This is a genomic window from Streptomyces sp. NBC_00236, from assembly GCF_036195045.1.
Taxonomy (GTDB): Bacteria; Actinomycetota; Actinomycetes; order Streptomycetales; family Streptomycetaceae; genus Streptomyces.
The window spans coordinates 170,542-226,759 of the sequence record NZ_CP108100.1 but is presented as its reverse complement, the minus strand read 5'-3'; the positions used below and the strand labels follow the sequence as shown (position 1 = coordinate 226,759).

General features: G+C 71.4%; 54 protein-coding genes and 2 pseudogenes (2 of these 56 running past the window's edge). 26 read left to right on the top strand and 30 right to left on the bottom strand.

What is annotated here, in order from left to right; genetic code table 11:
- Positions 1–1,391, bottom strand: partial view of a methylmalonyl-CoA mutase gene (scpA, locus tag OG446_RS01075; RefSeq protein WP_328892199.1) — the 5' portion only. It extends 811 nt beyond the left edge of the window; the window shows 1,391 of its 2,202 coding nt (coding positions 1–1,391); the start codon lies at positions 1,389–1,391; its stop codon lies off the left edge, out of view.
- On the bottom strand, positions 1,391–3,247 hold the full coding sequence (gene mutA, locus OG446_RS01070) for a methylmalonyl-CoA mutase small subunit (RefSeq protein ID WP_328892198.1): 1,857 nt from the start codon (positions 3,245–3,247) through the stop codon (positions 1,391–1,393). Before mutA ends, scpA begins: the two co-directional genes overlap by 1 nt.
- Before the next feature lie 262 nt (positions 3,248–3,509).
- Between mutA and OG446_RS01065 the strand changes: the two genes are divergently transcribed.
- From OG446_RS01065 to OG446_RS01055, 3 genes are all read left to right on the top strand, one after another.
- Positions 3,510–3,938: a DUF6325 family protein gene (locus OG446_RS01065; RefSeq protein ID WP_328892197.1), complete on the top strand. Its 429-nt coding sequence runs from the start codon at positions 3,510–3,512 to the stop codon at positions 3,936–3,938.
- 53 nt (positions 3,939–3,991) lie between these two features.
- Positions 3,992–4,315, top strand: a complete 324-nt coding sequence (locus OG446_RS01060; RefSeq protein ID WP_328892196.1) for an SHOCT domain-containing protein — start codon at positions 3,992–3,994, stop codon at positions 4,313–4,315.
- A gap of 384 nt (positions 4,316–4,699) precedes the next feature.
- Complete coding sequence (locus OG446_RS01055) at positions 4,700–5,500, top strand: tyrosine-protein phosphatase (protein WP_328892195.1); 801 nt, start codon at positions 4,700–4,702, stop codon at positions 5,498–5,500.
- Between the two features lie 126 nt (positions 5,501–5,626).
- On the opposite strand, the gene OG446_RS01050 is transcribed toward OG446_RS01055, so the two are convergent.
- Together OG446_RS01050 and OG446_RS01045 are read right to left on the bottom strand one after the other, a co-directional pair.
- Positions 5,627–6,163: a hypothetical protein gene (locus OG446_RS01050; RefSeq protein ID WP_328892194.1), complete on the bottom strand. Its 537-nt coding sequence runs from the start codon at positions 6,161–6,163 to the stop codon at positions 5,627–5,629.
- On the bottom strand, positions 6,160–6,735 hold the full coding sequence (locus tag OG446_RS01045) for a hypothetical protein (protein ID WP_328892193.1): 576 nt from the start codon (positions 6,733–6,735) through the stop codon (positions 6,160–6,162). The genes OG446_RS01050 and OG446_RS01045 overlap by 4 nt, the downstream gene beginning before the upstream one ends.
- 222 nt (positions 6,736–6,957) lie before the next feature.
- Here OG446_RS01045 and OG446_RS01040 point away from each other — a divergent pair, with 222 nt between their 5' ends.
- The 3 genes from OG446_RS01040 to OG446_RS01030 all read left to right on the top strand — a co-directional run bounded on the left by OG446_RS01040 (position 6,958) and on the right by OG446_RS01030 (position 8,536).
- Positions 6,958–7,362 carry a J-domain-containing protein gene (locus OG446_RS01040; protein ID WP_328892192.1) on the top strand — a complete coding sequence of 135 codons (405 nt, stop codon included), beginning with the start codon at positions 6,958–6,960 and terminating at the stop codon, positions 7,360–7,362.
- 48 nt (positions 7,363–7,410) lie between these two features.
- A complete protein-coding gene (locus tag OG446_RS01035; RefSeq protein WP_328892191.1) occupies positions 7,411–7,902 on the top strand; it encodes a GNAT family N-acetyltransferase in 492 nt (163 codons plus the stop codon).
- Between the two features lie 91 nt (positions 7,903–7,993).
- On the top strand, positions 7,994–8,536 hold the full coding sequence (locus tag OG446_RS01030) for a DUF6328 family protein (protein WP_328892190.1): 543 nt from the start codon (positions 7,994–7,996) through the stop codon (positions 8,534–8,536).
- A 12-nt stretch (positions 8,537–8,548) separates the two neighbouring features.
- Here the strand turns inward: OG446_RS01030 and OG446_RS01025 are convergent, their stop codons facing one another.
- Both OG446_RS01025 and OG446_RS01020 read right to left on the bottom strand, forming a co-directional pair.
- Positions 8,549–9,376, bottom strand: a complete 828-nt coding sequence (locus OG446_RS01025; protein ID WP_328892189.1) for a VOC family protein — start codon at positions 9,374–9,376, stop codon at positions 8,549–8,551.
- A gap of 188 nt (positions 9,377–9,564) precedes the next feature.
- On the bottom strand, positions 9,565–9,897 hold the full coding sequence (locus OG446_RS01020) for a DUF6479 family protein (protein ID WP_328892188.1): 333 nt from the start codon (positions 9,895–9,897) through the stop codon (positions 9,565–9,567).
- A 199-nt stretch (positions 9,898–10,096) separates the two neighbouring features.
- Here OG446_RS01020 and OG446_RS01015 point away from each other — a divergent pair, with 199 nt between their 5' ends.
- From OG446_RS01015 to OG446_RS00985, 7 genes are all read left to right on the top strand, one after another.
- Positions 10,097–10,489, top strand: a complete 393-nt coding sequence (locus OG446_RS01015; protein WP_328892187.1) for a hypothetical protein — start codon at positions 10,097–10,099, stop codon at positions 10,487–10,489.
- Between the two features lie 92 nt (positions 10,490–10,581).
- Positions 10,582–11,148 carry a 2Fe-2S iron-sulfur cluster-binding protein gene (locus tag OG446_RS01010; RefSeq protein ID WP_328892186.1) on the top strand — a complete coding sequence of 189 codons (567 nt, stop codon included), beginning with the start codon at positions 10,582–10,584 and terminating at the stop codon, positions 11,146–11,148.
- A complete protein-coding gene (locus tag OG446_RS01005) occupies positions 11,145–12,131 on the top strand; it encodes an FAD binding domain-containing protein (RefSeq protein WP_328892185.1) in 987 nt (328 codons plus the stop codon). Before OG446_RS01010 ends, OG446_RS01005 begins: the two co-directional genes overlap by 4 nt.
- Before the next feature lie 125 nt (positions 12,132–12,256).
- Entirely contained in the window at positions 12,257–14,356 is a 2,100-nt protein-coding gene (locus OG446_RS01000) for a xanthine dehydrogenase family protein molybdopterin-binding subunit (protein ID WP_328892184.1), read from the top strand.
- Between the two features lie 220 nt (positions 14,357–14,576).
- Positions 14,577–15,083 (top strand): ATP-binding protein, encoded by a 507-nt coding sequence (locus OG446_RS00995; protein WP_328892183.1) that lies wholly within the window; start codon positions 14,577–14,579, stop codon positions 15,081–15,083.
- Between the two features lie 180 nt (positions 15,084–15,263).
- Positions 15,264–16,676, top strand: a complete 1,413-nt coding sequence (locus tag OG446_RS00990; RefSeq protein WP_328892182.1) for an NADP-dependent succinic semialdehyde dehydrogenase — start codon at positions 15,264–15,266, stop codon at positions 16,674–16,676.
- A gap of 34 nt (positions 16,677–16,710) precedes the next feature.
- The gene (locus tag OG446_RS00985; RefSeq protein ID WP_328892181.1) at positions 16,711–19,098 is read left to right on the top strand and encodes a phosphoketolase family protein; all 2,388 of its coding nucleotides are present in this window, start codon (positions 16,711–16,713) and stop codon (positions 19,096–19,098) included.
- Between the two features lie 54 nt (positions 19,099–19,152).
- Here the strand turns inward: OG446_RS00985 and OG446_RS00980 are convergent, their stop codons facing one another.
- Positions 19,153–19,476, bottom strand: coding sequence for a plasmid stabilization protein (locus tag OG446_RS00980; protein ID WP_328892180.1), 324 nt, complete (start codon positions 19,474–19,476; stop codon positions 19,153–19,155).
- 76 nt (positions 19,477–19,552) lie between these two features.
- Positions 19,553–20,668, bottom strand: coding sequence for a baeRF3 domain-containing protein (locus tag OG446_RS00975; RefSeq protein ID WP_328892179.1), 1,116 nt, complete (start codon positions 20,666–20,668; stop codon positions 19,553–19,555).
- Between the two features lie 120 nt (positions 20,669–20,788).
- On the opposite strand from OG446_RS00975, the gene OG446_RS00970 reads away from it, so the two are divergent.
- The 3 genes from OG446_RS00970 (at position 20,789) to glsA (ending at position 23,285) form a co-directional block, all read left to right on the top strand.
- Complete coding sequence (locus tag OG446_RS00970) at positions 20,789–21,283, top strand: DUF1269 domain-containing protein (RefSeq protein WP_328892178.1); 495 nt, start codon at positions 20,789–20,791, stop codon at positions 21,281–21,283.
- An 85-nt stretch (positions 21,284–21,368) separates the two neighbouring features.
- Positions 21,369–21,935, top strand: a complete 567-nt coding sequence (locus OG446_RS00965; RefSeq protein WP_328892177.1) for a hypothetical protein — start codon at positions 21,369–21,371, stop codon at positions 21,933–21,935.
- A gap of 12 nt (positions 21,936–21,947) precedes the next feature.
- On the top strand, positions 21,948–23,285 hold the full coding sequence (glsA, locus tag OG446_RS00960; protein ID WP_328892176.1) for a glutaminase A: 1,338 nt from the start codon (positions 21,948–21,950) through the stop codon (positions 23,283–23,285).
- Between the two features lie 26 nt (positions 23,286–23,311).
- Here glsA and OG446_RS00955 read toward each other — a convergent pair whose 3' ends face one another.
- Positions 23,312–24,136: an endonuclease I family protein gene (locus OG446_RS00955; protein WP_328892175.1), complete on the bottom strand. Its 825-nt coding sequence runs from the start codon at positions 24,134–24,136 to the stop codon at positions 23,312–23,314.
- Positions 24,137–24,365: 229 nt separating this feature from the next.
- On the opposite strand from OG446_RS00955, the gene OG446_RS00950 reads away from it, so the two are divergent.
- The 7 genes from OG446_RS00950 to OG446_RS00920 all read left to right on the top strand — a co-directional run bounded on the left by OG446_RS00950 (position 24,366) and on the right by OG446_RS00920 (position 33,408).
- A complete protein-coding gene (locus OG446_RS00950; RefSeq protein ID WP_328892174.1) occupies positions 24,366–24,563 on the top strand; it encodes a hypothetical protein in 198 nt (65 codons plus the stop codon).
- A gap of 147 nt (positions 24,564–24,710) precedes the next feature.
- On the top strand, positions 24,711–25,868 hold the full coding sequence (locus tag OG446_RS00945) for a methyltransferase (protein ID WP_328892173.1): 1,158 nt from the start codon (positions 24,711–24,713) through the stop codon (positions 25,866–25,868).
- A 102-nt stretch (positions 25,869–25,970) separates the two neighbouring features.
- Positions 25,971–27,149, top strand: coding sequence for an acyl-CoA dehydrogenase family protein (locus tag OG446_RS00940; protein WP_328892172.1), 1,179 nt, complete (start codon positions 25,971–25,973; stop codon positions 27,147–27,149).
- A gap of 54 nt (positions 27,150–27,203) precedes the next feature.
- Positions 27,204–28,469: a DUF6357 family protein gene (locus OG446_RS00935; protein WP_328892171.1), complete on the top strand. Its 1,266-nt coding sequence runs from the start codon at positions 27,204–27,206 to the stop codon at positions 28,467–28,469.
- A gap of 157 nt (positions 28,470–28,626) precedes the next feature.
- A complete protein-coding gene (locus tag OG446_RS00930; RefSeq protein ID WP_328892170.1) occupies positions 28,627–29,517 on the top strand; it encodes an oxygenase MpaB family protein in 891 nt (296 codons plus the stop codon).
- Between the two features lie 26 nt (positions 29,518–29,543).
- Positions 29,544–31,802, top strand: coding sequence for a serine/threonine-protein kinase (locus tag OG446_RS00925; protein WP_328892169.1), 2,259 nt, complete (start codon positions 29,544–29,546; stop codon positions 31,800–31,802).
- A gap of 61 nt (positions 31,803–31,863) precedes the next feature.
- Entirely contained in the window at positions 31,864–33,408 is a 1,545-nt protein-coding gene (locus OG446_RS00920; protein ID WP_328892168.1) for a phytoene desaturase family protein, read from the top strand.
- Positions 33,409–33,418: 10 nt separating this feature from the next.
- On the opposite strand, the gene OG446_RS00915 is transcribed toward OG446_RS00920, so the two are convergent.
- The 11 genes from OG446_RS00915 to OG446_RS00865 form a co-directional block, all read right to left on the bottom strand.
- On the bottom strand, positions 33,419–34,393 hold the full coding sequence (locus tag OG446_RS00915; protein ID WP_328892167.1) for an acetylxylan esterase: 975 nt from the start codon (positions 34,391–34,393) through the stop codon (positions 33,419–33,421).
- A gap of 4 nt (positions 34,394–34,397) precedes the next feature.
- Positions 34,398–36,812: a polysaccharide lyase 8 family protein gene (locus OG446_RS00910; RefSeq protein WP_328892166.1), complete on the bottom strand. Its 2,415-nt coding sequence runs from the start codon at positions 36,810–36,812 to the stop codon at positions 34,398–34,400.
- 11 nt (positions 36,813–36,823) lie between these two features.
- On the bottom strand, positions 36,824–37,975 hold the full coding sequence (locus tag OG446_RS00905; protein WP_328892165.1) for an SGNH/GDSL hydrolase family protein: 1,152 nt from the start codon (positions 37,973–37,975) through the stop codon (positions 36,824–36,826).
- On the bottom strand, positions 37,972–39,051 hold the full coding sequence (locus OG446_RS00900; RefSeq protein WP_328892164.1) for a right-handed parallel beta-helix repeat-containing protein: 1,080 nt from the start codon (positions 39,049–39,051) through the stop codon (positions 37,972–37,974). Before OG446_RS00900 ends, OG446_RS00905 begins: the two co-directional genes overlap by 4 nt.
- Complete coding sequence (locus OG446_RS00895) at positions 39,048–39,650, bottom strand: hypothetical protein (RefSeq protein ID WP_328892163.1); 603 nt, start codon at positions 39,648–39,650, stop codon at positions 39,048–39,050. The genes OG446_RS00900 and OG446_RS00895 overlap by 4 nt, the downstream gene beginning before the upstream one ends.
- A gap of 2 nt (positions 39,651–39,652) precedes the next feature.
- The gene (locus OG446_RS00890; protein WP_328892162.1) at positions 39,653–41,632 is read right to left on the bottom strand and encodes a hypothetical protein; all 1,980 of its coding nucleotides are present in this window, start codon (positions 41,630–41,632) and stop codon (positions 39,653–39,655) included.
- A gap of 3 nt (positions 41,633–41,635) precedes the next feature.
- Positions 41,636–43,423, bottom strand: coding sequence for a heparinase II/III domain-containing protein (locus tag OG446_RS00885; protein ID WP_328892161.1), 1,788 nt, complete (start codon positions 43,421–43,423; stop codon positions 41,636–41,638).
- On the bottom strand, positions 43,411–44,175 hold the full coding sequence (locus OG446_RS00880) for an SDR family NAD(P)-dependent oxidoreductase (protein ID WP_328892160.1): 765 nt from the start codon (positions 44,173–44,175) through the stop codon (positions 43,411–43,413). The genes OG446_RS00885 and OG446_RS00880 overlap by 13 nt, the downstream gene beginning before the upstream one ends.
- 45 nt (positions 44,176–44,220) lie before the next feature.
- Positions 44,221–45,144, bottom strand: coding sequence for a carbohydrate ABC transporter permease (locus tag OG446_RS00875; RefSeq protein ID WP_328892159.1), 924 nt, complete (start codon positions 45,142–45,144; stop codon positions 44,221–44,223).
- Positions 45,131–45,973, bottom strand: a complete 843-nt coding sequence (locus tag OG446_RS00870; RefSeq protein ID WP_328892158.1) for a carbohydrate ABC transporter permease — start codon at positions 45,971–45,973, stop codon at positions 45,131–45,133. Before OG446_RS00870 ends, OG446_RS00875 begins: the two co-directional genes overlap by 14 nt.
- Before the next feature lie 138 nt (positions 45,974–46,111).
- Positions 46,112–47,380 (bottom strand): ABC transporter substrate-binding protein, encoded by a 1,269-nt coding sequence (locus OG446_RS00865; protein WP_328892157.1) that lies wholly within the window; start codon positions 47,378–47,380, stop codon positions 46,112–46,114.
- A gap of 225 nt (positions 47,381–47,605) precedes the next feature.
- Between OG446_RS00865 and OG446_RS00860 the strand changes: the two genes are divergently transcribed.
- Complete coding sequence (locus OG446_RS00860; RefSeq protein WP_328892156.1) at positions 47,606–48,688, top strand: LacI family DNA-binding transcriptional regulator; 1,083 nt, start codon at positions 47,606–47,608, stop codon at positions 48,686–48,688.
- 214 nt (positions 48,689–48,902) lie between these two features.
- Here the strand turns inward: OG446_RS00860 and rpsR are convergent, their stop codons facing one another.
- Genes rpsR through rpmG form a run of 4 tightly spaced genes read right to left on the bottom strand, consistent with a single transcriptional unit; the run spans position 48,903 to position 50,804 of the window.
- Complete coding sequence (gene rpsR, locus OG446_RS00855; RefSeq protein WP_328892155.1) at positions 48,903–49,145, bottom strand: 30S ribosomal protein S18; 243 nt, start codon at positions 49,143–49,145, stop codon at positions 48,903–48,905.
- Positions 49,146–49,181: 36 nt separating this feature from the next.
- Positions 49,182–50,336, bottom strand: coding sequence for a CobW family GTP-binding protein (locus OG446_RS00850; protein ID WP_328892154.1), 1,155 nt, complete (start codon positions 50,334–50,336; stop codon positions 49,182–49,184).
- Positions 50,336–50,590, bottom strand: a complete 255-nt coding sequence (locus OG446_RS00845) for a type B 50S ribosomal protein L31 (protein ID WP_328892153.1) — start codon at positions 50,588–50,590, stop codon at positions 50,336–50,338. Before OG446_RS00845 ends, OG446_RS00850 begins: the two co-directional genes overlap by 1 nt.
- 49 nt (positions 50,591–50,639) lie before the next feature.
- Positions 50,640–50,804 (bottom strand): 50S ribosomal protein L33, encoded by a 165-nt coding sequence (gene rpmG, locus OG446_RS00840; RefSeq protein ID WP_328892152.1) that lies wholly within the window; start codon positions 50,802–50,804, stop codon positions 50,640–50,642.
- A gap of 68 nt (positions 50,805–50,872) precedes the next feature.
- On the opposite strand from rpmG, the gene rpmB reads away from it, so the two are divergent.
- Both rpmB and rpsN read left to right on the top strand, forming a co-directional pair.
- Positions 50,873–51,109, top strand: coding sequence for a 50S ribosomal protein L28 (gene rpmB, locus OG446_RS00835; protein WP_328892151.1), 237 nt, complete (start codon positions 50,873–50,875; stop codon positions 51,107–51,109).
- Complete coding sequence (rpsN, locus tag OG446_RS00830; RefSeq protein ID WP_328892150.1) at positions 51,109–51,414, top strand: 30S ribosomal protein S14; 306 nt, start codon at positions 51,109–51,111, stop codon at positions 51,412–51,414. The genes rpmB and rpsN overlap by 1 nt, the downstream gene beginning before the upstream one ends.
- Before the next feature lie 337 nt (positions 51,415–51,751).
- On the opposite strand, the pseudogene OG446_RS00825 reads toward rpsN, so the two are convergent.
- The 6 genes and pseudogenes from OG446_RS00825 to OG446_RS00805 all read right to left on the bottom strand — a co-directional run.
- Positions 51,752–52,348, bottom strand: a pseudogene (locus tag OG446_RS00825) (GTP-binding protein); the annotation flags it as partial.
- Positions 52,335–52,480 (bottom strand): annotated as a pseudogene (locus tag OG446_RS37120) (IS110 family transposase); the annotation flags it as partial. The pseudogenes OG446_RS00825 and OG446_RS37120, both read right to left, overlap by 14 nt.
- Before the next feature lie 204 nt (positions 52,481–52,684).
- Positions 52,685–53,365, bottom strand: coding sequence for a dipeptide/oligopeptide/nickel ABC transporter ATP-binding protein (locus OG446_RS00820; protein WP_328892149.1), 681 nt, complete (start codon positions 53,363–53,365; stop codon positions 52,685–52,687).
- Positions 53,362–54,321, bottom strand: a complete 960-nt coding sequence (locus OG446_RS00815; RefSeq protein ID WP_328892148.1) for an ABC transporter ATP-binding protein — start codon at positions 54,319–54,321, stop codon at positions 53,362–53,364. The genes OG446_RS00820 and OG446_RS00815 overlap by 4 nt, the downstream gene beginning before the upstream one ends.
- Entirely contained in the window at positions 54,311–56,062 is a 1,752-nt protein-coding gene (locus tag OG446_RS00810) for an ABC transporter permease subunit (RefSeq protein WP_328892147.1), read from the bottom strand. The genes OG446_RS00815 and OG446_RS00810 overlap by 11 nt, the downstream gene beginning before the upstream one ends.
- On the bottom strand, positions 56,059–56,218 hold the 3' end of the coding sequence (locus tag OG446_RS00805; RefSeq protein ID WP_328892146.1) for an ABC transporter substrate-binding protein. It continues 1,328 nt past the right edge of the window; 160 of the gene's 1,488 nt are visible here — the last part of the coding sequence; its start codon lies off the right edge, out of view — the gene reads right to left on this strand; it ends in the stop codon at positions 56,059–56,061. The genes OG446_RS00810 and OG446_RS00805 overlap by 4 nt, the downstream gene beginning before the upstream one ends.

Sequence of the window (56,218 nt, the reverse complement as noted above, 5' to 3'; positions counted from 1 at the left end):
CGTCCGGAGTCGATGCGGGCCTGGGTGCGGGCCGCCGCCTCCTCGATACGGAGCTTGGGGATGCCGGCGTCGATGGCCTTGGCCATGCCGCCCGCCGCCTCGACCTCCTCGATGTGCTGCCAGGCCCGACGCGCCAGGTCGTAGGTGAGCTTCTCCACGTACGCGCTGCCGCCCCACGGGTCGATGACCCGTCCCGTGCCGGACTCCTGCTGGAGCAGCAGCTGGGTGTTGCGGGCGATGCGGGCCGAGAAGTCGGTGGGCAGGGCGAGCGCCTCGTCGAGGGCGTTGGTGTGCAGTGACTGCGTGTGTCCCTGGGTCGCGGCCATCGCCTCCACACAGGTGCGGGTGACGTTGTTGAACACGTCCTGCGCGGTCAGCGACCACCCAGACGTCTGTGAATGGGTGCGCAGCGACAGGGACTTGGCGTTCTTCGGCTCGAACTCCCTGACCAGCTTGGCCCACAGCAGCCTGGCCGCCCGGAGCTTGGCCACCTCCATGAAGAAGTTCATGCCGATCGCCCAGAAGAACGACAGCCGAGGTGCGAACGCGTCGACGTCGAGGCCGGCGTCGCGTCCGGCGCGCAGGTACTCCACCCCGTCGGCCAGGGTGTACGCGAGCTCCAGGTCGGCCGTGGCCCCGGCCTCCTGGATGTGGTAGCCGGAAATGGAGATCGAGTTGTAGCGCGGCATCTTCTGCGAGGTGTACGAGAAGATGTCGGAGATGATCCGCATCGAGGGCTTCGGCGGATAGATGTACGTGTTGCGGACCATGAACTCCTTCAGAATGTCGTTCTGAATGGTCCCGGCCAGCTTCTCGGGCGGTACGCCCTGTTCCTCGGCGGCCACGATGTACAACGCGAGGACGGGCAGCACGGCGCCGTTCATCGTCATCGACACGGACATCTTGTCCAGCGGGATGCCGTCGAACAACTGGCGCATGTCGTAGATCGAGTCGATCGCGACACCGGCCATGCCGACGTCACCGGTCACCCGCGGGTGGTCGCTGTCGTAGCCGCGGTGGGTCGGCAGGTCGAAGGCGACCGACAGACCCTTCTGCCCGGCCGCGAGGTTACGGCGGTAGAAGGCGTTGGACTCCTCGGCGGTGGAGAAGCCCGCGTACTGCCGGATCGTCCAGGGCTGGTTGACGTACATCGTCGGGTACGGACCCCGCAGATACGGCGCCACCCCCGGGTACGTCCCGAGGAAGTCGATGCCCTCCAGGTCCTGGCCGGTGTAGAGCGGCTTGACCGCGATGCCTTCGGGGGTCTCCCACAGCAGGTCGTTGTCGGAGGTCCCGGAGGACTCCTTGACCGCGGCACGCCACTGGTCCTCGGTCACCTCGGCGCCGCCGCCCGGCCCGAGCTCGATGTCGGAGAAGTCGGGGATCCGCATTACGCCACACCCATACGGTCGAGAACGGAGGAGAGGACGGCCACCACGTCGCACCCGGCGAAGACGTACTCGTCGACACCCGGGTACGCAGCGGGCCGCCCCGCCAGGTACACCCGCTGCGCACCGGCCGAGACGAGCGCTTCGGCGATGTCGCCGGCCTGTTCGGCGTAGAGCGCGTCACTGGAGCACAGACAGACCACGTCCGTGCCCGAGGCGGCGAGAGCGGCGGCGGCCGACGAGGCGTCGACCCGGACCGGCTCGTGGACGGGTTCGATGCCACCCGCCTGGAACAGGTTGGCGGCGAACGCGGCGCGCGCGGTGTGTGCCGAGGCGGGGCCGAGCGCGGCGATGAAGACCCGCGGCCGGGCACCGGTCGCCGCCAGATGGGCGTCCGAACGGGCGCGCAGCGCCTCGAAGGCCTCGTCGCGGCGGACCACCGGGAGACCACCCCTGGTGGCGCCCGACGGCACCGGCTCGCGCTCCACCGCGCGTTCCGCGAGCTGCGGGAACTCGCTCACACCGGTGATCGGCTCCTTGCGCCGCGCCAGATCCTTGCTGCGGGCGGCCCAGGTGGCGGCGATCCGGTCCGCGACCATGCCCGAGCCGAGCGCCGCGGCCTGACCGCCGGCCCGCTCGATCTCCTGGAAGAAGGCCCAGGCGGCGTCGGCGAGTTCGTCCGTCAGGCGTTCCACGTACCAGGAACCGCCCGCCGGGTCGATGACCCGGGCCAGATGGGACTCCTCCAGGAGGATCGTCGACGTGTTGCGGGCGATGCGCCGCGCGAAGGCGTCGGGGAGGCCCAGCGCGTGATCGAAGGGCAGCACGGTCACGGCACCGGCGCCACCGACGCCGGCGCCCAGGCAGGCCAGCGTGGTCCGCAGCATGTTCACCCACGGATCGCGCCGCGTCATCATCACCGGCGACGTCACCGCGTGCTGGCGTTGTGCCCCGGCCTCCGGCGCCCCGCAGACCTCGGCGACCCGCGCCCACAGCCGGCGCGCGGCCCGCAGCTTGGCGATCGTCAGGAACTGGTCGGCGGTGGCCGCGTACCGGAATTCCAGCTGGGCGCAGGCCTCGTCCACGCCGAGTCCCGCGTCGGTCAGTGCGCGCAGATAGGCGACGCCCGTGGCCAGCGAACTGCCCAGCTCCTGCGCGGCAGAGCCGCCGGCCTCGTGGTACGGCAGCCCGTCGACGGTCAGCGCCCGCAGCCCGGGGTACCCGGCCGCGCAGTGCTTCGCCCAGCGCACGGCGGACGTCAGGTCCGCCTCGGCGCCGCTGCGGGCGGCCTGCCCGAGCGGGTCGGCCCCGAGGTTGCCGCGCACCGCGTCCGCATGGATGCCGCGCTCCTGATGAAGCCGGAACAACTCCGTGGCTGCGGCGTCGAGTTCGTCCCCGGCGTCGAGTACGAGCGGTGCCAGATCGAGGTGGACGCCCTCCAGTGCCCGCGCCAGGCCGGAGACGGGCACGCCGTCAGCGCCCCCGACGGTCAGCCACAACGAGGTGGTGCCGTTCTCCAGGTCCCCGAGCAGGGCCTCGTTGAGCCGTACGGGATCCGTCGACGCGTGCCGCTGTCGTACGCCCCAGCCGCCCGCCGTACTTCCCTGCGGTGTGCTGCCGCGGGTGAAGGGGGCGAAGCCCGGGAGACCGGCATCGGGCGCGTCGTCGCGCGAGGTGTAGAGGGGGCGAGTGATGAGCCCGTCCTCCACCGTGGTGGACAGTGCTTCCTCGGCGGCCGAACCCGAAACGTCCTTGCCCGACTTGCGCAGCACACCTTCGACAAGGCTCTGCCACTGCTCGTGGGCGGGATCAGGGAATTCGGCGGCCAACGAAAGCCCGTCAGCAGGCTGGACCGTCATGCCCAGATGCTAGGACAGGTCCCGGACGGGCAGCAGAGGCTCGGCCTGTGACCTTGCCCTCTCTCCGAACGCACTTGATCCCTTACGTACGGTCGCGCAGGGCGGCGGCTGCCTTCGTCGGCCCGGCTGCCCCCTCGCAGCCCGCAGGATCGGCGGCCGTAGCCGGTGTGTATTCTCCGGGCGGGGATGATTTGCCACAGTGCGGCAATAAATGTCCGAAGTTATGCTGCTGGCAATTCATCCTTCCGGAGAGGACACGCCCGTGGCTGTGGGACCTGTGGAGTACCTCGTCGTCGCCTTCCCCGGCAGCCGGTTCACCGGTGCCATCGCGCCGGCGCTCGCGGAAGCGGTGGCGTCGAAGGCGGTGCGCATCATCGACCTGACCTTCGTGTACCGGGCGGAGGACGGTTCGATCGAGATCGTCGAACTGGATGACCTCGATCCGGACGACCTGGTCTCGTTCGAGCCGGTCGAGGGTGAGGTCGGCGGCATGCTGAACAGCGACGACATCCGGACCCTGGGCGAGAGCGTGCCGCCGGGCAGTTCCGCGGCGCTGATCGTGTGGGAGGACCTCTGGGCGCTGCCCCTCACCGAGGCGGTCCGCGCGTCGGGCGGGCAACTCGTCGCCCATGAGCGGATTCCCGCAGACGTAGCGGAGGCCGCAGTGGCGGCCGCCGCGTCCGCAAGCTGACAACGCACCGCACCGGAAAGGCGTACGGCATGCCGATCTTTCGAGGACCTGGAATGAACCGCCGCGGGCCCGGTCTGCTCGGCGCGGTGGCGCGAACGGCCGTCGTCGCGGGAACCGCCTCGGCGGTCAGTGGCCGCGTCCAGCGGCGCCAGCAGGCGAGGTTCGCCGAGGACGACTCCGAGCAGATGGCCGAGGAGCAGATGCGTCAGCAGACGCAGATGCAGGCGGCCCGGCAACAGGCTCCTCAGCAGCAGGCCGCCCAGGCGCCCGCCGACGATCTCATCGGTCAATTGGAGCGACTGGCGGAGCTGAAGAAGCAAGGCATCCTGACCGATGCCGAGTTCGAGGCCCAGAAGGCAAGACTTCTGGCGGAGTGAGGCCCGCCGGGCCGCCGCCGGGCCCGGTGGGTGAGAACGCGATTCCTGCGGTCGCGTTCTCTCCGCCGCGCCCTTTCCGTGGCCTCCCCGTGTCCTCTCCATAGCCCCTGCGGGGCCTTGCCGCGGACTTCCCGGCGCTGGACGAGCCGTGGCGCGCCGCATGAACGACTGGTCGCGCGGTGACGGAATCCGGACGGCACGTCAGCACGGCGCCCCAGGTCGGATGCCCTGTGCACCTCTCCTGACGCACCCGTCGGCCTGCCCCGCGCGCTCGATCGATGATCATCGGCGTTTTACTTTGTCGATTTCCCGACATCATGCGACTTTTGATCCGGCCAGGCCGAAATCAATTCGGATACGCGTCGGGAAAAGAGGAATCTCATCGTGCAAACCGCCAGGGCCGTCCCGGCAGCCTCTGTTCTCAACCTGCGGGATCTGGGCGGCATCGCCCTCGGGCCCGGCCGGCAGGTGCGACCCGGCGTGGTGCTGCGCTCGGGGCAGCTCAGCGGGCACGATCCGGTACACGACGCGACGGTGGCCGTACTCGGCATCCGTACGGTCGTCGACCTGCGGACCGCGGACGAGCGGGCCTCGGCCCCCGACCGTCTGCCGCCCGGCGCCCGGCTGTTCGTCGCCGACGTGCTGGGTGACGATCCGGGCGTGGCACCGGCCAGGCTCCGCGCCCTGCTCGCCGATCCGGTCGAGACCGAGCGGCTGCTCGGGGGCGGTAAGGCCGAGGAGATGTTCGCCGAGACGTACCGGCAGGTGGTGCTGTCGCCGCGGGCGGCCGCCGCCTACCGGGCCTTGCTCGAGACGGCGGCCGACGACGCCGCGCGCCCGGTGCTCTTCCACTGCACGACAGGCAAGGACCGGGCCGGCTGGGGGGCGGTCCTGCTGCTGCTTCTCCTCGGTGCCTCGCGCGATGCCGTCCGGGAGGAGTTCCTCTCCGTGAACCCGGTGATGCGGGTCGCCTTCCGGCCGTCCGTGCAGAGCTATCTCGACGCGGGCGGCGACCCGGAGATCGCCTCCGCGATCATCGAGGTCCGGCCCCGCTACCTCGACACGGCGCTGGACGCCATGGACGAGCGCTGGGGAGGGATCGACGGGTACGCGCGCGACGGACTCCGCATCCCCGAAGCCGCGCTGCGGCGGCTGCGCGACGACCTCGTGGTGGCAGCGGGCTGACCGACGGCCGCACGGCACCGCGTGACTCCGCCCCCGGCGATTGCGCCGGGGGCGGAGTCACATCCGGGCCGGGACGCAGCGCCGCCCCGCGTGGCAGGGCTGCGCCCGCAGGCGCGACCGCGCGCCTCACACGTTCAGCAGCCGCTCGGTGAGGTCCCGGTAGTGCTGCAGCGTGACGCGCAGCTCCTCGGTCCGCATCTCGGGATCACCGTCCCGTCCGACGGTCCCGAGTGTGCGCCGGCGCTCTTCGAGTGCGTCCTTGAGGCCCTCGACGACGGTGTCGAACGTGCTCTCGGCTTCCTCGACCGCGCGGCGGGGGCTCTCGACGAACTCGCTCACCGCGTGCTGGATCCGCAGGGCGAGCTTGTCGTGGTCGCCCTCCGGGAAAAGGGGGCGCGGTGCGTGGGACGCACGTGCGTCGGCGGCATCCGCCGTGCGGTCCCCGTTCAGCGGCGCCGCGGCGGGGGTCCTCGTCAGCGGCCTGCCGCCCGGGGCGCTGCCCGGCTGCGGCCTTCCTGCGGTGCCCGTCGCTCCGGCGCTCGTTGCGCGAGTCTCCCGGGCGCCGCGGTCCGCGCCACCGTCGGGAGCGGTGGCCCGGGGCTTCTTGGCTGCCTCGGGAACGTCGCTGGGGACGGGCGGGATGTTTCCGGCGTCGTGCGTCATGCCTTGCCACTTCCTTCCGCGTGGTGCGGGTGCCGACGAACAGGTCGGTCCGTTCCGTTCGATACGAGGACGTCGAACAGGCCGCGGGCCTCCAGCAGCGCCTCCCGCAGGTCCTCCGTGCCGCTGTCGCCCTGCCGGGCGGCATGCACCCGGCGATAGCCGTTGACGTGTTCGGCGTGGTGAACGGAGAGCGCGGCGCTCTGCTCCCCGAAGTCGCTGCCGTCGGGGAAGCCGAGATCCCGGGCCAGTTCGGCCAGCAGGATGTCCGCCTCTGCCACGGCTTGCTGCGGCGCGTCGACGAAGCCGCCCTCGATCCGCGTCCAGCGGTCCGCGTACTGGGCGCGCGCCTCGGGCGTCAAGGGGCGCTCGTGCAGGGAGCGGTGCCGCTTCAACCGCTCGTGCAGCTCGCGTTCGGCGGCCTTCGTGTCGCCGTCGTGGCCGGCGACGGCCCGGTCGTACTCGGGCCCGAAGCGTCGCCGCATTCCCTGGCCGCCTGCCTGCCGTGTGTAAAGGAACGCACCTGCGCAGACCGCCACCAGGGCCACCGCGACGATGATCACTACGGTCGTCATGGTCACCACTCCCGCCGGGTCCCGGTTCGCGTGTGGCTGTGCATCACTCTCACCATCCCTTTCGGTCGTGTCCCGTCGTCGTCCGGACGGGCGTGCTGCTCGTGTACCCCGCCCTCCGCGGTGCAAGGGTCCGGCGCCTGCCCGCCCGGCCGGGTCCGGCCGGACGGCGTGGGTATCGTGAAGGGGCCGCACACCACAGGCATCTCCGAGAGGGGCATCACGGTGACCGAGCGCAAACCTGCGGGTGTCAGCTTCGAGTCATGGGTCGACAAGCAGATTCGGGAATCCGAGCAGCGCGGTGACTTCTCGCAGCTGCCGGGGTTCGGCAAGCCCCTCGAAGGACTCGACCGCCCGTACGACGAGGCGTGGTGGATCAAGGCGAAGATGGAGCGCGAGGGGATGTCCGTGCTTCCGCCGGCGCTGGCCCTGCGCAAGGAGGCGGAGGAAACGCTCGCCGCCGTGCCCGGGACGCGGACCGAGGCTCAGGTGCGGCGGATGCTGGACGAGGTGAACGAGAAGATCGCCGAGGCCGTGAGGCGGCCGCCGCCCGGCCCGCTCCTGAACCTCGGACCGTTCGACGTCGAGGCCGTCGTCGAGGAGTGGCGCACGGCGCGCCGCTCCTCCTGAAGCCCGTGGTGGCGTGGCGCCCCATCCCGGGTGCGTAATACTCGGGGAATGAAATCAGGCATTACGTCGCGAGCACGCCGGACCCTGGGCGAAGACGTCGGGATCAGGCGGGCCGGTGCACGGGACGCGAAACGCCTGACCCGTCTGGTCCGTACCTCCCGCGCCTACGAGGGCCCGTACGCACCCATGGTCGCCGGCTACCGGGTGGGTCACGACTACGTCGAGACGCACAGGGTCTTCGCGGCCGTGGGGGAGACCACCGGCCGGCTGCTCGGCTTCTACGCCCTGATCCTCGACCCGCCCGAGCTGGACCTCATGTTCGTCGCCGACGACGCGCAGGGCGCCGGGATCGGGCGCCTGCTCATCGGGCACCTGAGGGACGAAGCGCGGGCGGCCCGGCTCGCCGAGGTGCGCATCGTCTCGCATCCGCCGGCCGAGGGCTTCTACACGAGCGTGGGCGCCCACCGGACCGGAACCGTGCGGGCCGCACCGCCCGCGGTGATGTGGGACCGTCCCGCCCTCGTGCTGCCGGTCGGCTGAGAGCGGCCGGGTAGCCGGCGTCCCCGCTGGGCGGCGGGCAGCCCGGTGACCGGAGGTCTACCGTGTGGGAAAAGGGGCACGAGACGTACAGATGCTGCGCCCAGGCGGACGGAGGTCCACGGTGAGCCCACCCGAGGAACAGGGACAGGACCGCGGATGGGGGCGCCGGGAGACGGAGGAGGAACGGGCCGACCGCCGGTGGACCGATCTGCTCCAGGAACTGCGCGTCGCCCAGACCGGCGTACAGATTCTCTTCGGCTTCCTGCTCGCCGTCGTCTTCCAGCCGCGCTTCACGGATCTCTCCGACACCGACCGCACGATCTACGTGGTCACGGTGATGTTCGGCTCCGCCACCGCGGGTGCGCTCATCGGGCCCGTGTCCTACCACCGGCTGCTGACGGGGCGGCGGATGAAACCGCAGACGGTCACCTGGGCGTCCCGGCTGACCGTGATCGGGCTGATCCTGCTGTTCTGCACGATGTGCTCGGCACTCCTGCTGATCCTGCGTGTGGCGCTGCACAACGCTCTCGCCCTCTGGCTGGTGGGCGGGATGGCGCTGTGGTTCCTCATCTGCTGGTTCGTCTTCCCCGCCTGGGCGCTGACCCGGTCCCCCGGCCGTCGGGACGAGCGGTGACGGCACCCGGAGTCACGGTGCGCCGGTGTCCTCGGAGTGGTGGACGTCCGTGAGGGTGAAGAGCCCGCCGTCGGGATCGATGAGTGTCGTTTCGCGGCCTTCCGGCCGGGACAGCTCCTCGACGAGTGAACCGCCGTGCTTCCGGGCCGTCGCGACGGCGGCGGCGACATCGTCCACCGGGAAATTGACCTGCCAGTGCGGGCGGACCAGGAGGTCGGGGGCAGCCCCGAGCGCGCCCGAGCTGATCCGGGCCAGCTGGCGTCCGCCGCACTGGACGACCACCTCGTCCTTCGCGTACGCCACCTCGCAGGAGCCGGGCCGTCCACTCGCCCAGTCCAGGACCTCGCCGTAGAAGATCGCAGCGTCGAACGCATTGCGTGTGCGCAGCCGCAGCCAGGCGTGCGCGTGCCCGTCCGGGGCCGGCGGCGACGTCGCGGGCGCGGTCCGCTCCCAGATGCCGAAGCCCGCACCGTCCCGGTCGGCCGCCAGGGCGCCGCGCCCCTTGCCCAGCGTCAGCGGGCCGACCGCCACGGTTCCGCTGCGCTCCCGGATCCGGCCGGCGGTGACATCGGCGTCCTGGACGGCGAAGTAGGGCGTCCACGCCACCGCGACGTGGAAGGTGGTCGCCACGGCACCGATCCCGGCGACGGGCACGTCACCGCGGCGGGCGACCGAGAACTCCTGGCCGAGTTTGCCCGGCCGGAACGTCCAGCCCATCACCGGGCCGTAGAACTCCTGGGCGGACTCCAGGTTCAGGGTCATCAGATTGACCCAGCAGGGCGCCGCCGGCCCGGTCAGCGGTGCGGGCGCGGACGCCGTACCAGAGGTACTTCCGGTCATGGTCCTACTGCCTTCATGGGGGGTGCGGCAGATGTGTGCCGGTGGCCCTGGGGGCCCTCACCAGCCTCTCCGCGGGCGGCCGCTCCCGCAACACGCGGCGGCGCGGCCGGCCGGTCGCAAGGGCGTGCGACCGGGTGAAGATCCGTTTTCCGGGAGGACGGCCGCCGCTCCGGGACGCGGGCGGCCGCTCAGTCGCGACGCTCGTCGTCGTCCCGGTGGAGCGTCTCGTTCCCGTGATCACCGAGCTCGTAGGGCGACAGCCCGCGGCCGTCCGGAGGGAAGGCGTCGTCACCGTGCACGTCGGGCTCCTCGACGTGCGTGCGATGGTCCGGTGCCACCGGCTGCTCCTCGGGCCTGGGCGGCGGCAGTTCCTGATCGCGCCGCCGCTTGCCCAGCCAGAAGGCGCCGATCAGCACGGCCACCAGGACCACGCCGACGACGCCCAGCACCGCTCCGGTCGCGCCCCGTCCGTCCGCGAGGGTGATGGCCAGGGAATTCAGGGCTCCATCCGATACATCCATGCTTGCCGGATACCCCGGGGCGAGGCTGTCACTCGACTCTGGCATCGAATTCATGTTTTAAGTGGATATGGCCGCCGAAAATGTTTGGAACGGCGTGGGCTGCTCGTTCCCGGGTACCCGCGGGGCTTCCGGGCCGCCCGTGTCGCAGGCGTCCGCCCGCGGGGCGAGCCTGGAGATGACCCCATGGGAAGGAACCGCGGTGAACAGCACACAGCAGAAGCAGCAGTCCGAGGAGAGCCGGGACGGCCGCGAGGTGTCGGTCGTCGTCAGCGGGTGCGGGAAGGACGACGCGCGCACGGTCTTCGACGTGCTGCGGGCCGCCTTCGTCACCGACCGGGCCTCGGTGGACGTACCCCAGGACGTCGACGGCAAGCAGCCCACGGCATGGGTCGTGACCGTCGACGTCGCCGAGGCCCGGGTGGTGTCCGGGTCGGTGCGGCTCGGCGGGCCCGTCACCGCCGACGTCCAGGGCGGCTACTGGGCGGTCGACCGGCTCCGGCAGAGCCTGGCGGACGCCTTCGCCGTGCAGGTCGTCGGCACGGTCTCCGGTGACCAGGAGGAGGAGGTCCGGCTGCGGCTGAGGAACAAGTAGGCCGAACGCCACGCCGCCCCGGGTTCACGACGCGAAGCCGCCACCGGACTGGTAGAAAGCAGGCAAAACTACCTCTCGAAAGGTGCCGTCACGTGGACCCGACCAGCCGGGGGAGGAGCGGCGAGGGGGAAGGGCGGGCAACCGGCCACCGTTCCGCCCTCACCCTGAACATCAACGGAACCGATCACACGCTGACGCTCGACCACCGCACCACGGTCCTGGACACGCTGCGCCGGCACCTGGGCCTGAACGGGGCGAAGAAGGGCTGCGACCACGGTCAGTGCGGAGCCTGCACCGTGCTCGTGGACGGCCGGCGCGCCAACAGCTGTCTGCTGCTGGCCGTGGCGCAGGACGGGGCCCGGATCACCACGGTCGAGGGCCTGGCCGGGGACGACCGGCTGCACCCGCTCCAGGAGGCCTTTCTGGAGCGCGACGCACTCCAGTGCGGTTACTGCACACCCGGGCAGATCTGCTCGGGCATCGGCGTTCTGAGCGAGGCGCAGGACGGCTTCCCGTCCCACGTGACCGCGCCCACCACGCCCGTCACCGTCCCGGTGGCACTCGACGCCGCCGAGATCCGCGAACGCATGAGCGGCAACCTGTGCCGGTGCGGTGCGTACCCCCGTATCGTCGAGGCGATCGGGGATGTCGCGTCATGAAGCCCTTCGCCTATCTGCGCGCGGCGTCGGTCGCCGAAGCGGTCCGCGAGAGCGCCGCCCGCCCCGGGGCCCGGTTCCTCGGCGGCGGCACCAACCTGGTCGACCTGATGAAACTCGGCGTGGAGAGTCCCGGCCTCCTCATCGATGTCAGCAGGCTGCCGCTGGACCGGGTGACGGACACGGCCGACGGCGGACTGCGCATCGGAGCCACCGTCCGCAACAGCGATCTGGCCGCCCATCCCGCTGTCCGAACGCGCTATCCCGCACTCTCCCAGGCGCTGCTGGCCGGGGCCTCGGGCCAACTGCGCAACACCGCCACCACCGGCGGCAATCTGCTCCAGCGCACCCGCTGCCCCTACTTCCAGGACACGTCGAAGCCCTGCAACAAGCGGGAACCCGGCAGCGGCTGCCCGGCCCGTGAGGGAGCCCACCGCGACCTCGCGGTCATCGGTCATTCCGCCGCTTGCGTGGCCACCCACCCTTCGGACATGGCGGTGGCGCTCGCCGCCCTCGACGCCGTGGTCCTCCTGCACGGACCGGATGGCCAACGGACGGTGGCCGTCACCGAATTCCACCGGCTGCCCGGGGACGACCCGAGCGCGGACACCGTGATCCGGCCGGACGAAATGATCACCGAGGTGGTCCTTCCTCCGCTTCCCGAGGGCACGGTCTCCCTCTACCGCAAAGTCCGCGACCGTGCCTCGTTCGCGTTCGCCCTCGCCTCCGTGGCGGCCGTCCTGCGTGTGCGCGACGGGCGGATCGAGCACGCCGCGCTGGCGTTCGGCGGACTCGCCCACCGGCCGTGGCGCGCCCGCACCGCCGAGGAGGCCCTGCGCGGCGCACCCGCGGGCGATGCCGTGTACCTGAGCGCGGTGGACGCCGAACTGGCCGCGGCCCGGCCGCTGCGCGACAACGCGTTCAAGGTGACTCTGGCCCGCCACCTGGCCGTCGACGCCCTGGCCGCACTCACCGCCCGCGCTTGAGGGTGCCGGCCCTTGAAGCCGCCGCCCGTTGGAGATGCCTGCGCCTGAACATGCCGGCGCCGGAAGACGCCCGTCCCCCGGGACGCCCGCCAGCGGGTGGCCCCTGAACAGTCGAGGATTCCGCCATGAGCCACGCCCCCCAGCCGCTCGGCGCCCCCGTCGTCCGCCGTGAGGGCCGGGACAAGGTGACCGGCGCCGCCCGCTACGCCGCCGAGCGCAACCTGCCCGGCTGCCTGTACGCCTGGCCCGTTCCCGCCACCGTGCCGTGCGGCCGGGTCGCCGCGATCCGGACCGCCGACGCCCTCGCCCTCCCCGGTGTCCGCGCCGTACTCACTCACGAGAACGCGCCACGGACCCAGGAGCCGGACGACCCGGTCCTCGCCGTCCTCCAGAACGACCGTGTGCCGCACCGCGGCTGGCAGATCGCTCTGGTGGTGGCCGACACCCTCGAAGACGCACGGGCCGGCGCCGAGGCGCTGGACGTCACCTATGAGACGGCCGCGCACGACGCCGTCCTCACCGCGGACCATGCCGGCCTGTACACGCCGGAGACCGCCAACGGCGGGTACCCGGCTGTGCGTGAACGCGGCGACGTCGACCGCGCGTTCGCCGCTGCGCCCGTCCGGGTGGACGCCACGTACACGGTCGGGCCGTTGCACAACCACCCCATGGAGCCGCACGCCACGACCGCCCTCTGGTCGCAGGACGGGCACCTCACCCTGTACGACTCCAGCCAGGGCGCCACCAAGGTGCGCGACAGCCTCGCCACGGTGTTCGGACTCCGCCCGGACCAGGTCACCGTCGTGTCGCGGCACGTCGGCGGCGGATTCGGCAGCAAGGGCACTCCGCGCCCGCAGGCCGTGCTCGCCGCCATGGCCGCGCTCCACACGGGGCATCCGGTGGAACTGGCCATGCCCCGGCGTCACATGGCCGCCGTGGTCGGCCACCGGGCACCCACCGTGCAGCGCGTCCGGCTCGGTGCTTCGAGCGACGGGACCCTCACCTCGGTGGCCCACGAGATCATCACGCACACCTCCACCGTCAAGGAGTTCGTGGAACAGGCCGCCGTACCGGCCCGCGTGATGTACGGATCCGCACACAGCCGGACCGTCCACCGGGTCACCGCGCTCGACGTGCCGAGCCCGTCCTGGATGCGCGCCCCGGGCGAGGCGCCCGGCATGTACGCCCTCGAATCCGCCATGGACGAACTGGCATCGGCGCTCGGGCTCGACCCCGTCGAACTGCGGCTGCGCAACGATCCGGCCGCCGAGCCGGACTCGGGGAAGCCCTTCAGCAGCCGCAATCTCGCGGCCTGTCTCCGGGACGGCGCCGCACGCTTCGGCTGGAGGGACCGCGACCCGCGTCCGGCAGCCCGCCGGGAAGGCGCCCTGCTGCTCGGTACGGGCGTCGCCGCCGCCACCTACCCCGTCTACGTCGCCGCCTCCCATGCCTCGGCGCACGCCGCCCCCGACGGCTCCTACCGCATCGCGGTCGATGCCACCGACATCGGCACCGGCGCCCGGACCGTCCTGGCCCAGATCGCCGCACAGGTGCTGGAGACGCCGGTGGAGAACGTGACCGTCGACATCGGCGACAGTGATCTGCCGGACGCCCCGCTGGCCGGTGGCTCCTCCGGCACCGCCTCCTGGGGCTGGTCCGTGCACAAGGCAACCACCGCCCTCGTGGCACGGCTCGGCGAGAGCTCCGAACCGCTGCCCGCCGCCGGAGTGACCGTCACCGCGGACACCACCGAGGAGGCGGCCGAGGAGTCGCCCTACGCACGCCACGCGTTCGGGGCCCACTTCGCGGAGGTCACCGTCGACCCCCGGACCGGTGAGGTCCGCGTCCGCCGGATGCTCGGGGTCTTCGCCGCCGGCCACATCCTCAACTCCCGTACCGCACGCTCCCAGTTCATCGGCGGTATGACCATGGGGCTCGGCATGGCCCTGACCGAGAGCAGCTCCCTCGACCCGGTCTTCGGCGACTTCACCGAGAGCGACCTCGCCTCGTACCACGTGCCGGCCTGCGCAGATGTGACCGGCCTGGAGGCGCACTGGCTCGACGAGGACGACCCGCACCTCAACCCCATGGGCAGCAAGGGCATCGGAGAGATCGGCATCGTAGGCGCGGCCGCGGCCCTCGGCAACGCCTTCCATCACGCCACCGGCGTCCGGCTGCGCACCCTCCCGCTCACTCCGGACCGGGTGCTTGCCGCCCTGCACTGAAGCGTGTTGCAGAAGTCTTGGCTTGGGCAGGCGGAGCCCCTGTCCGCCGGGCACGTATGTGCCGGTCACCGGGGGTGCAGGGCCGGATGTGTTGCGCATCCGGCCCTGCGGCCTCACGCTGAGGAGTGACCCAGAAGTGACATCTGCTCACTCTTCGTATTCGGGGGTCGTTCGTTCAACGGGGCGAAGCATGTGGGCCTCGATGTGAGGAGCCTCGACGATGACCGTTCCACTCGACCGGCACTATCTGGTCGAACTCCAGGTATCGGCAGAGCGTGTGTCCCAGCTGCGACGGATAGTCGCCGCACACCTCCGCCACTGGAGTCTCGAACTCCACATCCGGCCCGTGTGCCGTGCTGTGGAAGAGCTGCTGACCAACGTCCAGCGGCACGTCGGCGACGACAACACCTGTGTCCTCGAACTCCGCTGGTCCGGACGGCACCTCACGGTCTCCGTCGCCGACAACGGTTCCGACATGCCGCGGCTGCTCCAGGAGGGCGGCGGCCTCAGCCGGGTCATGGCCCTCAGCGACAGCTGGGGCACCTGCCGGACGGCCGAGGGCAAGGTCGTCTGGTTCACCCGCTACGCGCAGGAGCCCCAGCTCATCGAGCTGGTGCCGCTGCCGCCGCTGCCCGGGGTCCGCGAGTCCCGCCGGGCGCCTGCCGACGTGGTCGAGGAATTCCCCACGGCCGCCCCGGTCCGGACCGGCGCCCCCGCCCTCGTCTGAGGCGCGCCGCACGCAGCGGCCCCGGCGCCCCGGCCCAACCCTGCCCCCATTCCGGCGCGGATCGCATGCCTCAGGCATGCATGGTCCGCGCCGGTCGGGTATGCGGAGGGCGGGGGCCCGCGTTGCGCCGGCGCCGGTGGCGCGGCACGGTCGAAGTACCGAGGCAAGGAGGCCACAGTCATGCCCATCGCGACGGTCAACCCCGCGAACGGCGAGACCCTCAGAATGTTCGACGCCCAGGGAGCGGACGAGATCGAGCGGCGGCTCGCCGCGGCGGACGCCGCCTTCCGCGCCTACCGCACCACCGGATTCGGCGAAAGGTCCCGGTTGCTCAACCGCGCCGCGGACCTCCTCGACGAGGACCAGCAGGACATCGCCCGCACCATGACCCTGGAGATGGGCAAGCCCCTCAAGGCGTCCCGGGCCGAAGCGGCGAAGTGTGCCAAGGCCATGCGCTGGTACGCGGCCCACGCCGAGGAACTCCTCGCGGACGAGCACCCCTCGCCCGCCGACGTCGAGGACTCCGGTGCGTCCCGCGCGTACGTCCACTACCGGCCACTGGGCACCGTGCTCGCCGTGATGCCGTGGAACTTCCCGCTCTGGCAGGTCGTGCGGTTCGCGGCCCCCGCACTCATGGCCGGCAACACCGGTCTGCTGAAGCACGCCTCGAACGTGCCGCAGACCGCGCTGTACCTGGGCGACCTGTTCCACCGGGCGGGGTTCCCCGCCGGGTGCTTCCAGACGCTTCTGGTGGGCTCCGGAGCGGTCGAGGCGATCCTGCGCGACCGCCGGGTGGCCGCGGCGACCCTGACCGGCAGCGAACCGGCCGGCCGCGCCGTGGCAGCCGTCGCGGGGGACGAGGTCAAGCACACCGTCCTGGAGCTCGGCGGCAGCGACCCGTATCTCGTCCTGCCCTCCGCCGACGTCGCCAAGGCGGCCCGCACGGCGGTCGCCGCCCGCGTCCAGAACAACGGACAGTCCTGCATCGCCGCCAAGCGGTTCATCGTGCACACGGAGGTGTACGAGGAGTTCGCCGAGCGCTTCACCGTGGGCATGCGCGACCTGACCGTGGGCGATCCGCTGGAGGAGTCCACCGACATCGGTCCGCTCGCCAGTGAACAGGGGCGCACCGATCTGGAGGAACTCGTCGACGACGCCGTACGCCACGGCGCGATCGCCCTGTGCGGCGGCGGCCGGCCCGAGGGGCTGAGCGGCGGACTGGAGCGTGGCTGGTTCTATGCCCCGACGGTCCTCACCGGGATCACCCCCGCCATGCGCATCCACCACGAGGAGACCTTCGGACCCGTCGCCACGCTCTACCGGGCCGAGAGCCTCGACGAGGCCCTGGAACTGGCCAACGACACGCCTTTCGGGCTCAGTTCCAACGTCTGGACCCGCGACGCCGAGGAGAGCCGGCGCTGCATCCGCGACCTGGAGGCGGGTGGCGTGTTCTTCAACGGCATGACGGCCTCGCACCCCGCGCTGCCGTTCGGCGGGGTGAAGCGCTCCGGATACGGACGTGAACTCGCCGGTCACGGCATCCGAGCGTTCTGCAACGCCACCACCGTCTGGTACGGCCCCGAGCCGCGGTAGCCGGACCACCGCACCCGTCCGCTGAGAGGTGACCATGAGCGACGCACCGCCGTCCTCATCGACGACCGGCCCGACCGACGAAGAGATCGCCGCGCTCGACGCGCACTGGCGGGCGGCCAACTATCTGGCCGTCGGCCAGATCTACCTGATGGACAACCCGCTGCTGACCCGGCCCCTCGTCCCCGAGGACATCAAGCCGAGGCTTCTCGGCCACTGGGGAACCTCACCGGGCCTCAACCTCGTGTACACCCACCTCAACCGCGTCATCGCCTCGCGCGGCACCCACGCGCTGTGCGTCTGGGGTCCCGGGCACGGCGGTCCCGCCGTCCTCGCCAACTCCTGGCTGGAGGGCAGCTACTCGCAGACGTACCCCGACGTCAGCAGGGACGAGGCCGGGATGGGGCTGCTGTTCAAGCAGTTCTCCTTCCCGGGCGGCGTGCCCAGCCACGTCGCGCCGGAGACGCCCGGCTCCATCCACGAGGGCGGCGAACTGGGCTACTCCCTCGCCCACGCCTACGGTGCCGCACTCGACCACCCGGACCTGCTGGTCACCTGCGTCATCGGCGACGGCGAGGCGGAGACCGGGCCGCTCGCCGGTTCCTGGCACGCCAACAAGTTCCTCGATCCCGTCCATGACGGGGCCGTCCTTCCGGTCCTCCACCTCAACGGCTACAAGATCGCCAACCCGACCGTGCTCGCCCGCCTCCCCGAGGCGGAACTCGACGCCCTGCTGCGCGGCTACGGACACGAACCCCTCTACGTGGCGGGCGACGACCCCTTCACCGTGCACCGGGCGATGGCCGCCGCGATGGACCGCGCCGTGGACCGCATCCGGGAGCTCCAGCAGGCCGCCCGGGCGGGCGGTGAGACCGGCCGGCCGCGCTGGCCCATGATCGTGCTGCGGACGCCCAAGGGCTGGACCGGGCCCGCCGAGGTCGACGGACTGCCCGTCGAAGGCACCTGGCGCGCCCACCAGGTCCCGCTGCCCGGGGTCCGCGACAACCCGGAGCACCTGCGGCAGCTGGAGCGGTGGCTGCGCTCGTACCGGCCGGAGGAACTCTTCGACGCCGAGGGACGCCCGGTGGACCAGGTCCTCGCCTGCGTGCCGGAGGGCGAGGCGCGGCTCGGCGCCACCCCGTACGCCAACGGCGGTCTGCTGCTGCGCGATCTGCCGATGCCGGCCCTCGACGAGCACGCCGTGCCGGTGGACAAGCCGGGGACCGCCCTCCATGAACCGACCCGGGTCCTCGGCGGCCTGCTGGAGGCCGTCATGGCGGCCACCGCCGGCCGGCGGGACTTCCGGGTCGTCGGCCCCGACGAGACGGCGTCCAACCGCCTCGACGCCCTCTACGAGGCCACCGGCAAGGCCTGGCAGGCGGGCACGCTCCCGACCGACGAGCATCTCGCCCGGGACGGCCGGGTCATGGAGGTGCTCTCCGAGCACCTGTGCCAGGGCTGGCTGGAGGGCTATCTGCTCACGGGCCGGCACGGGCTCTTCTCCTGTTACGAGGCGTTCGCCCACATCGTCGACTCGATGGTCAACCAGCACATCAAGTGGCTGCGGACCTCGCGCCGGCTGCCGTGGCGCCGGCCCGTCGCCTCCCTCAACTACCTGCTCACCTCGCACGTCTGGCGCCAGGACCACAACGGCTTCTCGCACCAGGACCCGGGCTTCGTCGACCACATCCTGAACAAGAGCCCCGAGGTCGTACGCGTCTACCTGCCCCCGGACGCGAACACCCTCCTCTCCGTGGCCGACCACGCGCTGCGCAGCCGCGACTACGTGAACGTGATCGTGGCCGGCAAGCAGCCGAGCTTCGACTGGCTCACCCTCGACCAGGCCCGCGCGCACTGCGCGCGCGGCGCGGGCGTCTGGGAGTGGGCGGGGACCGAGGACGGCAGCCGCGAACCCGATGTCGTGCTCGCCTGCGCCGGGGACGTGCCCACCCTGGAGGTCCTGGCGGCCGCCGGACTGCTGCGACGGCATCTGCCGGACCTGTCCGTGCGGGTGGTGAACGTCGTCGACATGGCCCGGCTCATGCCCCACTCCGAGCATCCGCACGGGATGCCGGACTCCGAGTACGACGCCCTGTTCACCCGCGACAAGCCGGTGATCTTCGCCTATCACGGCTATCCCTGGCTGATCCACCGGCTGGCCTACCGCCGCGCCGGACACGCCCAGCTGCACGTCAGGGGCTACAAGGAGGAGGGCACGACCACCACGCCCTTCGACATGGTGGTCCGCAACGACCTCGACCGGTACCGCCTGGTCATGGACGTCATCGACCGTGTCCCGGGTCTGGGCGTCCGTGCGGTGGCGGTGCGCCAGGAGATGGCGGACACCCGGTCCCGCCACCACGACTGGATCCGCGCCCACGGCACGGACCTGCCGGAGGTGGCGGACTGGACCTGGGAGGGGTGAGGGCACGGCGAAGGCCCGGACGGACGCGCCGTCCGGGCCTTCGCCGTGCGGGGGTCAACGGCCGACCGCGCGGGCCAGCTCCGCCTTCGTCATGGTCGAACGCCCCTTGACGTTCTTGTGCTTCGCCTCTTCGTAGAGCTGGTCGCGGGTGGGGCCCGCCGCGCCGCTGTGCGAGCGGAGCCCGCCACGCCGCGAGGACGAGATGTCCTCGACCGATGTACGGCTCGCGGTCCGCGACTCACCGGCGCGGGCGCGTGCCTTGTTCACGGTCCGGGCGGCGATCTCCTCGGCCCGGTCCTCGCCTACGCCGCGCTCCTGGGCGCTCTCCTTGATGTGCTCGTACTGCCGTTCCCGTTTCCGATTCGATCCGCGTGGCATGATGCGTTCTCCTCTCGGGGCTTCGGCCCGGGGACACCTCCAGTGTGACAAAACGGTCCGAGCCGGAGCCATCCGCTCAGTAGCGCAGCGCCGCCGCGATCCGGCCGTGCTCCTTGAGCGAGTCGTCCGCGACGAAGACGACGTCGGCGCCGCTGTCCAGCGCCGCTTCGACCAGCTCGTCGACGATGTCCTCGCGGACGTTGCTGTCCGCCGGGTCCGCCGCCTCGCCGCTCACCGGCACCAGGTGCTCCTGATCGACCCGCACCGTCTGCTGGTAGTGCTCCTCCACCGCCACCAGACCGGCGCGCCCCTCCCGCACGGCGGCCCACACCTCGTCGAGTCCGCCGGCGAAGGCACGCCGCCCGCGGGCCTCGTCCAGCTTGCCGTCGATCTCCGCGGCGAACCGCTTGCGCCTGGCCTCCAGCGCGGGGCGCAGCTCGGTCAGCAGATCACTGGGCGAGGTGTCGGCGGGGGCTCCCTTGGTGACCCGGCCCACCGCTTCCTTGGCGACCTCGCCGACCTCGTCGAGCAGCGCGAGCGCGGGGGCGAGGCCCACCAGGTAGAGCGGGCGCGGATCGGTGGCCAGCACCCCGCGCAGCTTCTCGTCCACCGTGCGCATGAACTGCCGGGTCTCCTCGTCGGTGAACGTGCTCGGCGTGTCCCCGATCCGCTCCTCGCGCTGCGGGTTGGGCGCCTCGCGCGGAGCCGTCAGCGGGAAGCCGCCGATGTGCTCCTCGTGCGCGGCGTCGGACGTGCCGCTGAACAGGGCGGCGTGGTCCGCGGACACGGTGAGCGTCCAGAACGGCTGCGCCTGCGCCTTCGCGGCGACCAGGTTGCGGGTCAGGTAGGTGTCGCTGAGCACCACCCGTTCGGGTGCGGTGCGCGGCAGCTGCCAGATCTGGAACTCGTCGGCCGTCGCGAGGATCACCAGGGCGTCCAGGGCTCGGCGCGGATCGACCTCGGCGACCGCGCGGTCGAGCTGCTGCTTGACCGCAGCGCGTACCTCGCGGCCGGCATCGGGGTCGGCGTCGAGCCGGCTGCCGGCCTCGGACACCAAGTTGCGCAGCCGTACGGCGTCCTGGGCGTTGTCCGGTGCACGTCGGTGTGTCGGCATGGTCAGGGACAGGGCCGGATAGGGCTTGGCCGCGCGGAGCTCTTGCAGCAGACCGGCGGTCAGGGCGTCCGTATCCATCAGTTCGCTCCCGGGGACTTGTGCGCACTGCCGTGCGAGCGGGTGATTCGACGAGTCAATTCATACCTTTTGATCCTAATATGAGCGAGTTGGTCATTCCGGGTTCGGGAGGTATGCGCGATGTCCACGCTCACCGTGTGGAAGTTCCAGTCGGCCGAAGGCGCGGAGGACGTGGAGACAGCGCTGAAATCCCTTCAGAAGGAGGGGCTGATCAAGATCCTCGACGCCGCCGTCGTCAGCTGGCCCGCCGACCGTGCCAAGCCGCGCACGAAACAGCTGCTCAACCTGGTCGGCGCGGGCGCTCTCAGCGGCACCTTCTGGGGCATGCTGTTCGGTCTGATCTTCCTGATGCCGCTGCTCGGCGCAGCCATCGGCGCGGCCGCCGGAGCACTCGGCGGAAAGCTGGCCGACGTCGGGATCGACGACGACTTCATCGCCGAGGTCAAGGAGAAGATCACGCCCGGCACTTCGGCCCTGTTCCTGCTCACCATGAACGAGGTGCCCGACCGGATCAGCGAGGCGCTCCCCGGCGGCGGAGCCGAACTGCTCCACAGCAATCTGGACAGCCTCGGCGAGCAGCGGCTCCGCGAGGTCTTCGGCGAGGACGCGGCATGACCACCCGGGCGCTGGCACCGCGACCCGCCGTCCGCACCTCGCGGGCCCCCCTTTCCCTTCGCACTTCCGAGCAGACGGAGCGTCCGTGAACCAGACCAGTCCCGCGCGGCGCGCCCCCGGCCGCCGCGTCGCCCGCAGCCTGACCCCCGCCCTGCTCGCCGCTCTGATCGTCGGCGGCACCGCTGCCTGCGACAGCGACGACAGTTCGTCGCAGGGCACGGCCCGAAGCATCCGGACCATGTCCCCGGAACCTGCCGAGACGGCCACGGCCACCGAGAGCCCGCGCACCCAGGACGACTTCGCGGCCTCGGTCTCAGCCGACGTGGAACGCAACCGGCAGAAGGCGGTGGCGATGCTGAAGGGAGTCGACGGCAAGGGCAACGCCGTCGAGGACGTTTCCGTCAACGGGCTCCCGGTCGCGGCATCGGAGCAGTTCCGCAGCGCCCTCGTGCGGGTGACCAACCGCACCGACGAGGCCGCCTTCTATGCCGTGCGGGTGGAGTTCGTGGACGCGTCCGGCAAGGTCCTCGACTCCGTGGTGCTCGGCTTCGCCGACGCCCCGCCGGACCGGACGGTCAGTCAGCACGCCAACAGCCGCAAGGCCGCCGGCGTCAAGTCGTTCCCCCGGATCGCCCAGGCCGAGCGCGGCTGACGGCCGGACCGGGTGAGCCCTGCCACCGGCGCGGTCACGGACGCGCTGCGAGAACTGCACTCGACGTACGCCGGCGTCGACGAAGGCGAACGTGCGGACTACATCCCGGAATTGGCGCTCGCCGACCCGGGCGCCTTCGGGCTGGCCCTGATCAGCATGGACGGCCATCGGTACAGCACGGGTGATGCCGGCGTCCCGTTCACCATCCAGTCCGTTTCGAAGCCGTTCGTCTACGCCCTCGCCCTGTCCCTGCTGGGCCTCGACGAGGTGTCCCGCTGGGTGAACGCCGAGCCCAGCGGAGAGGCGTTCAACGCCATCAGTCTGGAACGCTCCACCGGGCGCCCGGCCAACGCGATGGTCAACGCCGGCGCCATCGTCACCACGGCGCTCATCCCGGACACCCCCGTCGCGCCGCGGTTCGGACGCATCCTCGACTGCCTGAGCCGCTTCGCCGGCCGGAGGCTCGACGTCGACGAGGAGGTGTACGCCTCCGAGGCCGCCACCGGAGACCGCAATCGCGCTCTCGCCTACCTCATCCGGAGTACCGGGCCCCTGCCCGTGGATCCGGTGGCGGCGGTGGAGACGTACTTCCGGCAGTGTTCGGTACGGGTCACGGCCCTGGACCTCGCCGCGATGGCGGCGACCCTGGCGCACGGCGGGGTCAATCCGCTCACCGGGGACAGGGTGGTCGCGGAGCCCGTCGCCGCCCAGGCGCTGGCCGTGATGGCCACGTGCGGGATGTACGACTCGTCCGGGGACTGGCTGCTGCGGGTGGGACTGCCCGCCAAGAGTGGAGTGTCCGGCGGCCTGATCGCTGCCGGACCCGCCCGGTTCGGGCTGGCCACGTACAGTCCACTCCTCGATCCGACCGGGACCTCGGTGCGCGGCCACCGGGCGATCGCCGCTCTCTCGCAGCGGTTCGGCCTGCATCTCATGCACAATCCGGCGCTGGCGGCCTCCACCGTCACCATGGTCACCACCGCCGCCGACCTGCCGTCCGCGCCGAAGGAGGAACCGGAGCGCGCCCGCCACGAGCGGGTGGCGGTCGTCGCCGCCCAGGGCGCTCTGGACTTCACCGCGGCGGAGCGGGTGCTCCATGCCCTGGACGAGTCGGATCAGCAGGGAGCCGTGGCCGTGGTCCTGGACCTCGTCCATGTGACGGACATCGGGTCGGTGGCCCGGGCGATGCTGCGCAGCGGCCTGGCCCGGCTCGCCGCCGACGGCAGACGCACCGCGGTCGCCGACCCGGACGGCCGCCTGCGGGAGCCGGGCGAGCAGGCCGGGGCCACACTCTCCCTCGCTTCCCGCGAGGAGGCCGTCGCCCGGTGTGCGGCGACGGCCTCGGGCTGAGCCCGGAGGGCCGGGTCAGGGTCGGGTCACCAGATGGCCTCCACCCACTCGGGGTGGTCGATGAACGGGTTCCGGTTGTGCTGGAACTGATCGAATATGACGTCGTTGCGCCGCTGCTCGAAGGTGTCCGGCGGGTCCTGCTCGCTCCACGTCTTCAGTACCGAGAGCCGGCCGATGTTCGGTGCGGAGCCGTTCGAGACGCTGTCGTTGGGTTCGAGGTCGGCGAACGAGTCGTCGCCCTCGTAGCGCACCGCCATGTAGAGGATCATGCGGGCCACGTCACCCTTGACCGCGTCGCGCGGCTCGAAGGAGTCGTCGTCGGTGTAGTTGCCGGGCGCGTCGCCCAGCTCGGTGCCGCCGTCGTCGAAGTCCTTGTTGCCGCGCGTGGAGTTGACCGACACGTCCTCCGGGCGCAGATGGTGGATGTCGGTACCGGGGCCCGTGGCCGTGCCGAAGTCGCCGTGCGACTTGGCCCAGACGTGCTCCCGGTTCCACTGGCCGACGTTGCCGCCGTTGTCGCTCTTGGGTTCCGAGCGGCCGGTGTAGAGGAGGATCACGTTCGAGGAGTCGGCCGGGTCCTCGTCGGTGGCCTTGAGAGCGTCCCAGACCTGGCTGTACGTGAGCTTGGTCTGGTCGCTGATGATCGTGTGCAGGGCGCCCTTCAGCGCGGTGCCGGTCTTGCCGAGCGCGTCCTGGTAGTACGTGTCGTCCAGGGCGCCGAGCGGGCCTGCGGACCGTGCCGGGGTCTGCGGCGTCGTGGCCGGTGCGGCGGCAGCGGTTCCGCCGAGCACCGCGAATGCGGCGAGCGTGGCCAGCAGGGGGCGCCGGTGGAAGAGGTGACGACGGGACATGTGGGGTGTCCTCTCCGGAAATACGGGCACCGCGGCGCCGTCACAGGGTGGGGGGCGGCTCCGCGGTGGTCGTGTTGCTTGGTGGTCAGCGGGAGCCTTCCACACGCACCGTTACCGAGGTGTGAACGCTGCGTACCTATCATGTGCAGGTCAAGTGAGAGTCGGGGCGGGTATCGGATGCGCCCCCGTCGGCGGGGGGCGAGAATTGCCGCAAGGACGAGGAGGCGGCATGAGCGACGAGCCCGAATCCATATCCGTACGGGGCGTGACCCCCGACAGCCTTTTGCACACCGGTGCCACTGACCATCCCTCGGCGGAGGATGTGGTCCTCGCCTCCGGGCGGGACCTGACGCCCCGGAATCTCGAGTGGGCGGAACGCAGGCTTGCCAGAGAGGGCAGGGCGGCCCTCGACAAGCAGCTGCCGTAGACCCTCCCGGCCCGGTGTCCGCCGTGGCCACCGGCATCCGCCGGTGGCGCGAGGGGCGCCGGGCCACCGGGCGCCGCGCCCGTGCGGGTGCCCGTCGGCGGCAGGGTGTGCGGGCGTACGGCGCTGCTCGGTTAGCCTGAACACAATATGAACCGTTTGACGACGTCAGGGGCCGGTTACGACCTCGCCCGATTCCCCGAGAACCCCCGCGACCCGTTCCGAGCATGGGACGCGGCCGACGAATACCTGCTGCGGCACCTGGAGGGGATCGACGGGGCCGAGCCGGTCGGCCTGTCCGGCCGCGTCGTGATCGTCGGCGACCGCTGGGGCGCGCTGGCCACGGCGCTGGCCGCGCACGGCCCCGTACAGATCACCGACTCCTACCTCGCGCAGCGGGCGACGACGGCGAACCTGCAACGCAACGGTACCGATCCCGATGCCGTGCGCCTGCTGTCCGCCCGTGAGACGCCGCCGGACCGGATCGACGTCCTGCTCGTCCGTGCGCCCAAGAGCCTCGCGCTCCTCGAGGACCAGCTGCACCGGCTCGCCCCCGCCGTCCACGCCGGCACCGTCGTCATCGGGACCGGCATGGTGAAGGAGATCCACACCTCCACCCTCAAGCTGTTCGAGCGGATCATCGGCCCCACCCGCACCTCGCTCGCGGTCAAGAAGGCCCGGCTCATCCACTGCACGCCGGACCCCTCCCTGACCCGCGCCCCGAGCCCCTGGCCGTACCACTACGAGCTGCCCGACGACGTCGGGGCCGTCGCCGGCCGCACGGTGGTCAACCACGCCGGGATCTTCTGCGCGGAGCGGCTCGACATCGGCACCCGCTTCTTCCTCAAGCACCTTCCGGTGCGCAGCGGCCCCGACCGGGTAGTCGACCTCGGGTGCGGGAACGGAGTGCTCGGTCTGGCCGCCGCACTCGCCAATCCCGAGGCCTCTCTCACCTTCGTCGACGAGTCCTACCAGGCCCTCGCCTCGGCCGAGGCGACCTTCCGGGCCAACACCGGACCGGACGCCGAGGCCCGTTTCGTGGTCGGCGACGGGCTGGCGGACGCGGAACCCGGCGGCGCCGACCTCGTCCTGTGCAACCCGCCGTTCCACTCGCACCAGGCCACCACGGACGCGACCGCCCGGACCATGTTCCACGGCGCGCGCACGGCACTGCGCCAGGGCGGCGAACTGTGGGTGGTGGGCAACCGGCATCTCGCCTACCACACCCAGCTCCGCCGGATCTTCGGCAACTGCACCACAGTCGCCGGCGACCCCAAGTTCGTCGTGCTGCGCGCCGTCAAACGCTGACATCCGGGCAGCCGGCCCGCGCCCCTTCCGGATTCTTGCAACACGTTCTACTGTGTGCGCCGCCGCACACGGGCGACGCGAAGCGAGACTCCTGGAGGGGCCGTGCACCTCGAATACACGCCTGAACAGCAGCAGTTGCGTACCGAGCTGCATGCGTACTTCGCTGCCCTGGTCCCCGACAACGCCTACGCGCGCTATGCCGACCCGGCTGCCCAGAAGCGCTTCTACCGCGACACCATCCGCCGCCTGGGCGCCGACGGCTGGCTCGGCGTCGGCTGGCCCACGGAGTACGGCGGCCGCGGTCTGTCGCCCATGGAACAGTTCATCTTCTTCGACGAGGCGGCCCAGGCGGGCGTGCCGCTCCCGCTGATGGCCCTCAACACCGTCGGCCCGACGATCATGCAGTTCGGCACCGACGAGCAGAAGGCCTACTTCCTGCCGAAGGTCCTCGCCGGGGAGATCGACTTCGCGATCGGTTACAGCGAACCCGACGCCGGCACCGACCTCGCCGCCCTCAAGACCCGGGCGGTGCGCGACGGCGACACGTACGTCGTCGACGGACAGAAGATCTGGACGACCAACGGCGACACCGCGGACTGGGTCTGGCTCGCCGCCCGCACCGACCCGGACGCCCCGCCCCACAAGGGCATCACCATGCTCCTCGTACCGACGTCCGACCCCGGCTACTCCTGCACCCTGATCAACACCCTCGCCTCGCACGACACCACCGCCAGCTACTACGAGAACGTCCGCGTCCCCGTCTCCCGCCGGGTCGGCGAGGAGAACAAGGGCTGGCGGCTCATCACCAACCAGCTCAACCACGAACGCGTCACGCTCGCCGCCCACGGCACGATGGCCATCCGCGCCCTGCACAACGTCCGTCGCTGGGCCGCCGAAACCCGTCTCGCCGACGGCCGCCGCGTCATCGACCTCGGCTGGGTCCGTGCCCGCCTGGCCCGCACCCACGTCCGGCTCGACGCGATGAAGCTCCTCAACTGGCAGATGGTGTCCGCCGTCCAGCACTCCACCCTCACCCCGCAGGACGCCTCCGCGGTCAAGGTCTACGGCTCCGAGGCACGCCGCGACGCGTACGCCTGGCTCATGGAGGTCGTCGGCTCGGCAGGACCGCTCAAGGAGGGCTCCGCGGGTGCCGTCCTGCACGGCGAACTCGAACGCGGATACCGGTCCGCCGTCATCTTCACCTTCGGCGGCGGCAACAACGAGATCCAGCGCGAGATCATCTCGTGGATCGGCCTCGGGATGCCGCGGGTGCGCCGCTGATCATGGTCACGCGATCGTGATCGGGCTTCTTGCCCGATGGGGAAGACTGAGGCCATGAGGGACATCGTTTTCACGCGCAGGAGCGGCTGGATCCCGAACGTGATCCGCGAGGACGGCGAACTGAAGCTGATGCTCGGTGCCGGGGCCGACGCCAACCATGACCCCCGGACGTTCACCTTCCCGATCGGCGAAGCCCATCTTGCGGTGATCCGGGAGGATCTGGCCCGACACCTGCTGCTGTGGAGTGCGGTTCTTCCACTCTGCGACGCGGCCGGAACCCGGGGCCCGCTCGACGAGGAGGCAGCCGTCGCGCTTCTGGACCCGGTCCTCCTCTCCGTGCCGGCAGACGTCGACGCGACCTTCCGACGGATCCGGTGGGCCAGGGGCCCGCTCATCTCCCACGGAGCTGACATCGGTCTGCTCGATCGCGGCCAGGTCTGCGCGGCGATGCGATCGGCGACAGTGACGTCCGACGCGAAACGGACTCAGAAGTACTACGCGGACCGCCGTCGCGCCGAGCGCGGGCAGGTACTCGGCATCCTCGACACCGGCCTTCTGATGTACACGGGCCAGTACCTGCACGGCTCGACGATTCCGAGGCGGCTGCCCGATGCCGTCAACCCCGCGCTGCTGCCCGAGGTGATGCGGGTGATCGCCACCGCGGAGCAGGCGTGCGCCGGGATGCGGATCGGCCGGGACCCGCGGCGGGGAAAGCGCGGCACGGACAGACGTGACTGGGAGCGGATGGAGGCGGCGGTCGACGCGGCCGTGCGCCGCGCGCACCCTGAGCTCGTCGATGACGCGGTGCGTACCGTGAGCTTTCTGATGTGTTCGGAGGCCACGGACCGCACCAGGAGCGCGCCCATGGACGATGACGAGGAGGCGGCCGGCGACTGTGCCGACTCCGGCGGCAGCGCGCGGAAGACCAGCCTTTCGTTCACCGACGACAAGGATGCCGAGAAGAGATGGCTCCGGAGCAATCCCCGCACCGCCACCGCGGAGTTCTGGGAGTTCGTCGGCGATCGTTATGCCGGCGACAACGAAGTGTTCACCGTCGAGGACGAGGCGATGGGCGAAGGGCTCCAGTTCCACTTCTACGCGGACTCCATCGCCCGGATCACGACAGCGCGCAAGGGCGAGGGCGGGGCGGATCCGGAGTACCGGGTCGAGTACAGCCTGGTCGACGGGATGGCCGGGTACCGGAAGCTGCTGAGCGCCTTCGTCCGGGGCGGCTGCGCCGCGCTCGACGAGCACGGCCCCTGGATGTCGGATGCCGCCGATCTCGAACGCGCGCGCCGACGACGCGACGCCGCCGGGTAGCCCCCGGCGGGACACGTACCGATGCACGGCTTCGCAACCGTGCCGGTCACGGTCGTTCGGGATGCACCCCGCGGCACGAACACGGGCACACAGCCGTTGCCGTGGGGTGTGACCGCCAGTGCACCCACCGCGTGGTGCGAACAGGAGGTACGAGCACATGACGGACGCCGACCCCGGGCTCTTCGGGCCCGCATCGGTCACCTGGCAGCTGCACGGTGACCCGATGATGTGGGTCGCCGGAGTACGCGCCCTGTACCTCCAGGCACTCCACCCGCGCGCGGTGCGCGGCGTCATGCAGAACAGCGACTTCCGCGAGGACGCCTGGGGCCGGCTGATGCGCACGGCCGGGTTCGTCGGGACGATCACCTATGGGACCACCGACGCCGCCGAGAAGGCCGGGGCCCGGGTCCGGAAGATCCACCGGCTCCTCAAGGCCACCGACCCGCTGACCGGCGAGACGTACGGCGTCGACGAACCGGAGCTGCTGCTGTGGGTGCACTGTGCGGAGGTCGACTCCTATCTCCAGGTCGAACGGCGCTCCGGCTACCCGCTCACCGACGCACAGGCCGACCGGTACGTCGACGAACACCGCACCGGCGCCCGCCTCGTCGGCCTCGATCCGTCCGAAGTGCCCGCGACCACCGCACAGCTGGCCGCTTATTTCGAGCGGATACGGCCCCGGCTCTCCTCCTCGCCCGAGGCGTCGGAGGTCGACGCGTTCCTGCGCCGGCCACCGGTCCACCTGGTGCTCGTACCGGCGCGCGCCGTGCTGTGGCGGCATGTGGCGGCCCTGGCGTACCAGTCGCTGCCCCCGTTCGCCCACGAGCTGTACGGCAGACCGGTGCCGCCCGTGGCCACCGTCGACCGCCGGCTGCGGACCACCGGAACCGCCCTGCGGGCCATCCCGTCGAGGCTGCGCTGGAAGCTTCCGCCCGGTCACATTGTGAACGCGATGGCACGACTCGGACCCGGCAGCCGCCCCACCCCGTACACACTGAAAAGGCAGGCAGCCATACTGGACGGGCCGGGGAGGGCGCAGCGACAGTAGGCGGAGCGACGGGGGCGACAGCAGGGATGGCGGAAACCAGGCTGATCCAGAGCCGGTACCGACTGCTCGATCTGATCGGGCGGGGCGGTATGGGCGAGGTGTGGCGTGCCCGCGACGAGTCGCTCGGCCGTCAGGTCGCCGTCAAATGCCTCAAACCCATGGGCCCGCAGCACGACCAGGACTTCACCCGCATCCTGCGCGAACGCTTCCGCCGGGAGGCCCGCGTCGCCGCCGCCCTCCAGCACCGGGGTGTCACCGTCGTCCACGACTTCGGCGAACACGAGGGCGTGCTCTATCTGGTGATGGAGCTCCTGGAGGGCCGTAACCTCAGCGAGCTCCTGGAGGACAACAAGCAGCTTCCGCTGCCGGTCGACGACGTCGTCGACATCGCCGAACAGGTCGCCGACGCCCTCGGGTACACCCATCAGCAGGGCATCGTCCACCGCGACCTCAAGCCCGCCAACATCATGCGGCTGGCCGACGGGACGGTGAAGATCTGCGACTTCGGCATCGCCAGGCTCGGCCACGACATGGCGGTCACCTCCCGTCTCACCGGCGTCGGCATCGCCATGGGGACCCCGCACTACATGTCGCCGGAGCAGATCAGCGGCGGCCAGGTCGACCACCGCAGCGACCTCTACTCGCTCGGCTGCGTCCTGTACGAGATCGCCACCGGGGCACCGCCGTTCGACCTCGACGACGCCTGGGGCGTGCTCGTCGGCCACCGTGACACCCCGCCCGAGCCCCTGCGCACCCACCGGGCGGAACTGCCGGGGTTCTTCGACCGCGTCGTCCTGGAACTGCTCGCGAAGACGCCGGACCAGCGGCCGGTGGACGCCGGAGACCTGCGCCGCCGTATCGCCGTCGGCCGTACCGGCGAGCAGCCGCACCTGGAGCCGACCGGCCGGGTGCTGCTCGCGCCGCCGGCCCCCGTCGAGCTTCCCGGTGGGCCCTCCGCCCCCGCACCGCGCCTGCCCGACTGGACCCGCGGCATGACCACCGGGCACAAGGCGACCGGCACCGCGGCCATGCTGCCGGACTCGTTCGACCACTCCGCGGGCCTCACCGGCGCATGGACCACCGGCGCCGCGCGGCCCGCCGCAGGGAGGCCGGCCGGTGCCGAGCGGCCCACCCCGGGACCCGAGCTCCTCTCGATACTCGCCAGCCGCCACAGCGCCGGCCTCAACCTCGGCAGGCTCGGCCACTGGGAGGAGGCGGGCGAGGTCCACCGCGCGGTCGCCGCCGAACGCGAGAGCGTCCTCGGGCCGGACCATCCCGACACGCTCTCCAGCCGGTACGAAGTGGGCTTCACCCTGAGCCGGACCGGACGGGCGACGGACGCCCTGCGGGAGTTCACCCATGTCGCCCGGGGCCGCGAACGCAGCCTGGGCCCCGATCATCCGGAAACCCTCGCGGCCCGCCAGGAGATGGCGTACGTACTGGGCCAGCTCGGCCGGCACTTCGAGGCCCACCAGCTGTACGCCGCCGTCCTCGCCTCCCGGGAACGCTCGATGGGGCCCGACCACCCCGACACCCTGCGCTGCCGCCACAACCTGGCGTTCAACCTCAGCAGGCTCGGGCGGCTGGAGGAGTCGTACGGCATGGCCCGCGACGTCGCGGAGGCGCGCGCCCGGCTGCTCGGCGCCGCTCACCCCGACACCCTCGTCACCCGCTACGAGGTCGGCTACACCCTGGGCCGGCTCGGCCGCTGGGCGGAGGCCCTGCAGACCTACCGGGAAGTCGTCCAGGCCCGTGCGCAGGCGCTGGGCGCCGACCACCCGGACACGCTCGCGGCCCGCTACGAGGTCGGGATCAGCCTCGGGCGCCTGGGCCGCAGTGCCGAGGCCCTGGAGCTCTACCGCGCGCTCGTCGAGGACCGGACCCGGGTCAGCGGCCCCGCCGACCCCGAGACCCTCCGTGCCCGTCACGGACTGGGCGTCAACCTGGGCCGGCTGGCCCGCTGGGAAGAGGCGCTGGCCGAATCCCGCGAGGTCTGCGTGCACCGCGAACGCGTCCTGGGCCCCGACCACCCCGACACCCTGGTCAGCCGCCGCGAGGTCGCCGTCGGCCTGGGCTGGCTCGGCCGCTGGGCCGACGCCCTCACCGTCTACCGGCAGGTGGCCGAGGCACGGACCCGGATCCTCGGAGCCGACCACCCCGACACCCTCGCCGGCCGCAACGACGAGGCGCACTGCCTCGAACAGCTCGGCAGGGGCCAGGAGGCCGTCGAGCTCTACCGGCAGGTGGCGGCGCTGCGGCAGCAGCGGGGCATCCCGTCGCACTGAGCCCGACGTCCGGTGGGAGTGCGGGCCTGGTCCGGGCCGCGCGTCCGTGTTACCAAGGGACATGCCCGTACGAGACAGCTATGACGCAGTGATCGTCGGCGGCGGCCACAACGGCCTCGTCGCCGCCGCCTACCTCGCCCGCGCCGGACAGTCCGTCCTGGTCCTGGAACGGCTGGGCACCACCGGGGGAGCGGCCGTCTCGACCCGTCCGTATCCCGGGGTCGACGCCCGGCTGTCGCGCTACTCCTACCTCGTGTCGCTGCTCCCTTCGAAGATCGTCCGCGATCTCGGCCTGGACTTCGCCGTACGCAAGCGGACCGTCTCCTCGTACACCCCGGCCGTCCGCGACGGGCGCCCCACCGGCCTGCTCGTCGCCGGCGAGCGCACCCGCGACTCCTTCGCCGCCCTCACCGGATCGGACCGGGAGTACGAGGCGTGGCAGCGGTTCTACGGGCGCACCGGGCAGGTCGCCGAGCGGGTCTTCCCGACCCTCACCGAGCCACTGCCCACCCGTGAGGCACTGCGGGAGCGGATCGACGACGCGGACGCCTGGCGCATGCTGTTCGAGGAACCGATCGGCGTCGCCGTCGAGAACACCTTCGACGACGACCTCGTCCGGGGCGTCGTCCTCACGGACGCCCTCATCGGGACCTTCGCCGACGCCCACGACCCGTCACTGCTCCAGAACCGATGCTTCCTCTACCACGTGATCGGCGGCGGCACCGGCGACTGGGACGTCCCGGTCGGCGGTATGGGCGCGCTCACCGACGCCCTCGCCGGGGCCGCGCGCGCCGCCGGTGCGCAGATCCGCACGGGCCACGAGGCGGTCCGCATCGACACCGACGGGACGCACGCCGAGGTGACGGTGCGGACGGAGAGCGGTGAGTCCGCCGTCGGCGCGCGGCGCGTCCTGGTCAACGCCTCGCCCGAGGCCCTCGCGGCGCTCCTCGGCGACGCTCCGCCGACGCCCGCGGAAGGTGCCCAGTTGAAGGTGAACATGCTGCTCACCCGGCTGCCCCGGCTGCGGGACCGGTCCGTGGACCCGCGGCAGGCGTTCGCCGGGACCTTCCACATCGCCGAGGGGTACGGGCAGCTGGCCGACGCCTACCGGGACGCGGCGGCGGGCCGGCTGCCCACCGCCCCGCCCTCGGAGATCTACTGCCATTCGCTGACGGACCCCTCGATCCTCGGCCCGGATCTCGCCGCCCGTGGCTACCAGACCCTGACCCTGTTCGGCCTGCACACCCCGGCCCGCCTCTTCGCCGCGGACAACGACAGCACCCGTGCCACGCTGCTCAAGGCCACGCTGGCCGAGCTCGACGCCCATCTGGAGGAGCCGCTCGCCGACTGCCTGGCGCTCGACGCGAACGGTGAGCCGTGCATCGAGGCGAAGACACCGCTCGACCTCGAACGGGACCTGCGGCTGCCCGGGGGCCACATCTTCCACCGGGACCTCGCCTTCCCGTACGCGACACCGGAGTCCGGCCGCTGGGGCGTGGAGACCGCGCACGCGAACGTCCTGCTCTGCGGGGCCGGGGCGGTGCGGGGCGGAGGGGTCAGCGGGGTCCCCGGCCACAACGCCGCGATGGCGGCGCTGGGCCGGTGACCGGCACCCGCTACTGACCGAACGCGCCGCGCAGCGCGGCGATCTTGCGCGGCAGGTCGTACTCCGCGCCGCCCTCGTGCCCGTTGTACGTGAACACCTCGATCTGCGCCGGACCGGCATAGCGGTGGTAGGCGGCGAACACCGTGGACGACGGGCAGATCCTGTCCATCAGCCCCACTGAGAACCATGCCGGAGCGGTCGCCCTGGCCGCGAAGTTGACGCCGTCGAAGTACGACAGGGTCTCCATCGCCTCGTCGATCCGGAAGCGGTGCCCGGACAGCCAGCGGGCGATCTCCGCGTACGGACCCGCGTCCGTGATCTGCGAGGCACGGCGGTAGTGGCAGAGGAACGGCACATCGGCGACGGCCGCCACGACGTCGTCGCGCAGCCCCGCCACGGCGAGCGCGAGGCCGCCGCCCTGACTGCCGCCCAGCACCGCGACCCGGGAAGCATCCACCGCGGGATGGGCCTTCGCGGCGTCGACGGCCCGCACCGCGTCCGTGATCAGCCGGCGGTAGTAGTGCCGGTACGGGTCCTCGATGCCCCGGGTCAGGAAGCCGGGGGAGGAGGAGCCGTTGCCGTCCGGGCCGATGTCCACGGTGTCGGCGGTGTTCTTGCCGCCACCGCCCTGCCCGCGGTTGTCCATCACCAGGTGGGCGTAGCCGAGGGCGCTCCAGGTGAGCCAGGAGTAGGGGATGCCGCGGCCGCCGTTGTATCCGATGTACTGCACGACGGCGGGCAGCGGACCCCGCCGTTCCCGGGGGAGCAGCAGCCACGCCTTCACGGGCTGTCCGCCCCAGCCGTGGAACGTCACGTCGAACACGTCGACGGTGGCGAACCCGGCGTCGTACGGGACGAACTCGGCGGCCAGGCCGTGGCGGGCGCTCTCGGTGAGGGTCTTCTCCCAGAAGGCGTCGAAGTCCGCCGGTTCCTCCGGCTCAGGCCGGTACTCGCGCAGCCGCTCCAGGGGCATGTCGAACAGCAAGGGTCTAGCTCCTCTTCAGGGTGAGGTCGAGGGTTGCACCGTGGAGTTCGGCCGTGTCCGCGGTGATGCGGATGCCGGTGCCGGTCGGCGCCACCGTGATGCCCGGGCCGGCCGAGACGACGCTCAGATTGCGCCGGGCCAGGTCCAGCACGACGGAGGACCGCAGCTGGGTCGGGTCCGACAGCGAGACGGTGACCGTCTTTCCCTCCGGCCGGACGAGGACCGAGGCCGGTCCGTCCGCGGTGAGTTCCTGGGCCGTACCGGCGCCCCAGAAGTTCGCGGCGAGCAGCCCGTCCGCGCAGCGGCGCACCGCGTGCACGGCGGTGGAGCGGGCGATCAGCTTCACCGGAGGCGCGGACGACCACTGCTTCGTCCGCTCGGCGGAGGCCATCGGTGCCTGGAGCCAGAAGTAGCCCGCCCCCTCCGGCGCGGTCCCGTGGTCCTGCCACAGCGTCAGGTACGGGCGGGTGACGGAGGTGTCCGTGCCGTACTTGAGGTTGATCTCGCGCCAGGTCGCCGTCCGGTCCTCACGCACACCGTGCAGGGTCACGGGCTCGGGGAAGACGTAGCCGCCCGTCCCCGCGACATGCACCCATCGCACCTGGTCCAGCCGCGCCGACCATCCGGTGCCGGCCGGGGCGGCCTGTCCGTTGACGAGGAGCGCCGCCGCCGGGTCCCGCAGCTTCCGGTTCTCCACGATCGTCTCGGCCGTGCCCGCGTCGGCACTGATCCCCGAGCCGACGCACGCGATGACGTCGTCGAGGCAGAACCAGCTCTTGAGGCCGTGCAGCGAACTGCCGAACGCCCGCAGCTCCATGCCGTACGCGCCCAGCGTCGTCCCCGGCAGTGCGGCGCCGCCCGCCCAGTCGGCGGTGCTGGTGGTGCGCTGGCCCGCCGCGTCGGCGGGCCGGCCGGCGAGGACGGTGGTGCCGGGCAGCCGCGCGGGATCGACGGTGGGCCAGTAGTCCTCGCTGTAGTGGCCGAGGTCGTCGGTGTAGAGGAGCACCATGCCGTCGGACAGATGCCAGGCGTGCAGGTTCTCGTTCTGGATCGACTCGTAGTTGTAGATCCGGGAGGAGTACGCGGAGATGCCGAGGGCGAACGAGGGCCGGTGGTGGGCCGCCTTGTCCATCCGCGGATGCTGCTTGTGGGCGACCAGCGGGCCGCGCGCCGGAACCGGGGACGCGATGACGTTCCGGGCCGCGACGAGGGAGGCGAGGTCGGTGACGGCGAGGAAGTCGCGGTAGGTGTCCTCGGCGATCCACTGCTTGACCAGGGCGGCGAACCGTTCGGCGGTCTCCCCGGGGAAGCTCGGGATCAGCCGGACCACCGCCTCGATGACCGTCTGCGCCGAGGCGTGGCCCTGCTTGCTGGGCCGGGCGATCTCGCGCCCGCACACCGACGCCATGACGTCGCCGCGCGCCAGCAGCGGATCGAAGCCCTCGTCGACCCAGAGCCGGACGTTGTCGAGATCGGGATCGGTCACCGTCCACGCCGTACCCGCGAGGAGGTTCAGCAGCCGGGACAGGTTGTTGAGCAGTTCCTTGCCGTAGCCGCCGTTGTACGGGTGCTTGTAGTGCTGGAGGAACGAGCCGTCGGAGTAGAAGCCCTCGCCCGTGCCCTCGGACGCCGCGCCCGCGTCGTTGAAGGCGAGCACGCTGTTGGCACCCGAACCCTCGACGTCCGAAAGAGCGTCACGGACCCGCACGAGGTCGTCGCCGCTGTCGCGGAGCACCGCGTTCACGGCGACCACGGTGGAGATCCAGACCCGGTTGGCGCCGGTCGCGATCTGCCGGTCGGCCCGCCACAGGTTCGGGTCGGGTGTGTAGCTGCGGACGGCCGCGTTGATCCGTCCGAGGCGTTCCGTTCCGAGCACGTCATACAGCAGCACGGCCGCGTCGTTGAGCGCGAGCGCGGAGCCGATCTCCCAGTCCCAGTCGTTGTCGAAGCGGGTGTGCCCGGGGCCGTACCGATTCGTCAGCATCCAGTCGATGCCCGCCAGGAGCAGGTCCCGCAGCGCGGCGTCGCCGTACTGGACGGTGCCGGGGACGGCCCACGCGGTCGCTGTGGTCGCGAGGCGTTTGAACGACGTGGTGACGTGGTTGGAGAGCGTGGTGCTCGTCAGGTCGGGGAACAGCCCGTCGGTACGGGACGGGTCCAGGCCCTTCGCCGATGTGGTCGCGGCCTTGCCGATCCTGGCCACGGCCGCGGCGATCCGTGCGTCCGTGAGGTCGAGGCCGGGGCCGCCGGTGAGGAGGGTGTGCCACCGGGTCCGGAGCGAGGCTGCGTCGTCGACCGGGTCCGCGGCGTGCGCGGTGGCCGCCGTGAGCGTGAGCGGCAGGGCGGCGGCCGCGCCGAGCGCCGCCGCACCGGCGAGGACGGTGCGGCGCGTGGTGCCCCTGGTGGTGCCTGGGTTCATGATGCGGGCCCTCACAGAAGGTGTCGGCGGTCGACGGCCGCGGCGAGCGCCGCGTGGCCGGAAGGACTGGGGTGGAGGCCGTCGCCGCTGTCGTACGCGGGCCGCAGCCGCTCCGGGTGGTCCGTATCGCGCAGCGCCGCGTCGAAGTCGGCCACGGCGTCGAAGACCCGGCCGGTCCGCACGGCCGCGTTGATCCGCTGCCGTACGGTCTCCAGCTCGGGCGTCCAGCGGGTCCAGCCGCCGAACGGGGCGATGGTCGCGCCGATCACCCGCAGCCCGGCGTCACGGGCGCGCAGCGCCAGCTGCCGGTAGCCGGCCAGGACGAGCGCCGGGTCCAGCTGGCCGGGCGGCTGCTGGAGGTCGTTGACCCCGAGGTGGACCAGAACGGTCCGCAGCCCGGGCAGGGACAGCACATCGCGGTCGAAGCGGGCCTGCCCGCCCGGTCCGAACCGGGCGTCGTCCAGCAGCACCCGGTTGCCGCTGATCCCGAGATCGGCGACCGCTGCGCCCGGCAGCCGCCTGGCCAGCTGGTCGGGCCAGCGCAGATCCGAGTCGTCGGGCGTGCCGACGCCCTCCGCGATGGAGTCGCCCAGCACCGCGATCACCGGCCCGTGCGCGCCCGTCACCTCGACGCCCGTCAGCAGGAACACCGAAGTGGTGCGGACCCCGTCGACGTCGTGCGAGGCATGGGTATTGCGGTGGAACGACAACGGGCCGGTGGGGCCTGGCAGTTCGGTCCGGATGGCCAGGAGGGAGGCTTCGGCGGCCCGCAGGCCCGCGACCGCGTCACTGGTCAGCGAGGCACCCGCGGCAAGCCACGCCTGCCGCTGCCCGCCGAAGGTCACCGGCCTGCCGCCCGCGGTCACCGGACCGACGAGGACCGGCACGGTGCCGAAGGCGTGCCCGTAGCGCAGCCGGACCTGTCCGCCGGCCGACAGCCGTACGTGCGCGGTGAACGTGCCCTGCGTCAGTCCGGCGCTCGCCACCGTGTCGGTGGGCGTCGGCGCGGTCTGCGCGGTCGCCCACGACGTCGTCCAGCGCGAGCGGCGCGCACCGGCTCCCGGGCCATCGGCGGCCTGTGCCCCCGGGGCCGTCGCCACGACTGCGGCCAGCCCGGCCGCCGCCGTCAGCACCCCGCGTCTCGCGGGTCCCCGGCCGCTCACTGGGGGCACGCACCGGTCGGCGCGTACTCGCTGCCGTAGGTGCCCACGGCGTCGCCGCCGGTGTTCCCGCTCATCGTGTTGGTGCAGACGGGGCCCTGCGGGGTGCGCATGAACTTGATGCCGCCGCCGGCGTTGCCGGTGATCGTGTTGCCGTAGACGCTGGTGTCGATGCCGTCGGTCGCGGTGTCTCCGCCGAGCCGGATGCCCGCGCCGACGTTGTCGTGGATCGTGTTGTAGCGAAAGATGTTGCCGCTGCCGCGCGCGTCGAGCCCGCCGGAACTGGAGTCCTTCTGCTGGCTGCAGTCGTTGTACTCGACGTAGTTGTTGGTCGCGTTCTCCTTCACGTCCACGCACTCGTTGCCGCGGGTGGCGATCGTGTTGTGGTGGATGCGGTTGTTCCGGCTGATGTCGGGAGCGGCGTCCGGGGCCCCGTTCGCACCCTGCTGCTCCGGAGCCGTACCGAGGTAGATGCCCTCGCCGTTCTTGCCGCCGCCGCCGAACCTGAAGTCGGCGACACCGCAGTCGGTGATGGTGTTCCCCGAGATGTCGGCGCCGGTCACCAGATAGCGCACGCGCAGGCATTCGTCGGCGGCGTTCTTCAGCGTCATTCCGGTGATGCGCAGACCGCCCACACCGTTCCCGGGAGTCGTGCTCATGACATATATGAGCTTGAGGCGGTACCCCGCCACATCGGTGGACGACCCGTGCAGCCCGTCGACGGTGAATCCGTTCAGCGTCGTCGAGTCGTGCTGCACCTGAATGATCCGCGCGTCACCTGCCCCCTTCACCACGGCGTTCGCCGGGCCGGTGATCGTGACGCCGGCGCGCTTGGTCACGACGTCCTGCTTGTACGAACCGGCGGCGAGGTTGACCACCGCGCCCGTCGGTGCCAGATCGACCGCCTTCTGGATCGTGGCGAGCGGGGAGCCCGCCGACGTACCGGAGTTGCTGTCGCTGCCGGACGGCGACACGTAGTAGGCGGTGGCGGTGGCAGCGGCCACCGCGGGCGGGGGGAAGACGAGCGGGGCGCCGACGGCGAGCGCGGCGACGAGGGTGGTACGCAGTGCGTGGCTCATGGGGTGTGCCTCCTGGGATCAGCGAAGGACAGAGCGAGCAGTACGGGAATGCTCGGGCCGAGCAGCAGTGGCCCCAGCGGTACGACGAGAGAGAGGAGCACGGCGGAGACCACCGCGCCGAGCAGCGCGGTGCCCCGGGCGGCCGAGCCGAAGCCGAGCGCCAGCGCGCCCCGGGTCCAGGCGCGGACCGTGCCGCCCGGAGCCCGGCCGGCCTCGGCCGCGAACGCCACATGGTGGATGACCAGGGCGGCCGCGATGCCCACCTGGGCCGCCAGCAGCACGAAGGACCACGGCTCCGAACGGCCCAGCAGATGGACGATGTTGGCCGCCAGGACGCCTCCGGCCGCCGTGGAGACGAGCGAATGCCGCCACAGCGCCCGCCAGTAGCGCGGGAAGGCCGTGAACGTATGGACGAAGGTCCGGCTGTCCCCATCGGCCCGCCACCGCTGGAGCCCGTGCGCCATCGCGGCGAGCGCGGGCAGCCAGGTCACCACCCCCAGCGACAGCACGGCGAACGCGGCTCCGGCCGCGGCCGGGTAGGCCACGAACTCCAGCCGCCGCAGCAGCGTCGGCCAGCCGGACGAGAGAGTTGCCTGCATGATCAGCCGACCTTCCCTGTGTACGGTTCCGCCACGTCGAGGAGCACCTTGCCGCCCAGCTCCAGCCGGGTCGCCGCCACGACGTACGGGGCGTCACCTTCGGTGAGCAGTACGGCTGCCGCGTCGGCGAGGACCCCTTCGGCGCGGATGCGCCGGGCGACGGGGGAGAGCAGCACGGTCTCGGTCCCGAAGGTCACGCCCTGGCCCTCGGTGCAGGGAACCCGGGCGGCGTGGGTGTCGGTTCCCGGGGCGATCGTGGTGAGGAACAGCGCCTCCGCCGACCGCGTCGTGGTCGAGCGCAGCGTGTGCAGCGTGCGGGTGAGGCGCAGTTCCGGCGTGCTCGACGTCGGGTTGGCCGCCACCTCGGTGACCTCGCCCACGACACGGCCGTCGGCGGGGGCGAACTGCCGCAGCCGGGCCGCGGCCTTACCGGAGCGGATCAGCCGGCTGCCGTCCTGCCGCGGCTCGGTGGGCCGGTCGGTCTGGAGCAGGAACGTCCACTCCCGGGCCGCCTCCGCCTCGGCGAGGTCCAGCAGCACCAGGCGCCCCGACGGGGTGAACACCAGCGTCCGGTCGAGCCGCCGCACCCCCAGACCGGGGTCGTACATCGCGGCGATCTCCGCCGTGGCGTGCGCCCACCCGCAGTCGTCGGAGACGAGCACGTCGCGCTGCCGGGCCTGCCGCTCGAAGGGGATGTCCCGGTACACGTGATACCGGTCCTCGTCCGCGTACCCCTGCCCGTCCACCAGCAGCAGATTGTGGTGCGCGGCCCGCTTGCGGTTGCTGTAACCCTCGTCCACGGCGAGGAACGCACCCTGCGAAACGAACACGAACGAACCCGAATCGGGGTGGTGGTGCCCCTGGTTCAGGGTGTCCCAGCCCTTCTCGGCCCGGTGCTTCGCGGCGGTCTCCCACGCCCGGTGGCCGCCACCGGGGCTGGCCTTGAACGACACCAGCGTGGCGTCGTCGTCCCACCCCGTGCGTGCGGCCAGCAGCCCGAGATCGGGGAAGAACGCCCGCGTCCCGGTGGGCCGGGCGACAGGCACCGACGGGTCGTACCAGAGGTATTCGAGGTAGGCCTCCGGCAGGATGCCCGGCCGCACCCCGCTCTCGGACGCCTCCGGCCACAGCAGTTCACCCGAGGCCAGATCGCCCAACCACTGGGCCTCCGGGATCGCGTACTGGGCGGCGAGCCGGTAGTAGAGACCGGCGCTGTGCCCGCTGCGCCGGTCGTGGCAGTCGCCGTGGTCGACGTTGAAGGCGAACCCGGGCGCCGTCTGGTGCAGCCGGTAACGGAACGTGCGCGACATGAATCCGCCCCTGTCCCACCAGTCGATGCCCTCCGCCTCCTTGAGGAGGTCCAGGTGGGCGGCGAGGAACGGCACACCGTAGCGCCAGTAGACGACGCCCTCGGCGTGCGATCCGTCCTCCGGCATCAGGTCCAGGACGGTGCCGAGATTGTCCTTGGCGCGCTCGGTCCACTCCTCCTTGCCCAGCACGTACCCTGCCGTCGCCAGACCCGCGTAACAGATCCAGTTGTGGTTCTGCCAGTACGAGGACGACCACCAGCGGCCCTCGCTCGCCACCGCGAACTCGTACATCCGCCGCCCCTGGAGCAGCAGCTTGTACCGCAGCAGCGCGCGCACCCCGTCCGGCAGGTCGTCCCCGATCCACCGGTACGCCAGGGCCAGATGGTGCAGCAGCCAGCCGGCGTCCAGGTCGTGGTCGGGCATATGGGCCCGGCCCCAGTGCGGGAGCCGCACCGCGGCCTCGATCCAGCGCTGGCTCTCCGCCAGATGCGCCGGGTCGCCGCCCACCAGGTACGCGAGAGCCGGGTTGGAGGCGGCGGGGCCGAGCCATGTGATGCTGGCCAGGGGGTGCGTACGGGGCGGGGTCAGCCCGCGGTGGCGGACGGCCTCCTCGTACAGCCGCACCTCCTGCGCGGGACGCGGGCCGGGCGGCGGGGTCGCCGAGAGCAACAAGGGTCAGTCCTCCGTCCGGAATCGCGTGGTGCTGCCGTCGGCCAGCCGCACCGTCAGCCCGTCGGCGTCCAGCCGTACGTCGGTCACCGCGGGCCCGGCCGATGCCGCCTGGTACACCGAGGCGAACGTGACCCGCTCGGTGTCGGCCGTGAAGTCCACCCGGGTCCGCGTGCGTTGCGGATCATCCGCCGGGCCAGGACCCGGCCGGCTCACCGGACGCACCGGGACTTTGGCGCGGTGCGTGTGCCAGCCGTGCAGCGTCTCGTCGCCGTACCACGTGGTGCGCGTCGCGCCCGCCGCCTGCACCTGTACGTCCAGCGCGGTGCCGGGGCGCAACTGGGCGGTGATGCGGTGCGACTCCGTGGCCGTCACGGTCAGCAGGTCCACCAGACAGCCGGGGCCCGCCACGATGCGCCGGACCGCGCGCACACCCTCGTACGCCGTGGTCACCTCGGCGGTGACGGAACGGTCGTCCGAGGCGAGCAGCGCCCCCGTGCACTCCGCCTGTTCGCGGCCGTCCACGCGGAACGCGGGATGGGCCTCGGTCGACGCGTACAGATCACGGAACTCGGCGTGTGCGTACGGCACCTGGCCCGGATCGGGCTGCCACGGCGTCGTATCGCCGTAGAGATAAAGAGACAGCTTGTCGCGGTGGCCGTGCGAACCGCCGTGCGGGCCGAAGTCCAGCAGCGCGTGAATGCCCGCGACGCGGAGCACCGCGTAGCCCGCGGCACCGAACAGCGTGAGTGCTCCGGGCGCCGGGCGCTCCGGCAGCGGTGGCCCCGCGAACCAGCCGCCCAGCTCCCCGTCCAGCCCGTCGTCGCCGGCGCCCAGTTCGGCGCGGGCCCGCGCAGCGACGGCGTCCAGCGCACCCGAGGGAACCAACTGCTGGGCCAGCGCGACCAGTTCCAGCAACTCAAGGGCCAGCGGGTCACGCAGGTAGGGCCCGTCGTGCAGCGCGGGCAGGATCCCGCCCGGCGTGGCGATCGCCGCCAGCACATCCGTCATCCCCGCCAGCACGCCCACCACATCGGCAGGGATCTCTGTCGGATCGGTGCCCCGCAGCGCCAGCAGCGCAGCCCGCAGTACGAACCCGTGGTAGTAGGTGCTGCCCTCCCACTCCCAGCCGTCGTCGGCGACCGCGACCCGCAGATGCGCGTAGAGCCCGCTGTCGCCCTCCAGCCACTCCTTGCGCCCGTCCCACTCCTGTCCGCGTACCGCCGCGGCGGCACGCCCGGTGGCGGCGCCCGCGGCGTTGAGCCATGCGGTGTAGTTCGAGGCGAGCTGTCCCTTGCCGATCAGTACGGCGCGGGCGTCGAGTGCTGCTCGCTCCAAGGAGTCAAGCAGCGGCAGCACTCCGGCCAGGTCATCCGTGCCGTGCTCGGCGAGCGTCACGACGGTGTGACCGATGTTCACCGCCCAGATCGCGTCGGTCAGCGCCTGGTGGAAGAGCCGGCCGCGCAGCATCCAGCCCTGAGCCTCACCGTGCTGAGCGGTGGCCAGCTCCTCGTACAGCGCGGTGTACTCCACCAGCCGCGCCACCACCTCGGCATGCTCGCCCCGGTGGGCGAGCACCCGCAGATGCCGTGCCCACGCCTGGTGCGACAGCACCAGCCAGGCACCGCGCACCGCTTCGTTGTCCACCCGGCAGCCGTACGAACATCGCGCACCGCCCTCGGGGAACGCTCCGGCGAGCACATCGCCGTGGTCGAGCTCCACCCCGTGCGCCGGGCAGACGTACGCGTGCCACCAGCCGCCGCGCTCCCGCGCGATCCGCCTCAACGCGGCCATACGCCACCGTCGATGTCGACCGTGGTCGCGGTGAGGAAGCCGGACGAGGGGGAGGCCAGGTGCACGACCGCCGTGGCGACGTCCTCGGGCGTGCCGGCCCGGCCCACCGGGATGCCCGCCTCCATCGCCTCCTGCGCCGCAGGCGCGGTGAACGTGTCATGGAAGGCGGTGCCCTTGATGAAGCCCGGGGCGACCGTGTTCACCGTGATGCCGGTGCCGCCGAGCTCCTTGGCCAGCCCCTTGGTGAAGCCCCGGATTCCGGCCTTGGCGGCTGCGTAGGCGACCGAGCCGGGGCCGCCGCCGTTGTGCGCGGCGAGCGAGGACATGGTGATGATGCGCCCGGCGGACGACTCCTTCAGATGCGGCAGGGCCGCCCGCACCGTACGGAACGTCGAGGTCAGATTGGTTCCGATGACCTGCTCGAAGTGGTCGTCGGACATCTCGGCGACGGTCGCGCGCCCGATCAGATGACCGGCGTTGCAGACGAGGACGTCCAGCCCGCCGAGGAATCCGGTGGCCTCCTCGACCAGGCGGTCCACCTCGGCCGTCACCGTCGCGTCGGCCTGGAACGCCTTGGCCTTGCGGCCGAGCGCCTCGATCGCGGAGACCGTCTTCGCGGCCTCGTCGGCGGAGGAGTGGTAGTGAACGGCGACATCGGCGCCGGCCTCGGCCAGGGCGACGGCGATGGCGCGGCCGATGCCGTGGCCCGCCCCGGTCACCAGCGCGCGGGAACCTTGGAGATCAGCAGACATGGGGGGTAACCCTTTCGATAACCGGCCGTTGAGGACCGGGACCGGTCACTTGAGACCGGCGGTGGCGAAGCCCTGCACGAAGTAGCGCTGGCCGATCAGGAAGAGAACGACCATGGGCAGGGTGGCGAGCGTGGTGCCCGCCATCAGGAAGTGCCACTGGGGGCCGTTCTCCGTCTTGAAGACGGAGAGCCCCACCTGGATGACCCGCAGACTGTCCGTCCGGGTCACCAGCAGCGGCCACAGGAAGTTGTTCCAGGACGACTCGAAGGTCAGCAGCGCCACCGTGATGAGCGCCGGCTTGACCTGCGGCGTCATGATCCGGGCGTAGATCCGGAACTCGCCCAGACCATCCAGCCTGGCCGCCTCCTCCAGCTCCACCGGAAGATCCAGGTAGAACTGCCGGAAGAGGAAGACGGCGAACGGCGTGACCGCACCGGGCACGATGAGGGCCCACCAGGTGTCGAGCCAGCCGCTGCCGCCCTGGCCGAACAGGTCGTTCCCGCCGGCCAGCGGCATGAAGCGGACGATCAGGAACTCGGGCAGCACCTTGGTGTACGTCGGGATCATCAGGGCCGCGATGAAGAGGTAGAAGATGACCTCGCTGCCGCGGAATCGGATCCGGGCCAGCGCGTACCCCGCCATCGAGGCGATCACCAGGTTGAGCACGGTGTGGCTGGTCGCGATGATGAAGCTGTTACGGGCGTACGTGGCGAAGGGCGCGGCCTTCAGCGCCTCGCTGTAGTTGTTGAAGTCCCAGTGTTCCGGCAGCAGTCCCGCGTCCTGCGACGCGATCTCCACCGGAGTCTTGAGGGAGGTCAGCACCATCCAGATGAACGGCACCACCATCAGCAGGGAGATCACGGACAGCGTCACATAGAGCGCGATCCGGCCGGCGGAGACCGGTTTCCGGCTGGCCGTGGGGCGGGGCGACTTCGCGACCCCGGGCTTGTGCAGCTCAGTTGTGGCCACGGGTGCCTCCCATGATCCGCCGGTTGACCAGGGTGAAGCCCATCAGCAGGACGAACAGCACCAGTGACTGGGCGCAGGCGTAGCCGACGCGGAACTCCCGGAAGGCGGACTTGTAGATCTCGTACGTCATCATCGTGGTGCTGTTGGCCGGCCCGCCCTCGGTGAGGATGTAGACCTGGTCGAAGGACTGGAACGCGCTGATCATCGACGTGATGAGCACAAAGAACGTGGCCGGCTTCAGCAGCGGCAGGGTGATCGAGAAGAACTGCCGCGCCTTGGAGGCGCCGTCCACCGACGCCGCCTCGTACAGCTCCCTCGGCAGGGACTGGAGCGCGGCCAGGTAGATGAGCATCTTCATGCCGATGCCCTGCCAGACCCCGACCAGGATCACCGAGGGCAACGCCCAGGTGGTCGACGAGAGCCAGGCCGGGCCGTCGATCCCGACGAACGAGAGGAGGGCGTTGAACAGCCCGTTGCCCGGGTTGTAGATCCACAGCCAGACCAGGGCGATCGCCACCGTGGCGGTGACCTGCGGCAGGAAGATCGCGGTACGGAAGATGCCGCGCGCCTTCAGACCCGTGTGCAGGGCGAGCGCCAGCAACAGACCCAGCATCATGCCGAACGGCACGGTGAAGAAGGTGTAGATGACGGTGTTGACGATGGACTTGCGGAACACCGCGTCGTCCATCATCTCCTTGAAGTTGTCCAGCCCCACGAACTGCGGCGGCGTCAGCACGTCGTACTTCGTGAAGGCCAGGACGACCGAGGCGACGACCGGCAGCCCGATCCACAGGGCGGCGTGCAGCAGGGCGGGTGCGACCATCAGCATGCCGGCCCGCTGCCTGCGGCGCCCCGGACCCGTCGGGGTCCTGCCGGCCCGCTGCTTGGCGGGCCGGGTGTTACCGGGCGGCGAAGGCGGCCGCGCGGGCCGTGCCTTCAGTACGGATACAGCTCCCACAGCGGCGCCTCACATCCGGCCGATGGCGGCCTCGGCGAGACGGCCGAGTTCCGCGATGGCGTCCTTCGCGGACTGACCGCCCACGATCGCCGGCTCCAGCGTCGGCTTGATCTTCTCGCGGATCTCCATCCAGGCCGCGGTGCCGCCCTCCGAGTAGGCGGCGCCCATGTTCTGGAGGGAGAGATCGACGAACTTGTTCTCCTTCACATAGCCGGACTCGTTGAGATCCTTGAGCCCCGGCACCGAACCGCGCTGCTTCGCGGCGCCCAGGATCGAGTCGGGCGTCGCGAGGTACTCGACGAGGGCACGCGCCGCCGCCGGGTGCTTGGAGCTCGCCGACTGGGTGACGAGCGTGCCGCCCTGGAGCATCGCCGGCTTGCGGTTGGCCAGGATGAACGCGCCGAGTGTGTCGTCCTTCAACAGCTCCGGGTTCTGCGCGCGTACCTGCTCCCACAGGGCACTCGTCGTCATCATCATCGACGCCTTGCCCGTCTGGACGTTCGACGGTGCACCGGCAGCCGTCTTCTTCGCGTAGTCGGCGGAGCCGTCCGCAGACAGGTCCTTGAAGAACTGCAGCGCCTCGACGCCCCGGTTGTCGGTGAACAGCACCTTCTTGCCGTCCGCGCTGAACAGCTGACCGCCGTTGGCGAACAGGAAGGTCTCCCAGCACTGGCGCAGATCGATGGAGAACGGGTCGAATCCCACCCGGCCGTCCTTCGTCAGCTGCTTCGCGACGGCCCGCAGCTCCGCCCAGTTGGCCGGGGTCTTCTTGATGCCGGCCTCGGCGAAGTGGTCCTTGCGGTAGACGACGATGCGGGTGTCCAGGACGACCGGCAGCGCGTAGAGCTTGCCGTCGTAGCGCGACGGCTCCAGCACCCGCTTCTCGTAGTCGTGCGCGGTGGCGAACTTCTCGGGCAGCGGGGCGATGGCCTTCTTCGCCGCGAACGGCGGGATCCAGCCGACCCCCATCATCAGTACGTCGGGCAGCAGCCCGCCGGCCAGACCCGTGGTGATCTTCTCGTTGAGCTGCGCGTACGTGGTGTAGTCCACGTTCACCTTGACGTCCGGGTACTTCTTCCGGAAGCCGCCGATGATCTCCTTCTCCAGCAGCGTCTTGCCGTTGGCGCCTTCGAAGATCGGGGTGAGCAGTGTGATCTCGCCCTCGGCGGGACCGTCGGCGGAGCCGGCCGCCGTGGAGCCTGTGCCGCAGCCGGAGAGTGCGGCCGCGGCCGTACCGGCGCCGATGGCGGCGAGCAGCGACCGTCGTTTGAGTTCCATTGGGCACCCCTTTTGAGGTGGAGGCAGTGGATCGATCCAGCGATGGCAACCCGGTCATGGCCGGGAAGCGCTGGTAAATCGATGCACTGAGACTAGGAACGCCCTGAGAGGCTCGTCAACAGCTGATGCACAACAATTTTCGGGGAAGTTAACGGGTGTACCGGTGAAGAGAGTTCAGTAAATCGGTACACTAGTCTGGCGAACACGTTCCGAACCGGAGGTGGCATGAGCGGGGTAACGATCCATCAGGTCGCGGAGGCTGCGGGTGTCTCCGCCAGCACCGTGTCGAACGTCCTCAACGGACGTACGGACCGTATGCAGGCGGCGACCCTGGCCCGTGTGGAGCGGGTGATCGAGCAGCTCAGCTACCGGCCCAACCGTGCGGCCCGCATGCTGCGCACCGGCCGGATCAAGGTCATCGGCCTGATCGTGCCGTCCGTCGCCAACCCGTTCTGGGGGGCGCTCGCCCGGGAGCTGGAGGCCATCGCGCTCGCCGAGGGGTACCACGTACTGCTCTGCAACAGCGAGCGCGATCCGGCCCGTGAGCTCAAGTACGGCGAGGAGCTGCTGGCCGACGGGGTGAGCGGTGTGGTGCTGTGCTCCTCGCTGCCCTCGCTCGACCATGTGGCACCGCTGCTCAGCCGCGGCCTGAAGATGGTGGCCTTCGACCGCACCGCCCAGGCGGGCGACCCGCCGTCGCTCGCCTCCATCAGCGTCGACAACGCGATGGGCGCCGAGCTCGCCACCCGCCACCTGCTCGAACTGGGCCACCGCAGACTGGCGTTCGTCTCCGGCTCGGTCAACAGCGTCAACCGCCGTGAGCGACTGCGCGGCTTCCGCGCCGCCCTGGAGTCGGCGGGCCTCGACCCGGCCGACGCGATCGTGTGGCCCGGCGCCGACACCACCGAGTTCGGCGACAAGGACGCCGCCGAACTGGGACGCAAGGCTGCCCGCGAACTCCTCTGCGGCCCGCGCCCGCCCACCGCCTTCGTCGCCATCAACGACATGTGCGCCATCGGGATCTGCCGTGGCGCCAAGGACGCCGGCCGCAACGCCGGGCAGGACGTGTCCGTGGTCGGTTTCGACGACATCCTGCTCGCCGACCTCTTCGAACCGCCGCTGACCACGGTCCGCCAGCCGCTGCCGGAGATGGCCGCCGAGACGTTCCAGCAGCTGCGTGCCCGTATCGACTCGGCGCCGGTTGCCGGGCGCTCGCTCCTGATCAGGCCGCGGCTGGTGGTCCGGGAGTCGACGGCGCCCGCGCCCGCGGCGGTGGCGGCGCCGGGGGAGGCGCTCGCGCGCAGCTGACACGGCGTCGCGTACCCCGCGCCGCGCCGGGTCGACCGCACCAAGGCTGAGCTGGGTTGCCCCTGGGCCTGATCAAGATCGATGAGTCATATCCCGCAGCGTAAGCCTGCTGGGGCGCAGGCACCTCCGGGCGCTGCCGGGCACATCGACGTGTCACCCTTTGTTCCCGGGTGTCACCTCACGTAGTGGTGTGACGGCTGCCCCGCGCCGCGGGTCACTTGCCGGAACCGGTGTACGGCAGCAGTGCCATCTCGCGTGCGTTCTTGATCGCAGTGGTGACCTGCCGCTGTTGCTGGGCACTGATCCGGGTGACCCTGCGGCTGCGGATCTTCCCCCGGTCGGAGATGAACTTCCGCAGCAGATCGATGTCCTTGTAGTCGATGTAGGTGATCTTGGCCGCGTCGAGAGGGTTCGGGCGGTCCTTCGCCGGCTTACGGGCTTCCTGGCGTCGAGCCATCGGTCTTCCTTACGGGTGCGAGGGTGTGAGGGGCGGTCAGTGAACCGGGTCGAGGAGTGCATCGAACGCGGCGGGCAGGTTCTTCCATGCCGTGCGGCCTGCTTCGTACTCGTCGTCGGTCAGCAGGCAGGAATCGAGCAGAGCGGTCAGCCCGTCCCGGTCGAGACCGGGCGAGATGAAGACCAGGTGCTGGCAGCAGTCACCGTGCTCGGGGTGCCAGTCCAGTGCGGCGGCGGCCCGCCGGACCGGCGGGATCATGTCCCAGGCGGCGTCCGGGAGGGACGCGAGCCAGGGACCGTTGTTCTCGACGCAGAGAGCGCCGCCCGCCGCGTCCCAGGACAGCAGGGTGTCGGGCCGGTCGGCGAGCCAGAACCTGCCACGGCTGCGGGCCGCTGCGCAACTCAGGTCCTCCAGCGCGTCGTAGAGGCGCTCAGGATGGAACGGGCGGTGCTTGCGCCAGACGAGAGTGCTGACGCCGGCCTCCTCGGCATCCTGGGGCAGCAGGGCGCAGGCGGGATGCTGGCCGGCACCGGCAGCTTCCACATCGAACCCTGCGAGAGCCAGCTTCACCAGCTCGGGTGAGCCGGCTGCCGCCTGAGGGGCGGTCGGGTGCAACTGGCCGATCAGCGCCCGGTCCTCGTCGTCCGCCTCGGTGTTTTCCACGAGGGCGATGACGGAGGCGTATTCGAGTTGCCTGGCCCAGGTGTCGCCGACGGTCCGCTGGTCGGTGGCCGCGGCTGCCAGGCCGGCTTCGGCAAGGTCGTCGCCGTTGACGAGGTAGGGCAGCACGAGGGCGGGATCGACGGCGGTGATCACGCCGGTCACTTCGACCACGCCCTCGCCGTGCGCGGTGATGACCTCGGCCATCGCCCGGGGCTCGACGGAGTCCCACAGTTCGAGGACGGCCATCTTGGTCACGCTGTCGGCCGCAAGGCGCTCCAGTTCCGGCATCAGGTCCTCGCGCAGGGCGCAACAGGCGCAGTCGTTCACCAAGGGGGCCTCGCCGCTGGAGAGCGTCCCGGAGGTGTCACGTACGGTCCGGTACACCGTGCCCTTCTCCGCAGTGCCCAGGTCGTGGTGCAGTGCGACGCTGTGAGGCACGTCCTTCAGCAGCCCCTCCACGACATGGTGGCGTGCGTCCGAGTGGAGCCCGCTGACGATGACGACGGAGAGCTCGTGCTTGGCCTCCATCACCGGCCCTCACGACGGCCGTAGCGGCGCTCGAAGCGCTCGACGCGGCCTGCGGTGTCCAGAACGCGCGCGGTCCCGGTGTAGAAGGGGTGGCTCGCGGAGGAGATCTCCACGTCCACGACGGGGTAGGTGTTGCCGTCCTCCCACTCGACGGTCCGGTCGCTGGTCAGGGTGGAGCGGGTCAGGAAGGCGAAGTCGGCGGCCTTGTCGCGGAAGACGACGGGGCGGTAGTCGGGGTGAATTCCGGGCTTCATGGCGGTCTCCTAGGGGATCGGGGGTGGTGTCGAGCGGGGAGCCGCGGTGTCAGCGCTCTTCGCGGAAGTCGACGTGGCGGCGGACGAGCGGGTCGAACTTCCGCAGTACCAGCCGGTCGGGGTTGTTCCGCCGGTTCTTGCGGGTGACGTAGGTGTAGCCCGTCCCCGCGGTGGAGCGGAGCTTGATGATCGGACGTATTTCGTTGCGAGCCATGGCGCTACTATATGGCAATGGTTTCCATGTTCAATATGGGGCCGAGTCAATGAGAGGCAGGTAACTACGTGTCCGCCCACTGCCAACTGACCGGTGCGCAACCGGGCTTCGGCAACAAGATCTCCCACTCGCACCGGCGCACGTCGCGCCGGTTCGACCCGAACATCCAGCGCAAGCGCTACTGGCTACCCGGCGAAGGCCGTCACGTGCGCCTGGTGCTGAGTGCCCGGGCGATCAAGGTGATCGACACCATCGGCATCGAGGCGGCGGTCGCCCGCATCCGGGCGCGGGGAGTGAAGGTCTGATGGCCAAGCAGAGCAAGATCGCGCAGAACGAGAAGCGCAAGGTGACCGTCGAGCGGTATGCCGCGCGGCGCGCGGAGTTGAAGGAGATCATCCGCAAGCCCGGTACCCCGGAGGCCGAGCGACTCGCAGCCGTCGAGGAGCTGCGCCGCCAGCCGCGCAACGCCAGTGCGACCCGGGTGCGTAACCGGGACAGTGTGGACGGCCGTCCACGTGGTCACCTTCGGAAGTTCGGACTGTCGCGGGTCCGGATGCGCGAACAGGCGCACGCAGGATTTCTTCCCGGAGTGACCAAGTCCTCCTGGTGACATCTGGCTGCAGGTGACGAGTGGTGGCGCGGTCGGCGGCCGTGGCGCCACCCGTCACCCCTTCCGGGCCCGAAAGCTGTTACGGCCGATGAGGCGCCGTGGGGGGAGCGCGCGGGCGCCTCGCCTCGTGGGACAACAGCCGGCGCAGGGAAGGGATGCGTGGGCCGCGATGCCCGCCCCGCTGCTCGGGTGGCGACCCTCTGGTCAAGGGGAGCCCTGTAGTCGCCACGCACAAACAGGCCCCGTCGACCGATGTCATGGTCGGCGGGGCCCACTTGTATGCGACACGGGCCGGACCGGACGATGCCGTGGCTGCGACCACCGTCCGGCCCGGAGTTCAGGGGTGCGCTGCCACAGTGTCCAGGTGCACGTGCTCACACGCGTCGCCGATCCCGTACGTGTCCCAGTCGGGGAAGGGATCGGCCGCTGGCCGCGCCTCGCCCACGGACATCAGGCATGCGGACAACTCTTCGTGGAGGATTTCCGCGCGTAGAGCTGTGCCGATGAAGACCAGTTCCTGGCCCTGTGTGGTGCCGGCGTCGCGAGCGCCGGACGGCTCGAAGCGGGCCACGGAGCCCGCCTGCGACCAGAGTCCGGTCACATGCGGCCGGCCGGCCGGCCGGCCAGAAGAAGCCCTTGGAGCGCAGAACCTGCCCGTACCGGCCGCGCCGAGCTTGTCGGTGACGAATGTCCACAGGCGCTCGGAATGGAAGGGCAGGTCCGAGCGGAAGACCGTGCTGGAGATGCCGTACTCCTCGGTCTCCGGCACGTGGTCCCCGTTCAGCTCCCGCACCCATCCCGGAGCCTGATGGGCCCGTTCCAGGTCGAAGAGCCCGGTGCCGAGTACCTCGGACAGTTCCGCGCGGCCTCGGCTGACGGGCACGATCCGGGCTACCGGATTGAGGCGGGTGAGGGCGGCTCTCACCGAGCGCGCCCAGGATCGCCGACTCCTCGTTGTCGCCTACTTCGAGGACAGGGTTGCGCCGGTCTCATCGGCGACGGCCGCCCAGTGGTGGCCTCTACCGGCATCGACGCCGGCCCGGACCTGGGCCTTCCGCTTGCTCACTTGCCCCTCCTCGTTCCGCCCGGCACGCCGTCGGCCCGAGGAACACCCCGCTGTCATCTCGGTAATAGGCGACCGCACGAAGCGCGCACATCTCGATCAGGCAGCCAGGGCGCCCCGGAGAACCGGACAGCCACTCCTGGGAAGCCCCTGAAGGCAAGAACCCATGAGCCACATCAGGCCCTCCCGGGCCACCTGGCCCAGTTGTCAGGTGGGGACGATGCGTCCGTCCCGCATCTCGATCACGCGGTCAGCGAAGTGCCGTACGACGGCCCGGTCGTGGCAGATGAACAGGTAGCCGAGGCCCAGTTCGTCCTGGAGGTCGGCGAGCAGGTTCAACACGCCGGCCCTGACGGAAGCGTCGAGGGCCGACACCGGTTCGTCGAGGACGAGCAGCCGCGGTCCGGAGGCGAGGGCGCGGGCGATGCCGGCCCGCTGGCACTGGCCGCCGGAGAGTTCGTGGGGTCGCCGGTCCCCGGACGACGGGTCGAGGCCGACGCGGTCGAGCAGCTCGGCCACGCGGGCGGGCCCGTCGGCCGGGTCCCATGTGCCGTGCACCTTCAGTGGCTCGGCCACCGCGTCGCGGATGCGGCGACGGGGGCTGAGGGAGCCGTAGGGGTCCTGGAAGACCGGCTGCATGCGTGGGCGTAGCGGACGCAGTTCGCGTTCCGTCAGGTGGGTCAGCTCCCGTCCTTCGAAGCGGATCTGCCCGGCGTCAGGCGGGCGTAGCCGGAGCACCGCGAGGGCGGTGGAGGATTTACCGCATCCGGAGGGGCCGTTGAGGGCGAGGGTCTCACCGGCGTCCAGTGCGAACGAGACATGGTCCACGGCGGTGACCGGGCCGTAGCGGACGACGAGGTCGCGGACGTCCAGCAGGGGGTGGTTCATACGAACTTCCGAATGGGGTCGGGCACGTCGGCGGCGTGGTGGCAGGCGACCAGGTGTCCGTCCATGGCCTGGACGTCTGGTTCGCGGTCGTGGCACGGGTCCGTCGCCAGTGGGCAGCGTGGGGCGAAGGCGCAGCCCGGCCCGAGGGCGTCCGGTGCGGGTGGGGTGCCGCGGAGCGCCGGCAGCTTGCGGCGCCGGGGGCCGTCCTGCGGGAGCGAGGCCAGCAGGCCCGCTGTGTACGGGGCGCGCGGACGGCTCAGGACCTGCCGAACCGGGCCGAGCTCGGTCGCCCGCCCTGCGTACATCACCAGCATGCGGTCCGCGTGGTCCCGTACGACGTCCAGGTCGTGGGTGACGAGGACCAGCGCGGCGCCGACCGCTTCCCGCTGTTCGGCGAGCACCCGCAGCACCTGCTCGCGGCGCTCCTCGTCCAGCGCGGTGGTCGGCTCGTCGGCGACGACGATGTCGGGCTCGTTGACCGTTGCCATGGCGATCACCGCACGCTGACGCATGCCGCCCGAGTACTCGTGAGGGTAGGCCCTTGCCCGGCGCGCGGCGTCCGGGATGCCGACCCGGTCCAGTGCCGTCACCGCCCGGGCGCGAGCCTGTCTGCGGGACACGTGCCGCACCGACCGCACGGCCGCGGCGATCTGGTCGCCGACCGGGTGGACGGGGGAGAGAGCGGACAGGGCGTCCTGAGGGACGAGGGTGATCCGGCGCCCGCGCTCGGCGACGAGATCTGCGGAGTCACGCAACCGCACGCTGCCGCCGACGGTCGCGCCGCGCGGCACCATGCCGAGCAGCGCCCGGGCGGTGAGGGACTTGCCCGCGCCGGACTCCCCGACGAGGGCGAACACCTCGCGCGGGCGGACGTCGAAGGTCAGTCCGCGCACCGCCTCGACCGCGCCGAACGCGATCCGCAGGTCATGTACCGACAGCAGTGCTTCAGACCGCATGGGCGGTCTCCTTCCGTTTCCGTACCGAGCGCCTGGTCGTGCGCCGGTCTCCCCGGCCCTGCGCGTACGCCGCACCCGACACGGCCAGTCCTGCCAGGAGGGCCAGCGCGGTGGCCGGGGCGAGGGCCGCCCAGGGGGCGCGTTCCACGTAGGCGCGGGACTCGTCGAGGAGCAGACCCCACTCGGGGGCGGGTGGCTGGGCGCCGAGACCGAGGAACCCCAGGGAGGCCAGCGCGAGCGCGATGCCGGGCAGCCGCAGCAGGGCGTGGCGGGTGACCGGGGCGGCGACGGACGGCAGGACGTGCCGGGTGAGAATCCACAACGGCGGTGCGCCTATGGCGCGCTGGGCGGTCAGGAACGCAGACGCCCGTACCTCCTGGACCAGCGCCGCCGCATGCGCCGCCAGGGGCGGCCAGGAGATCAGCGCGACCGCGAGGGCCGCTCCGCCGGTGCCGGGACCGGCCGCCGCGGCGACCAGAATGCCGACAATCACCGGTGGCAGCGCGTTGGCGATGTCGGCCGCGCCCGTCGCGATGCCAGGGAGGAAGCCGAGGACCAGTGCGACCATCAGGCTCAGCAGGCACACGGCCGCCGCCGTGCCGACTGTTGAGGCGGCTCCGTGGCCGAGCCGGGCCAGCACGTCGCGGCCGAGCCCATCGGTGCCCAGCGGGTTCGCCCACGAGGGCGGGGCCAGCCGAGCCGTGGTGTCCACCGCGTACGGGTCGCGGAGCAGGCCCCAGCCGATCGCGGTCAGCAGCAGGATCCCGAGGAGAGCCGGGATCGCCGGGTGCGCCCGGACCGGGCGGGCCGGTGGCAGCGAGAGCCCTGCATCACGCAGGGCGGGACCCAGCAGCCGGCGTCGCACGAGGGCGGCGAGCGCGCCGGTGACCAGGCCCAGGGCGAGCAGGGCGAGGACGGCGCCCTGGAGCAGCGGCAGGTCCTGGGACTTGGCCGCACCCAGCGCGGTACGTCCGATGCCGGGTACCGCGAAGACGGTTTCCACCGCGACCGCCCCACCCGTCAGCCCGACGGCGACCATCCCGAACTGCGGTATCAGCGGTGGCAGTACACGACGCAGGGCCGCCGCCGAGACACGGCTGCGGCTCACTCCCGCTCCCTGCCACAGCTCCACCCATCGTTCGTCCAGTACGGCGGGCAGCGCGTCCGCGACGAGCCGGCCGAGCAGTCCGCCCGCGGGGACACCGAGCGCGAGTGCGGGCAGCACCAGGTACTCGGGCCCCTGCCAGCCGGACGTGGGCAGCCACCCCAGCCATACTCCGCACACCAGCAGTGCCACGGTGGCCAGGAGGAACTCCGGCACGGCGGCGGCCATGGCGGCGAACGCCCCGGCTGACCCCCGGCCCCGCACGAGAACGGGTGCCACCAGGGCCACAGCCAGCATCATCGCCACCGCCAGCGCGGCGGTCATCAGGCCCAGCGATACCTGGAGGCCGGAGATGACGGACGGCAGGATGTCCGTCCCCGACACCCAGGAGGTCCCGAATTCGCCGCGCAGCAGCCCGCCGGCCCAGTCACCGAGCAAGGAGAGCGGTCCTGCGTCCAGACCGAGGTCGCGGCGGATCGCGGACAGGGCCTCCTCGGTCGGCTCCTGTTCGGCGGACCGGGCGCGCAGTACCGTCAGGGCGGGGTCCCGGCCGGAGAGCCAGGGCAGCAGACCGACGGCGGCCAGTGCGGCGACGAGGCAGACAGCGCGGGTCACCCCCGCCGTGGCCGACCTCACTTGACGTGGGTGTCGAGCGTGACCAGCTCCCGCTCGCGCGGGTCGTGGGCCGCGCCGACCACGTCGGCGGCGTCGCCCTGGATCACGCGCTCGTGGAGCATCGGCACGGCCGCGTCGGTGGCGAGTACGGCGGCCTCGGCATCGACGACGGCTCGG

Excerpts from the sequence above, each read along its gene's own strand:
- OG446_RS00900 (WP_328892164.1), bottom strand. The coding sequence starts at position 39,051 with ATGAGCCACGCACTGCGTACCACCCTCGTCGCCGCGCTCGCCGTCGGC.
- OG446_RS00975 (WP_328892179.1), bottom strand. The coding sequence starts at position 20,668 with ATGGATACGGACGCCCTGACCGCCGGTCTGCTGCAAGAGCTCCGCGCG.
- OG446_RS00970 (WP_328892178.1), top strand. The coding sequence starts at position 20,789 with ATGTCCACGCTCACCGTGTGGAAGTTCCAGTCGGCCGAAGGCGCGGAG.
- OG446_RS00885 (WP_328892161.1), bottom strand. The coding sequence starts at position 43,423 with ATGGCCGCGTTGAGGCGGATCGCGCGGGAGCGCGGCGGCTGGTGGCAC.
- mutA (WP_328892198.1), bottom strand. The coding sequence starts at position 3,247 with ATGACGGTCCAGCCTGCTGACGGGCTTTCGTTGGCCGCCGAATTCCCT.
- OG446_RS01035 (WP_328892191.1), top strand. The coding sequence starts at position 7,411 with ATGAAATCAGGCATTACGTCGCGAGCACGCCGGACCCTGGGCGAAGAC.
- OG446_RS01050 (WP_328892194.1), bottom strand. The coding sequence starts at position 6,163 with ATGACGCACGACGCCGGAAACATCCCGCCCGTCCCCAGCGACGTTCCC.
- OG446_RS00935 (WP_328892171.1), top strand. The coding sequence starts at position 27,204 with ATGAGGGACATCGTTTTCACGCGCAGGAGCGGCTGGATCCCGAACGTG.
- rpsR (WP_328892155.1), bottom strand. The coding sequence starts at position 49,145 with ATGGCTCGACGCCAGGAAGCCCGTAAGCCGGCGAAGGACCGCCCGAAC.
- OG446_RS00920 (WP_328892168.1), top strand. The coding sequence starts at position 31,864 with ATGCCCGTACGAGACAGCTATGACGCAGTGATCGTCGGCGGCGGCCAC.
- OG446_RS00860 (WP_328892156.1), top strand. The coding sequence starts at position 47,606 with ATGAGCGGGGTAACGATCCATCAGGTCGCGGAGGCTGCGGGTGTCTCC.
- OG446_RS00985 (WP_328892181.1), top strand. The coding sequence starts at position 16,711 with ATGAGCGACGCACCGCCGTCCTCATCGACGACCGGCCCGACCGACGAA.
- OG446_RS00925 (WP_328892169.1), top strand. The coding sequence starts at position 29,544 with ATGGCGGAAACCAGGCTGATCCAGAGCCGGTACCGACTGCTCGATCTG.
- OG446_RS00930 (WP_328892170.1), top strand. The coding sequence starts at position 28,627 with ATGACGGACGCCGACCCCGGGCTCTTCGGGCCCGCATCGGTCACCTGG.
- OG446_RS00865 (WP_328892157.1), bottom strand. The coding sequence starts at position 47,380 with ATGGAACTCAAACGACGGTCGCTGCTCGCCGCCATCGGCGCCGGTACG.
- OG446_RS00955 (WP_328892175.1), bottom strand. The coding sequence starts at position 24,136 with ATGTCCCGTCGTCACCTCTTCCACCGGCGCCCCCTGCTGGCCACGCTC.
- OG446_RS00950 (WP_328892174.1), top strand. The coding sequence starts at position 24,366 with ATGAGCGACGAGCCCGAATCCATATCCGTACGGGGCGTGACCCCCGAC.
- OG446_RS01000 (WP_328892184.1), top strand. The coding sequence starts at position 12,257 with ATGAGCCACGCCCCCCAGCCGCTCGGCGCCCCCGTCGTCCGCCGTGAG.
- OG446_RS00845 (WP_328892153.1), bottom strand. The coding sequence starts at position 50,590 with ATGAAGCCCGGAATTCACCCCGACTACCGCCCCGTCGTCTTCCGCGAC.
- OG446_RS01005 (WP_328892185.1), top strand. The coding sequence starts at position 11,145 with ATGAAGCCCTTCGCCTATCTGCGCGCGGCGTCGGTCGCCGAAGCGGTC.
- OG446_RS00815 (WP_328892148.1), bottom strand. The coding sequence starts at position 54,321 with ATGCGGTCTGAAGCACTGCTGTCGGTACATGACCTGCGGATCGCGTTC.
- OG446_RS01030 (WP_328892190.1), top strand. The coding sequence starts at position 7,994 with ATGCTGCGCCCAGGCGGACGGAGGTCCACGGTGAGCCCACCCGAGGAA.
- rpmG (WP_328892152.1), bottom strand. The coding sequence starts at position 50,804 with ATGGCTCGCAACGAAATACGTCCGATCATCAAGCTCCGCTCCACCGCG.
- OG446_RS00850 (WP_328892154.1), bottom strand. The coding sequence starts at position 50,336 with ATGGAGGCCAAGCACGAGCTCTCCGTCGTCATCGTCAGCGGGCTCCAC.
- OG446_RS00870 (WP_328892158.1), bottom strand. The coding sequence starts at position 45,973 with ATGCTGATGGTCGCACCCGCCCTGCTGCACGCCGCCCTGTGGATCGGG.
- OG446_RS00995 (WP_328892183.1), top strand. The coding sequence starts at position 14,577 with ATGACCGTTCCACTCGACCGGCACTATCTGGTCGAACTCCAGGTATCG.
- OG446_RS00910 (WP_328892166.1), bottom strand. The coding sequence starts at position 36,812 with ATGAACCCAGGCACCACCAGGGGCACCACGCGCCGCACCGTCCTCGCC.
- OG446_RS00895 (WP_328892163.1), bottom strand. The coding sequence starts at position 39,650 with ATGCAGGCAACTCTCTCGTCCGGCTGGCCGACGCTGCTGCGGCGGCTG.
- OG446_RS00945 (WP_328892173.1), top strand. The coding sequence starts at position 24,711 with ATGAACCGTTTGACGACGTCAGGGGCCGGTTACGACCTCGCCCGATTC.
- OG446_RS00880 (WP_328892160.1), bottom strand. The coding sequence starts at position 44,175 with ATGTCTGCTGATCTCCAAGGTTCCCGCGCGCTGGTGACCGGGGCGGGC.
- OG446_RS01045 (WP_328892193.1), bottom strand. The coding sequence starts at position 6,735 with ATGACGACCGTAGTGATCATCGTCGCGGTGGCCCTGGTGGCGGTCTGC.
- rpsN (WP_328892150.1), top strand. The coding sequence starts at position 51,109 with ATGGCCAAGCAGAGCAAGATCGCGCAGAACGAGAAGCGCAAGGTGACC.
- OG446_RS00990 (WP_328892182.1), top strand. The coding sequence starts at position 15,264 with ATGCCCATCGCGACGGTCAACCCCGCGAACGGCGAGACCCTCAGAATG.
- OG446_RS01020 (WP_328892188.1), bottom strand. The coding sequence starts at position 9,897 with ATGGATGTATCGGATGGAGCCCTGAATTCCCTGGCCATCACCCTCGCG.
- OG446_RS01025 (WP_328892189.1), bottom strand. The coding sequence starts at position 9,376 with ATGACCGGAAGTACCTCTGGTACGGCGTCCGCGCCCGCACCGCTGACC.
- OG446_RS00980 (WP_328892180.1), bottom strand. The coding sequence starts at position 19,476 with ATGCCACGCGGATCGAATCGGAAACGGGAACGGCAGTACGAGCACATC.
- OG446_RS01060 (WP_328892196.1), top strand. The coding sequence starts at position 3,992 with ATGAACCGCCGCGGGCCCGGTCTGCTCGGCGCGGTGGCGCGAACGGCC.
- OG446_RS00820 (WP_328892149.1), bottom strand. The coding sequence starts at position 53,365 with ATGAACCACCCCCTGCTGGACGTCCGCGACCTCGTCGTCCGCTACGGC.